The sequence below is a fragment of the Marinoscillum sp. genome, from assembly GCF_040222955.1.
GTDB lineage: Bacteria > Bacteroidota > Bacteroidia > Cytophagales > Cyclobacteriaceae > Marinoscillum.
The window spans coordinates 229,096-286,766 of record NZ_JAVKCA010000008.1 but is presented as its reverse complement, the minus strand read 5'-3'; the positions used below and the strand labels follow the sequence as shown (position 1 = coordinate 286,766).

The 57,671-nt window shown below is 46.3% G+C and carries 52 protein-coding genes (2 of these 52 only partly in view); 25 read left to right on the top strand and 27 right to left on the bottom strand.

All coding sequences use genetic code 11. The features are described from left to right. Nucleotides 1-69 carry the 3' portion of a chromosomal replication initiator protein DnaA gene (gene dnaA, locus RIH33_RS07140; protein ID WP_406654418.1) on the top strand. Its footprint begins 1,338 nt before the window's first position, so 69 of the gene's 1,407 nt are visible here — the last part of the coding sequence; its start codon lies beyond the left edge, outside the window; it ends in the stop codon at nt 67-69. Here dnaA and RIH33_RS07135 read toward each other — a convergent pair. Next, entirely contained in the window at nt 66-1,523 is a 1,458-nt protein-coding gene (locus tag RIH33_RS07135; RefSeq protein WP_406654416.1) for a trypsin-like peptidase domain-containing protein, read from the bottom strand. The two genes, dnaA and RIH33_RS07135, sit on opposite strands and share 4 nt — an antisense overlap. Before the next feature lie 198 nt (nt 1,524-1,721). On the opposite strand from RIH33_RS07135, the gene RIH33_RS07130 reads away from it, so the two are divergent. The 3 genes from RIH33_RS07130 to rseP are packed head-to-tail and all read left to right on the top strand — an operon-like array spanning nt 1,722 to nt 5,692. Beyond that, the gene (locus tag RIH33_RS07130; RefSeq protein WP_406654414.1) at nt 1,722-3,218 is read left to right on the top strand and encodes a GH3 auxin-responsive promoter family protein; all 1,497 of its coding nucleotides are present in this window, start codon (nt 1,722-1,724) and stop codon (nt 3,216-3,218) included. Continuing rightward, complete coding sequence (locus tag RIH33_RS07125; RefSeq protein ID WP_406654412.1) at nt 3,218-4,384, top strand: 1-deoxy-D-xylulose-5-phosphate reductoisomerase; 1,167 nt, start codon at nt 3,218-3,220, stop codon at nt 4,382-4,384. Before RIH33_RS07130 ends, RIH33_RS07125 begins: the two co-directional genes overlap by 1 nt. Next, nucleotides 4,385-5,692 (top strand): RIP metalloprotease RseP, encoded by a 1,308-nt coding sequence (gene rseP, locus RIH33_RS07120; RefSeq protein ID WP_406654411.1) that lies wholly within the window; start codon nt 4,385-4,387, stop codon nt 5,690-5,692. Between the two features lie 9 nt (nt 5,693-5,701). Here rseP and RIH33_RS07115 read toward each other — a convergent pair whose 3' ends face one another. Next, entirely contained in the window at nt 5,702-7,684 is a 1,983-nt protein-coding gene (locus RIH33_RS07115; protein WP_406654409.1) for an OmpA family protein, read from the bottom strand. A gap of 158 nt (nt 7,685-7,842) precedes the next feature. On the opposite strand from RIH33_RS07115, the gene lon reads away from it, so the two are divergent. Genes lon through hslU form a run of 3 tightly spaced genes read left to right on the top strand, consistent with a single transcriptional unit; the run spans nt 7,843 to nt 12,694 of the window. Then, nucleotides 7,843-10,314, top strand: coding sequence for an endopeptidase La (gene lon / locus RIH33_RS07110; protein ID WP_406654407.1), 2,472 nt, complete (start codon nt 7,843-7,845; stop codon nt 10,312-10,314). Next, nucleotides 10,315-11,310, top strand: coding sequence for a type IX secretion system protein PorQ (gene porQ / locus RIH33_RS07105; RefSeq protein WP_406654406.1), 996 nt, complete (start codon nt 10,315-10,317; stop codon nt 11,308-11,310). Between the two features lie 4 nt (nt 11,311-11,314). After that, the gene (gene hslU, locus RIH33_RS07100; protein WP_406654404.1) at nt 11,315-12,694 is read left to right on the top strand and encodes an ATP-dependent protease ATPase subunit HslU; all 1,380 of its coding nucleotides are present in this window, start codon (nt 11,315-11,317) and stop codon (nt 12,692-12,694) included. 2 nt (nt 12,695-12,696) lie between these two features. On the opposite strand, the gene RIH33_RS07095 is transcribed toward hslU, so the two are convergent. Genes RIH33_RS07095 through RIH33_RS07085 form a run of 3 tightly spaced genes read right to left on the bottom strand, consistent with a single transcriptional unit; the run spans nt 12,697 to nt 15,039 of the window. Then, nucleotides 12,697-13,473 carry a sterol desaturase family protein gene (locus tag RIH33_RS07095; protein WP_406654403.1) on the bottom strand — a complete coding sequence of 259 codons (777 nt, stop codon included), beginning with the start codon at nt 13,471-13,473 and terminating at the stop codon, nt 12,697-12,699. A 54-nt stretch (nt 13,474-13,527) separates the two neighbouring features. Then, complete coding sequence (locus RIH33_RS07090) at nt 13,528-14,019, bottom strand: SixA phosphatase family protein (protein WP_406654402.1); 492 nt, start codon at nt 14,017-14,019, stop codon at nt 13,528-13,530. Nucleotides 14,020-14,028: 9 nt separating this feature from the next. After that, nucleotides 14,029-15,039: a glycosyltransferase family 9 protein gene (locus RIH33_RS07085; protein WP_406654400.1), complete on the bottom strand. Its 1,011-nt coding sequence runs from the start codon at nt 15,037-15,039 to the stop codon at nt 14,029-14,031. Between the two features lie 160 nt (nt 15,040-15,199). Here RIH33_RS07085 and RIH33_RS07080 point away from each other — a divergent pair, with 160 nt between their 5' ends. From RIH33_RS07080 to RIH33_RS07070, 3 genes are all read left to right on the top strand, one after another. After that, on the top strand, nt 15,200-16,747 hold the full coding sequence (locus RIH33_RS07080) for a hypothetical protein (protein ID WP_406654399.1): 1,548 nt from the start codon (nt 15,200-15,202) through the stop codon (nt 16,745-16,747). An 84-nt stretch (nt 16,748-16,831) separates the two neighbouring features. Beyond that, nucleotides 16,832-17,374: a bifunctional pyr operon transcriptional regulator/uracil phosphoribosyltransferase PyrR gene (gene pyrR / locus RIH33_RS07075; RefSeq protein ID WP_406654397.1), complete on the top strand. Its 543-nt coding sequence runs from the start codon at nt 16,832-16,834 to the stop codon at nt 17,372-17,374. Beyond that, a complete protein-coding gene (locus RIH33_RS07070; protein ID WP_406654395.1) occupies nt 17,371-18,297 on the top strand; it encodes an aspartate carbamoyltransferase catalytic subunit in 927 nt (308 codons plus the stop codon). The genes pyrR and RIH33_RS07070 overlap by 4 nt, the downstream gene beginning before the upstream one ends. Before the next feature lie 15 nt (nt 18,298-18,312). Here the strand turns inward: RIH33_RS07070 and RIH33_RS07065 are convergent, their stop codons facing one another. Further along, nucleotides 18,313-18,687 carry a hypothetical protein gene (locus tag RIH33_RS07065; RefSeq protein WP_406654393.1) on the bottom strand — a complete coding sequence of 125 codons (375 nt, stop codon included), beginning with the start codon at nt 18,685-18,687 and terminating at the stop codon, nt 18,313-18,315. Between the two features lie 145 nt (nt 18,688-18,832). On the opposite strand from RIH33_RS07065, the gene RIH33_RS07060 reads away from it, so the two are divergent. Continuing rightward, nucleotides 18,833-21,268 (top strand): aminotransferase class I/II-fold pyridoxal phosphate-dependent enzyme, encoded by a 2,436-nt coding sequence (locus tag RIH33_RS07060; RefSeq protein WP_406654392.1) that lies wholly within the window; start codon nt 18,833-18,835, stop codon nt 21,266-21,268. On the opposite strand, the gene RIH33_RS07055 is transcribed toward RIH33_RS07060, so the two are convergent. Together RIH33_RS07055 and purB are read right to left on the bottom strand one after the other, a co-directional pair. Beyond that, a complete protein-coding gene (locus RIH33_RS07055) occupies nt 21,265-22,998 on the bottom strand; it encodes an ATP-binding protein (RefSeq protein ID WP_406654390.1) in 1,734 nt (577 codons plus the stop codon). The genes RIH33_RS07060 and RIH33_RS07055 overlap by 4 nt on opposite strands. A gap of 179 nt (nt 22,999-23,177) precedes the next feature. After that, nucleotides 23,178-24,521: an adenylosuccinate lyase gene (purB, locus tag RIH33_RS07050; RefSeq protein WP_406654389.1), complete on the bottom strand. Its 1,344-nt coding sequence runs from the start codon at nt 24,519-24,521 to the stop codon at nt 23,178-23,180. Nucleotides 24,522-24,625: 104 nt separating this feature from the next. On the opposite strand from purB, the gene RIH33_RS07045 reads away from it, so the two are divergent. Together RIH33_RS07045 and RIH33_RS07040 are read left to right on the top strand one after the other, a co-directional pair. After that, entirely contained in the window at nt 24,626-25,720 is a 1,095-nt protein-coding gene (locus tag RIH33_RS07045) for a 2Fe-2S iron-sulfur cluster-binding protein (protein WP_406654388.1), read from the top strand. Nucleotides 25,721-25,798: 78 nt separating this feature from the next. Then, on the top strand, nt 25,799-27,304 hold the full coding sequence (locus RIH33_RS07040; protein ID WP_406654386.1) for an alkaline phosphatase D family protein: 1,506 nt from the start codon (nt 25,799-25,801) through the stop codon (nt 27,302-27,304). Here the strand turns inward: RIH33_RS07040 and RIH33_RS07035 are convergent. The 3 genes from RIH33_RS07035 to RIH33_RS07025 are packed head-to-tail and all read right to left on the bottom strand — an operon-like array spanning nt 27,301 to nt 28,871. After that, nucleotides 27,301-27,465 (bottom strand): Arc family DNA binding domain-containing protein, encoded by a 165-nt coding sequence (locus tag RIH33_RS07035; protein ID WP_406654385.1) that lies wholly within the window; start codon nt 27,463-27,465, stop codon nt 27,301-27,303. The two genes, RIH33_RS07040 and RIH33_RS07035, sit on opposite strands and share 4 nt — an antisense overlap. Before the next feature lie 3 nt (nt 27,466-27,468). Further along, nucleotides 27,469-28,008: a hypothetical protein gene (locus RIH33_RS07030; protein ID WP_406654383.1), complete on the bottom strand. Its 540-nt coding sequence runs from the start codon at nt 28,006-28,008 to the stop codon at nt 27,469-27,471. A gap of 5 nt (nt 28,009-28,013) precedes the next feature. After that, nucleotides 28,014-28,871, bottom strand: coding sequence for an SPFH domain-containing protein (locus RIH33_RS07025; RefSeq protein ID WP_406654381.1), 858 nt, complete (start codon nt 28,869-28,871; stop codon nt 28,014-28,016). A gap of 123 nt (nt 28,872-28,994) precedes the next feature. On the opposite strand from RIH33_RS07025, the gene RIH33_RS07020 reads away from it, so the two are divergent. Then, entirely contained in the window at nt 28,995-29,504 is a 510-nt protein-coding gene (locus RIH33_RS07020; protein WP_406654379.1) for a hypothetical protein, read from the top strand. Nucleotides 29,505-29,611: 107 nt separating this feature from the next. Here RIH33_RS07020 and RIH33_RS07015 read toward each other — a convergent pair whose 3' ends face one another. From RIH33_RS07015 to RIH33_RS07005, 3 genes are read right to left on the bottom strand one after another with little or no spacing between them, the layout of a single operon-like run. Continuing rightward, complete coding sequence (locus tag RIH33_RS07015; RefSeq protein ID WP_406654377.1) at nt 29,612-30,709, bottom strand: hypothetical protein; 1,098 nt, start codon at nt 30,707-30,709, stop codon at nt 29,612-29,614. Nucleotides 30,710-30,735: 26 nt separating this feature from the next. Next, the gene (locus RIH33_RS07010) at nt 30,736-31,386 is read right to left on the bottom strand and encodes a hypothetical protein (protein WP_406654375.1); all 651 of its coding nucleotides are present in this window, start codon (nt 31,384-31,386) and stop codon (nt 30,736-30,738) included. Continuing rightward, nucleotides 31,376-31,972: an RNA polymerase sigma factor gene (locus tag RIH33_RS07005; protein WP_406654373.1), complete on the bottom strand. Its 597-nt coding sequence runs from the start codon at nt 31,970-31,972 to the stop codon at nt 31,376-31,378. The genes RIH33_RS07010 and RIH33_RS07005 overlap by 11 nt, the downstream gene beginning before the upstream one ends. Before the next feature lie 129 nt (nt 31,973-32,101). Between RIH33_RS07005 and RIH33_RS07000 the strand changes: the two genes are divergently transcribed. The 4 genes from RIH33_RS07000 (at nt 32,102) to RIH33_RS06985 (ending at nt 34,835) form a co-directional block, all read left to right on the top strand. Continuing rightward, a complete protein-coding gene (locus RIH33_RS07000) occupies nt 32,102-32,536 on the top strand; it encodes a hypothetical protein (RefSeq protein ID WP_406654371.1) in 435 nt (144 codons plus the stop codon). A 101-nt stretch (nt 32,537-32,637) separates the two neighbouring features. Continuing rightward, complete coding sequence (gene dnaX, locus RIH33_RS06995) at nt 32,638-33,750, top strand: DNA polymerase III subunit gamma/tau (protein WP_406654369.1); 1,113 nt, start codon at nt 32,638-32,640, stop codon at nt 33,748-33,750. Then, nucleotides 33,666-34,343, top strand: a complete 678-nt coding sequence (locus RIH33_RS06990) for a hypothetical protein (protein WP_406654597.1) — start codon at nt 33,666-33,668, stop codon at nt 34,341-34,343. The genes dnaX and RIH33_RS06990 overlap by 85 nt, the downstream gene beginning before the upstream one ends. A 120-nt stretch (nt 34,344-34,463) precedes the next feature. Next, nucleotides 34,464-34,835 carry a LytR/AlgR family response regulator transcription factor gene (locus RIH33_RS06985; RefSeq protein WP_406654368.1) on the top strand — a complete coding sequence of 124 codons (372 nt, stop codon included), beginning with the start codon at nt 34,464-34,466 and terminating at the stop codon, nt 34,833-34,835. A gap of 4 nt (nt 34,836-34,839) precedes the next feature. Here the strand turns inward: RIH33_RS06985 and RIH33_RS06980 are convergent, their stop codons facing one another. The 8 genes from RIH33_RS06980 to RIH33_RS06945 all read right to left on the bottom strand — a co-directional run bounded on the left by RIH33_RS06980 (nt 34,840) and on the right by RIH33_RS06945 (nt 46,006). Then, complete coding sequence (locus tag RIH33_RS06980) at nt 34,840-36,825, bottom strand: DUF3857 and transglutaminase domain-containing protein (RefSeq protein ID WP_406654366.1); 1,986 nt, start codon at nt 36,823-36,825, stop codon at nt 34,840-34,842. After that, entirely contained in the window at nt 36,791-38,551 is a 1,761-nt protein-coding gene (locus tag RIH33_RS06975) for a DUF3857 domain-containing protein (RefSeq protein WP_406654364.1), read from the bottom strand. Before RIH33_RS06975 ends, RIH33_RS06980 begins: the two co-directional genes overlap by 35 nt. Before the next feature lie 122 nt (nt 38,552-38,673). Continuing rightward, on the bottom strand, nt 38,674-40,704 hold the full coding sequence (locus tag RIH33_RS06970) for a LysM peptidoglycan-binding domain-containing protein (RefSeq protein ID WP_406654363.1): 2,031 nt from the start codon (nt 40,702-40,704) through the stop codon (nt 38,674-38,676). Beyond that, the gene (locus RIH33_RS06965; protein ID WP_406654362.1) at nt 40,701-41,339 is read right to left on the bottom strand and encodes an O-methyltransferase; all 639 of its coding nucleotides are present in this window, start codon (nt 41,337-41,339) and stop codon (nt 40,701-40,703) included. The genes RIH33_RS06970 and RIH33_RS06965 overlap by 4 nt, the downstream gene beginning before the upstream one ends. Before the next feature lie 33 nt (nt 41,340-41,372). Continuing rightward, complete coding sequence (locus tag RIH33_RS06960; RefSeq protein ID WP_406654360.1) at nt 41,373-42,605, bottom strand: M16 family metallopeptidase; 1,233 nt, start codon at nt 42,603-42,605, stop codon at nt 41,373-41,375. Between the two features lie 79 nt (nt 42,606-42,684). Next, a complete protein-coding gene (locus RIH33_RS06955; protein WP_406654358.1) occupies nt 42,685-43,929 on the bottom strand; it encodes an RNA polymerase sigma factor in 1,245 nt (414 codons plus the stop codon). A 51-nt stretch (nt 43,930-43,980) separates the two neighbouring features. After that, complete coding sequence (locus RIH33_RS06950; RefSeq protein WP_406654357.1) at nt 43,981-44,322, bottom strand: YciI family protein; 342 nt, start codon at nt 44,320-44,322, stop codon at nt 43,981-43,983. A 304-nt stretch (nt 44,323-44,626) separates the two neighbouring features. Next, the gene (locus tag RIH33_RS06945; RefSeq protein WP_406654355.1) at nt 44,627-46,006 is read right to left on the bottom strand and encodes a S8 family serine peptidase; all 1,380 of its coding nucleotides are present in this window, start codon (nt 46,004-46,006) and stop codon (nt 44,627-44,629) included. Between the two features lie 211 nt (nt 46,007-46,217). Here RIH33_RS06945 and RIH33_RS06940 point away from each other — a divergent pair, with 211 nt between their 5' ends. The 6 genes from RIH33_RS06940 to murA all read left to right on the top strand — a co-directional run bounded on the left by RIH33_RS06940 (nt 46,218) and on the right by murA (nt 52,509). Next, entirely contained in the window at nt 46,218-48,023 is a 1,806-nt protein-coding gene (locus RIH33_RS06940) for a hypothetical protein (RefSeq protein WP_406654353.1), read from the top strand. A 220-nt stretch (nt 48,024-48,243) separates the two neighbouring features. Further along, complete coding sequence (locus tag RIH33_RS06935) at nt 48,244-49,545, top strand: aminopeptidase P family protein (RefSeq protein WP_406654352.1); 1,302 nt, start codon at nt 48,244-48,246, stop codon at nt 49,543-49,545. Continuing rightward, the gene (locus RIH33_RS06930) at nt 49,545-49,985 is read left to right on the top strand and encodes a GNAT family N-acetyltransferase (RefSeq protein WP_406654350.1); all 441 of its coding nucleotides are present in this window, start codon (nt 49,545-49,547) and stop codon (nt 49,983-49,985) included. The genes RIH33_RS06935 and RIH33_RS06930 overlap by 1 nt, the downstream gene beginning before the upstream one ends. Further along, nucleotides 49,982-50,398, top strand: a complete 417-nt coding sequence (locus RIH33_RS06925) for a RidA family protein (protein ID WP_406654349.1) — start codon at nt 49,982-49,984, stop codon at nt 50,396-50,398. The genes RIH33_RS06930 and RIH33_RS06925 overlap by 4 nt, the downstream gene beginning before the upstream one ends. Before the next feature lie 116 nt (nt 50,399-50,514). Next, a complete protein-coding gene (locus RIH33_RS06920; protein WP_406654347.1) occupies nt 50,515-51,207 on the top strand; it encodes a DUF4290 domain-containing protein in 693 nt (230 codons plus the stop codon). Then, nucleotides 51,208-52,509 (top strand): UDP-N-acetylglucosamine 1-carboxyvinyltransferase, encoded by a 1,302-nt coding sequence (gene murA, locus RIH33_RS06915; RefSeq protein WP_406654346.1) that lies wholly within the window; start codon nt 51,208-51,210, stop codon nt 52,507-52,509. It abuts the gene before it with no gap. Nucleotides 52,510-52,769: 260 nt separating this feature from the next. Here the strand turns inward: murA and RIH33_RS06910 are convergent, their stop codons facing one another. Continuing rightward, the gene (locus tag RIH33_RS06910; RefSeq protein ID WP_406654345.1) at nt 52,770-53,546 is read right to left on the bottom strand and encodes an anti-sigma factor domain-containing protein; all 777 of its coding nucleotides are present in this window, start codon (nt 53,544-53,546) and stop codon (nt 52,770-52,772) included. Beyond that, nucleotides 53,539-54,087 (bottom strand): RNA polymerase sigma factor, encoded by a 549-nt coding sequence (locus RIH33_RS06905; RefSeq protein ID WP_406654343.1) that lies wholly within the window; start codon nt 54,085-54,087, stop codon nt 53,539-53,541. The genes RIH33_RS06910 and RIH33_RS06905 overlap by 8 nt, the downstream gene beginning before the upstream one ends. 51 nt (nt 54,088-54,138) lie before the next feature. On the opposite strand from RIH33_RS06905, the gene RIH33_RS06900 reads away from it, so the two are divergent. Beyond that, on the top strand, nt 54,139-55,185 hold the full coding sequence (locus RIH33_RS06900) for a glycoside hydrolase family 113 (protein WP_406654342.1): 1,047 nt from the start codon (nt 54,139-54,141) through the stop codon (nt 55,183-55,185). On the opposite strand, the gene RIH33_RS06895 is transcribed toward RIH33_RS06900, so the two are convergent. The 3 genes from RIH33_RS06895 to RIH33_RS06885 all read right to left on the bottom strand — a co-directional run. Next, nucleotides 55,166-56,158, bottom strand: coding sequence for a beta galactosidase jelly roll domain-containing protein (locus RIH33_RS06895; protein WP_406654340.1), 993 nt, complete (start codon nt 56,156-56,158; stop codon nt 55,166-55,168). The genes RIH33_RS06900 and RIH33_RS06895 overlap by 20 nt on opposite strands. A 146-nt stretch (nt 56,159-56,304) precedes the next feature. After that, nucleotides 56,305-56,877 carry a hypothetical protein gene (locus tag RIH33_RS06890; protein WP_406654338.1) on the bottom strand — a complete coding sequence of 191 codons (573 nt, stop codon included), beginning with the start codon at nt 56,875-56,877 and terminating at the stop codon, nt 56,305-56,307. Nucleotides 56,878-57,119: 242 nt separating this feature from the next. Beyond that, nucleotides 57,120-57,671 carry the 3' portion of a superoxide dismutase family protein gene (locus RIH33_RS06885; RefSeq protein WP_406654337.1) on the bottom strand. Its footprint extends 36 nt past the window's final position, so 552 of the gene's 588 nt are visible here — the last part of the coding sequence; its start codon lies beyond the right edge, outside the window — the gene reads right to left on this strand; it ends in the stop codon at nt 57,120-57,122.

Sequence of the window (57,671 nt, the reverse complement as noted above, 5' to 3'; positions counted from 1 at the left end):
AATTCCAAGTTTAGGTTCTCAATTGACGAGCTCAAAAAGAAGCTCAAAATCCGAACGGCTGTAGCCTAAAAGAAGTAGGGATAGTAGACATTTCGGCCGTGCTTATCAATGCCGGAAATGATTACCCTGCCTTTGATGCGCTCCAGAATCTCTGAGAATTCTGCCGGACTTTCCACTACAGTGTTATTGATGTGGGTGATAATGAAGCCTTCCGCTATTCCCAGTTTGGCGAAAATACCGGTCTTCTTATAGTCCACTACTTTCACTCCGCTTTTGATCCCCAATAGGTCGCGCTCTACCTTGGGTACGGACTCAAAGGTGGCGTCCAGCCATTCCGAAGCATACACCTCTCTGCGGATGATACCCGTAGTGCCTTCTCTGTTGGTGAGGGTGAGCTTCTTCTCTTTTCTGGTGCCCTCACGCTCTATTAGCAGTTTGATCTCCTCTCCGGGATACATGTTGCCCATGTACTCCTCCAGAAAGGCCTTGCTATCAATTTTTCGACCGTTAATTTCCCTGATTACATCGCCTTTCTCCAGGTTGCCTTTGGCAGCAGCCCCTTCCCGTTGTACGTTGGCTACAATGACCCCAGATAGGTCTTCCAGATTCATTTTAGTGGCCAGCTCGCTGTTGATGTCAATGAATTCCGCTCCTATAAAGGCTTTTTGGACTTCACCATAATTTTTGATGTCCTCGAATACTTTTCTGACAATATTGGATGGGACAGCAAAACCATAACCAGTGTAAGAGCCGGTCCGGGACAGGATGGCTGTATTAATCCCAATGAGGTTCCCTTGAGTATTCACAAGAGCGCCACCACTATTTCCAGGGTTGATGGCAGCATCCGTTTGGATGAAGGATTCGATGGGGAATTTATCCCTCAGGATATTAATATTTCGGCCCTTGGCACTGACAATACCAGCGGTCACTGTAGAGGTGAGGTTGAAAGGGTTGCCAACGGCAAGAACCCATTCACCAACGTTTACATCATCTGAATTTCCAAACTTAATTGCGGGCAGGTTTTGCTGATTGACCTTGATAACGGCCAGGTCTGTGCTCGGGTCAGTCCCCATAAGTTTGCCGTCATAGGTTCTTTTGCCATGTACTACTTTGATGATGTCTGCATCATGCACCACGTGATTGTTGGTGATGATGTAACCGTCTTCAGAGAGAATCACACCAGAGCCACTACTGATCTGCTGCGATGCACGGGGCTCAAAAAACCAATCCAACCAGCTCCCGGTACGGTATTCATACTCGCTAAGGGTCTGGATAAACACCACACTGGACTTACTTTGCTCAGAGGCGAATACAAAATCATCCTCCGCATTGACCACCTTTGGGTTGATCTCGGAGTATTGCGGGGTAAAACCCAGGTCATCGTGTGTTTGATTGAGCGAGACTGTGGAGGCACGCTCACTATTCAGCAACCCTTCATTTTTGATGAGGGTAAAGGTGAAAAAACCGCCTATGATCCCAGAGAACAGGCTTACACAACCGAAGATGATGATGTTCTTTTTCATGACTTTATGTCCGATTTTTGCAATAGCATAGCTACACTATATATGTATTTGCTGAAAAAAAGTTTTGTTAAAAAAGCTAAAATTTTCATGGTGCGGCAATCGGCCTGATCAGAAAAATTGAAGGGAACTGAAAGTAGTTTTTGGAATTTAGGATTTCGGAACTGCTTTAATTTACTTTGGTCTGGATATAAATAGATTATGGGGATACGATCAGTACTGAGTAAGCCTTTTGCCGCTTACATAGCCAGAGAAACTAAAAAATGGACAGGTTCTGCGGGGCTGTTTCAGGATAAAATTTTGAAGGAAATAGTGACAAAGGCCAGGGATACCCAATTTGGCAGGGATCATGGCTTTGAAGGAATACAGCATTACGACGACTTCAAAAAACAGGTGCCCATCCGGGATTATGAGGGCCTTTCCCCATATGTGAAAAAGATTTTAGCAGGAGAGTCTGATGTCCTGTGGCCGGGAAAACCTGCCTATTTTGCCAAAACCTCGGGCACCACCAGTGGCACCAAGTACATTCCAATTACCAAAGATTCCATCCCAAATCACATCAATTCTGCTCGAAATGCATTGCTTTCCTATGTGCATGAAACCGGCAATGGTCGGTTTTTGGATGGGAAACTCATCTTCCTGTCGGGAGCACCTACATTGGATCAAAAAGCAGGGATTAATACCGGGCGCTTGTCGGGTATTGTGAATCATCACGTACCTGGCTATCTGCGAACCAACCAAATGCCCACCTATGAAACCAATTGTATGGAAGATTGGGAGAAAAAGGTAGACCAGATCGTGGAGGAAACTTATGATCAGGACATGACGCTGATTTCAGGTATTCCTCCGTGGGTGCAGATGTATTTTGATCGCCTCAAGGCCAAAACAGGAAAGCCCATCAAAGACATTTTCCCAAATTTTGAGATGTTCGTGTACGGCGGGGTGAATTTTGAACCTTACAGAGCCAAACTCTTTGAGACCATTGGAAAAGAGATTCCGTCTATAGAAACCTACCCGGCTTCCGAAGGGTTTATCGCCTATCAGGACAGTCAGACAGAGCCGGGGCTGCTGCTGCTGGCCAATAGTGGGATCTTTTTTGAGTTTATCCCCGCAGATGAATACTTCAATGAAAACCCAACCCGTCTGAAAATTGACCAGGTTGAATTAGGTGTCAACTATGCACTCATCCTCAATAGCAACGCCGGCCTTTGGGGCTATTCTATTGGAGATACGGTGAAGTTTATCAGCAAGAATCCATACCGGCTTTTGGTTACCGGACGCATTAAGCATTTCATCTCCGCATTTGGTGAGCACGTGATAGGCGAGGAGGTGGAACAGGCCATGAAGGCTACCTGCGCACTGTTCCCTGAAGTGGAATTGGTGGAGTTTAGTGTGGCCCCAAATGTGACACCAAAAGAGGGACTTCCCCTGCATGAGTGGTATGTAGAGTTTGCAACTCCTCCAAAAGATCAGTTGGGTTTTCAAAAAGAGTTAGATTTGCAGCTTCGTAAAAGAAACACCTACTACGATGATCTGATTTCAGGATCAATTTTGCGACCGCTGGAGGTGATTGATTTAAAGCAAAATGCATTTATCGAATACATGAGGTCTATCGGGAAGTTAGGGGGGCAGAACAAAGTGCCGAGGTTGTCTAATGACCGGAATATAGCGGAAGCTATGCAGCAGTTCAAAGCATAATGAAGGAGGGAGAAAAGAAAAGAGGGATTGCTATCCTGGGGTCTACGGGCTCCATAGGAACTCAGACGCTGGAGGTGATAGATCGCCACACGGACAAATTCGAAGTGGAGGTGCTTACCGCACAAAACAATGCAGAGCTGCTCATCCGTCAGGCGCTCAAATACAGGCCCAATACCGTCGTGATCGGCAATGAATCTCTTTATGATCAGGTTTTTGAAGCCCTGGATTCTGCAGATATCAAAGTGTACGCTGGTCAAAATGCCCTGGCAGATGTGGTGAAAATGGAGAGCATAGACATTGTTCTTACAGCATTGGTGGGTTATTCCGGACTGGTACCTACCATTAATGCCATCAAAGCAGGCAAAGACATTGCCCTCGCCAATAAGGAGACCCTGGTAGTGGCTGGTCAGCTGGTGACCCGGCTGGCCATGGAGCACCGGTGCAATATCCTGCCGGTAGACTCCGAGCACTCGGCTATTTTTCAGTGCATAGTAGGGGAGTTTAATAATCCCATCGAAAAAATAATCCTGACTGCTTCAGGCGGTCCATTCAGGGGGCAGGTGCGGAATCAGCTTCTGCAGATCAAAAAAGAACAGGCGCTGAAGCATCCCAACTGGGACATGGGTGCGAAAATCACCATAGACTCAGCCACCCTCATGAACAAGGGGTTGGAGGTCATTGAAGCCAAGTGGCTGTTTGGCGTGGAACTGGATCAGATAGAGGTGGTGGTACACCCACAGAGCATTATTCATAGCATGGTGCAGTTTGAAGATGGGTCTATCAAGGCTCAGTTGGGACTGCCCGATATGCGGTTGCCCATACAGTATGCGTTGAGTTTTCCGGAACGGTTCAAATCGGATTTTCCCCGGTTCGACTTTATAAATTACCCGGAACTCACATTTGAAAAACCTGACACGGAGACTTTTCGTAACTTACAGCTCGCCTTTGACGCCATTGGCAAAGGGGGCAACACTCCATGTATACTGAATGCTGCGAATGAAATAGCAGTGTCGGAATTTTTACAGGATAACATCGGTTTTTTAGAAATATCAGACGTCATAGCGGCTTGCATGCAAAAGGTGAGTTACATTAGCGAGCCTGAATTAGACGATTATATTAATACAGACATAGAAACAAGGATCATAGCAAAAGAATTAATCAAATAGATGGAAGGTTTAATTATGACGGCTCAGCTTCTGCTGGGCTTATCAATTTTAGTTGGGTTGCACGAGTTGGGACATTTGTTGGCGGCCAAAGCATTTGGAATGCGGGTAGAAAAGTACTCTATTGGGTTTCCTCCCAAAATATGGGGAAAGAAATTCGGTGAGACTGAGTATTCCATTGGGGCCATACCATTGGGCGGCTTTGTGAAAATTTCTGGTATGATCGATGAGTCACTCGATACCAAGACGCTGAGTGAAGAGCCTGAGCCGTGGGAGTTCAGAGCCAAGCCGGCGTGGCAGCGCCTGATAGTGATGCTGGGAGGTATTATTGTGAATGTCATCACTGGGATCGTTATTTTCATAGCGCTTGTTTACTCCAATGGCGAGGATTTTCTTTCTAAAGAGGAGTTGAACAAACACGGTATTGTGGCTTATGACTTGGGTTTGCAGCTGGGTCTACAGACTGGAGACAGGATTCTTAATATCAATGGCAAGGATTATGAAACTTTCAGTGATCTGAGGAGCCCTAATGTACTGTTGGGTACGGATGGATTTTACACGGTAGATCGTGGTGGAAAAACCATCACTATCCCAATCCCAAATGACTTTATAGATAAGTTTTCTGATAAAAAAGCTGCTTTTTTCAGGCCTAGAGAGTCCTTCACCGTAGGGCAGGTGAGAGAAGGTAGCAATGCTGATAAAGGTGGCCTGAAAGAAGGTGACCGTATCGTGGCTGTGGCTGGTGTGCCGGTGAAGTATTTTGATGAGTTCAAAACTGCGCTGGATTCGGTGCCAGGTGGCCAGATCAATGCCACGGTGCTGCGGGAAGGTCGCGAACTGGCCATGGCATTTGATATTTCAGAGGATGCTACCATTGGTTTTTATCCAACTATGGAGCTGAACTACTCACATCGTGATTTCACCTTTGGGGAGGCTGTGGTGAATGGAACCAGCCAGGCATTCAATGTGGTCTTTTATAATGTAAAAGCCTTTGGCAAGATGTTTTCCGGTGATGTGTCACCCTCAAAATCTCTCTCTGGACCTATAGGCATTGCTCAATTCTTTGGTGGTACCTGGGACTGGAATAACTTCTGGAGGATCACAGGATTGATCTCCATGGTACTGGCCTTTATGAACCTGCTTCCTATTCCGGCACTGGATGGGGGCCACGTAGTTTTCCTCACCTGGGAGATTGTGACGGGCAGAAAGCCAAGCGATAAGTTTCTGGAGAACGCACAGAAAGTGGGAATGGTATTGTTGCTCGGCCTGATGAGCTACGCCATCTTCAATGACGTATACAAACTGTTTTAAGAAACAGATTTAATCTTCTGAAGGAGGCTCGGGTGCCGGGCGGTAGATCTCAAACTCTACCCGTCGGTTGATGGCCTTGGCCTCTTCGTTTATTTCTTCCACGATTGGGCGGGAACTACCGTATCCCTCCCAATCCACTCGTTCAGACCCTAACCCGGCAAAATCTACCATATAATCCCTGATGTTGCGTGCACGATCCTGAGACAGCCGCAGATTGTGCTCATCAGACCCGTAGGAGTCTGTGTGGCCGGAGATTCTAAGCTTAAAATCCGGGTTGTCATAGAGAAAATTCACAATCTTATTGAGGTCACTGTACATTTCCTTTTTCAGTGCTGACTTTCCGTTATCAAATTCTATTGATTCAAATTTTACCCGGCTGGCCAGTGGCTCAGTTACTTTTTTGAGCTCCCGGGTGCCATCCAGGAAGAAAGAGTCCTCAATTCTGAAAAAATCATCCCCTTGTATCACCAGTAGATAATTTCTCTGGTCAATGAGGTCAAACTCGAAGCTTCCGTCTGGTCGCAGATACCGCGGGGCTACTTCCACACCCTCATCCAGGTCTATGATGGAGACGATGCCCCGAAAAGCTTTGCCTGTTAGTGAATCAGTCAGCGAGCCTGTGACTTTGGTGGTGGCCAGAGGCTGGGCATTCATGGGCAGTGGAAAAGAGTAAATGTCCTGCTTATTGAGGTCGTGGCTAATGGATCGGGCATAGAAAAGCAGTTCTGATTTAGAATCGATGGTAAAATAATATTCACTCCCTTTTCCATTGACCAGAGGGCCTATGTTGTAGGGTTCGGACCAGTTGCCGTCTATTTGGTAGGATTTGTAGATGTCGTATTCCCCGAAATTATAGAGCTGCCCATTGGAGCCAAAATAGAGCACCTTGTATACCGGGTGATAGAAAGGGCTTACATCATTGTTTCGGGTGTTGATGATGGGCCCCAGGTTTTTGGCGGAAGACCACTCACCGTTTTTCATTTTGTAGGTGTAGTAGATGTCTGACAAACCAAATCCACCCAATCGGTCGGATGCGAAATACAGTGTGTCCTCACTGTGAGAGAGCGAAGGGTGCGAGTCCCAGCTGAGGCTATTGACCCGTGTACCCAGATTTTTCACTTCCCCCCAGGTGCTGTCCGATTGGAGTTTGGCTGAAAAGAGGTCACAATCACCGAAGCAATCCAGACAATCGCATCTTGAAAAGTAAAGGGTTTTTCCATCTCGGGTAAGTATAGCTGAGCCTTCCTTATAGCGTGAGTTGATCTCCACAAACTCCTCCGCCTTGCTCCATGAGCCGTATTCGTCTTTGCGGCTAAAAAATAAGTCTTCATTGAAGGTGCGTCGAATGCTCAGATCCAGGTCATTTCGCTGCGAAGTGAAAATTAATACATCATTTTGCACATTGAGGGAAGGTGCATAGTCCGCCTTGGCACTGTTGATTTCCTGCCCCATATTGAGTAAAATACCTCTTGGTGGCCGCAGGGTATCGATCAGTGTCCGGTATTCCACCAGTTCGTAGTAATAGTCCAGGGGTACATATTGGGCAGCCTCCTGATCATTGAGCGAGTCATAGTAGAGTTCAATCTCCTTCATGTTGATGCCGGAGTGATGATGCCTCAATACCAGCCGGTAGAGGTTTTTCGCTTCTTCATCGTCACCAAACAGCTCAGTGAGCTTGGCCAGTCGCCAGATGAGTTTGGTGTCTTTGTAGAAATTTTGAATGCCGAATTTGCTGACGTAAGCTTTGAGTGCCTTGTAGAGTCCTTCCCAATCCTCCTCCTGGTCGAGTTTGCTGATCCTTTTGAGCTGGTCGGCGTTATAATAGTCTGGTAGTTTATTAATGTTCTTAAAATCATAGATATTTAAGAACACATCTTCTGGCACAGAATCAGTGCTGATACGTTTAGTAGTAATACGCTGAGCGGTTAACGACGATGTAGCGCAAGCGAGGATAAAGAATAAACAAAAAAGGCGGATTTTTTCCCCATTCATATAAGCATGTCTTTTCGACAGACTCTCAAACAAATCAGGTTAAAGATAATACCATTTCTGGCACAGTAGCTAATTTGGCACAGCTATTGACATTTGTCTACCTGATTCTTTTGAAAGTAGATTTTTGAGGTAGATACTGCCATATTGACACGATATTTATGTTTGAAGATAATATTACCAACCCTTTATATTTTTCCGAGTTTTTGGAGGACGAATCCGGAGAGCTTATTCAGCTCGTAGCTGATGAAGACGGAGAGGAAATGACCGACGATAATTTGCCGGATGAGCTTCCTATTTTACCTATTAAAAACACGGTGCTTTTTCCCGGAGTGGTTTTGCCAATCACCGTCGGAAGGACCAAATCCATTCGACTGGTGAAAAAGGCCTATAAAGGGGACCGGATCATTGGGGTGGTGGCTCAAAATAATACGAAGAAGGAGGAGCCGGCATTCAATGATCTGTATAAGATAGGTACAGTAGCCAAAATCCTCAAGATGTTGGTATTGCCTGATGGCAATACGACGATCATTATACAAGGGCAGCAGCGTTTCGAACTTGGAGAACCCGTCAAGGAGGAACCATTTTTAAAAGCCACATTCCGATTACTCAAGGAAACCGATGAGATGGGTGAGGATGAAATAAATGCCATTACCTCTTCACTGAAAGAAGCTGCCTATAAAGTGCTTAAGCTCAATCCTGAGATTCCTAAAGAAGCCCAGGTGGCACTGGAGAATATCCAGAGTTATACATTTCTGACTCATTTTCTGTCGTCCAACATCAATGCGGAAGTGAGCGATAAGCAGAAGCTGCTGGAAACCAACAATCCGAAGGAGCGTGCAGAGCTCCTGCTGAAATACATGCTGAAGGATATTCAGATGCTGGAGCTGAAGCATGAAATCGCCAACAAGGTGCACTCCGACATAGACCAGCAGCAGCGGGATTACTATTTGCGACAGCAGATGAAAGTACTCCAGGATGAGTTGGGGCAGGATGGCCCCGACCAGGAAGTGAATGCCCTCAGAGACAAAGCAAAAAGTAAGAAATGGCCTGAGGAAGTAAAGAAACACTTCATGAAGGAACTGGATAAGATAGGCAGAATGAACCCTGCCGCGGCGGAGTATCCGGTGGCTATGAACTATGCCGAACTCCTGGTAGATCTGCCATGGGAAGAGGGGACAGAAGATAATTTTGATTTGAAGAATGCCAAAAAAATTCTGGATAAGGATCACTTTGGGTTGGACAAAGTGAAGGAGAGAATTCTGGAATACCTGGCAGTGAGGAAACTGAAGAACGATCTTAAAGGACCTATTTTGTGCCTATATGGCCCACCCGGAGTAGGTAAGACTTCCCTGGGCCGGTCTATTGCCGATGCACTGGGTAGAAAGTACGTGCGCATGTCTCTGGGAGGAGTGCATGACGAAGCTGAAATCAGGGGACATAGAAAAACTTACATCGGAGCTATGCCGGGTAAGATCATTCAGAACATTAATAAAGCTAAGAGCTCCAATCCGGTATTCATATTGGATGAAATTGACAAGGTAAGTTCGGACTTCCGTGGAGATCCATCTTCTGCTTTGCTGGAAGTGCTGGATCCTGAGCAGAACAGCACCTTTAAGGATAATTACCTTGAAGTGGACTATGACCTGTCGAAAGTGCTTTTTATCGCCACGGCCAATTCACTGGATACCATCCAGCCACCACTTCGCGACCGGATGGAGATCATTGATGTGACGGGCTATACGCTGGAAGAAAAGGTGGAGATTGCCAAAAAGCACCTGATCCCCAAGCAACGAACTGAGCATGGGCTGAAAGCGAAGGAGATTTCTTTTGATAAATCAGCCATTGCCAAGTTGATCAATGACTATACCCGTGAGTCGGGTGTAAGGAGTCTGGAGCGTAAGGTGGCAGCAGTGATCCGAAATGTGGCCAAATCCATTGCTATGGAAGAGGAGTACCAGCCCAAAATCACGGAGAAGGAGGTAAGACGAATCCTGGGGCCTGAAGACTTTGATAAGGACGCCTATGAAGATAATAAGTTGCCAGGTGTGGCCACAGGCCTTGCCTGGACACCTTCCGGCGGAGATATCCTCTTTATTGAGGCCAGTCTGAGTCGCGGGAAGGGCAAACTGACGCTTTCCGGACAGCTGGGGGATGTGATGAAAGAGTCCGCCATGACCGCTCTTTCTTACCTCAAAACCAATGCTGCTTCACTGGATATAGATTACCGCGTGTTTGAGCACTATGATCTTCATGTGCACGTGCCGGCAGGAGCCATTCCAAAAGACGGGCCATCTGCTGGGATCACTATGCTCACGGCACTGGCCTCTGTGTATACCCAGCGCCTGATCCGAAACAAACTGGCGATGACCGGTGAGATTACTTTGCGGGGTAAGGTACTGCCTGTAGGCGGGATCAAGGAGAAAATCCTGGCTGCCAAGCGTGCCGGGATCAGGGAGATCATCATGTGTGAGCGTAATCAAAAAGATCTGGAAGAGATCAATGAGCTTTATATCAAGGACCTGAAAATTCATTTTGTCAAGACTGTACAAGAGGTGACGGAAATTGCGTTATTGACGCAAAAGCCCAAAGAGCCTATGAATTTTATACTTCCTGAGATCAACAAGGATTAATTGAAGTGGTTACCCGTCATATTGACCCTTCTGACCTTCTCTGCTTCGGCTCAGTTTGATAACTATCAGAGTCTGCAAACACCGTTTGGCGCGCGAAATGCCGCTCTGGGGGGTAAGGTGGTGTCCCTGGCCGATGGTGATTTGATGCAGTTTGTACATAATCCGGCGGTTTTAGACTCTGTGGCCTTTACCGATGTAGCCATTAATTTCAGCCCGATGTTTGCCGGAATCTACTCGTTTTCAGGCGCCTATGCCGGAGAAGTTTCCAGGTTGGGTAAGCTGGCGTTTGGGGTAAGTTATCTCGATTACGGGGACTTTGTGGAGACCGATCCCAATGGAGCAGTCACAGGGAGTTTTCAGGCGCGAGATCTTGTGTTGGCAGTTGGGAAGAGTCATCACATCGGATCTTTTGCCCTGGGTGGCAATCTTAAGTACGCTTCTAATGGCATTGCAGGTTATGGTTCGTCGCTTTTGCTGGGAGATTTTGGAGGAATTTATCGTGCGCCTGATACCGATTTCACGGTGGGGCTGGTGTTTAAGAATTTTGGTTTTGTTCTTTCAGATTTCACAGGCTCCGGCGCTCATCAAGTCCCATTTGATGTTCAAATCAGCACTTCGGTAAAACCTACCTATATGCCTTTCAGGTTTAGCATCTCTGCTTATAACCTTGTGCAGAATAATATGTATTTTTCTTTCGATGAAGAGATCAGTAAATCGAAAACCATCGAGATAGCGGATCGCATTTTTCGACATGTGAATGTGGGCGCGGAGTTTATTATTCACAAAAACCTTCAGTTTTTGTTTGGTTACAGCCACCTGATGCGTCAGGAACTGAAAGTGGGAGAGGAAGCCTACGGAGCAGGACTGAGCTTTGGACTGGCACTTGGGATCAAGCAATTCCAGATCAGGTATTCTCATGCCACCTATCATGCCGCTGGAGGGACGGATTTCTTCACCATCCAATCCAGTTTAAATTCGTTTAAGAAGATTTTATAGTACTATGAATAAGAATTTGACACCCAGGCAGATTGTTGCCGAGCTAGACAAATACATCATTGGTCAAAATGATGCAAAGCGCAATGTGGCGATCGCCCTGCGAAACAGGTGGCGCCGGATGAATGTGAAGGAGGAGATTCAGGGAGAGATAGTACCCAACAACATTCTCATGATAGGAGCTACCGGGGTGGGTAAAACGGAGATTGCCCGGAGATTGGCGCATTTGGCTGAAGCCCCGTTTACCAAGGTGGAGGCTTCCAAATTTACAGAAGTGGGCTATGTGGGTCGGGATGTAGAGAGCATGATCAGAGACCTGGTGGAGCAGGCTGTGGACATGGTGAAGACCACCAAGAAGGAGGAAGTGAAGGAGCGCGCAAGAGAAATAGTAGAGGGAATCATCCTGGATGCATTGATACCTCCGCTCAAAGGTTCACCCACACCCCATGCCACGGGCATGGGCAAGGACCAGCCGGAAGATGAACGCGAGCTGAACGAAAAAACCAGAGATCGCTTTAGGGAGAAGATCAGGAATGGGGAAATGGACGAGCGGAAGATTGAGATCGATGTAAAACAGAATAGTACACCCGGCATGGGGATGATTGGCGGAGGCATGGATGAAGCTTCCATGATCAATATACAGGAGATGCTGGGAAGCATGATGCCCAAAAAGACTAAAAAGCGCAAAGTGACCATAGCGGAAGCCAGAAAAATACTCCTGGAAGATGAGTCCGCGAAGCTGATAGATATGGATGAGGTGAAAGAGGAGGCGCTCCAGAAAGCACAGAATACAGGCATCGTATTCATAGACGAAGTGGATAAGATCGCTGGGGGCAGCAGAGGAGGCCAGGGCGGACCAGATGTGAGTCGTGAAGGGGTGCAGCGTGACCTGCTACCCATCGTGGAAGGTAGTGCTGTCAATACCAAATACGGGATTGTACATACGGATCATATTCTCTTTATTGCTGCCGGAGCCTTTCATTTCAGCAAGCCCTCAGACCTTATTCCAGAGCTTCAGGGTAGATTTCCTATCCGTGTGGAGCTGGATAATCTGACCAAAGAAGATTTCCTGAGCATACTCAAAGAGCCCAAGAATGCACTGACCAAGCAATACATAGCACTGGTAGGAGCTGAAGATGTGTCGCTGAGCTTTCAGGATGATGCGCTGGAAAGATTGGCGGAGATTGCCTTTCAGATCAATGAAGAGGTGGAAAACATTGGTGCCAGAAGGCTACATACGGTTATGAGTAAGCTGCTCAATGAAATTCTTTTCGAAATTCCCGATACCATTGGCCAGAATGCCAGGATTGTTATTGATAAAGCGCTGGTGGAGGAGAAACTTGCCGGACTGGTCAAAAACAAAGACCTCAGCCACTATATTTTGTAAGTTCAGGATAGTTTCTTGGCAAGTACTCGCCGGCTGGCTGCCTGGTCGTATGATTCATCATAGTCGGCACGGAGAGTACCAAAAACGCGATCCCAGATGAGGGTGTACAGCCCGTAATTGCCCTGAAACTTGTGGTGGTGTTGATTGTGCGCCACAGAAGTGTTCACATACCTGCCTATCCATGTCCTATTGAACCCTTTGGGATAGAGCTCATAGCCCAGGTGACCATACACATTGTAAAATATCTGGAAGATCATAAAGAGAACGATGATCCCCGCATGAGTGGGTACTGTAAAACAGAGAATGGTGATGATCAAGGCTTCTATCACCGCTTCAAAGGGATGAAATGCATAGGCAGTCCATGGTGAGGGGTTGGTGGACAGGTGGTGTATTTTATGCACTCTTTTGAAGAGTCTGGGGTGATGCATGAGCCTATGTGCCCAGTAGAAGTAAAAATCGTGAATGAAAAACATCGGGATCACGGTCAGTGGCCAGTACCACGCTGGCATGTCCTCAAATGAATCGAAAAGCAGGTGGTATGGCTGCAATACCTTAAAAGACCAAATGGAAATAACGGCGAAAATGGCCACGGTCATCAGTGAATAGCCTGCATCTCTCATGTAGTCCCTGGCTTTTGGAAACCGCTCCTGTATTTTTCTGAGGGGCATTCTTTTCCTGAAAATCACATAAAACACCAGAAACGCCAGCCCCGCAGCCCCTAAATAGCGCATGGCAATGTGATAGTAAGCAAAAGGAAATCTTTCTAAAATAGCCTCCATAGTCCTTTGATAAAGTTAACAGAAAGACAAAACAATCCTTAGGGGTAGTAAACTTTACTGGTGCAATCTTTTGGGTATCACAAGGAATTTTTTGGTCGCTTCAGCGGATTTCAGGTCTTTCCAGTCATCAATGTCTAGCTCTAAGGCATATACTCCGCAGGTGGGGAGATTGTCTACATAGTCATCTGCAAAGTGATTCACCAGGTCGGTAAACCCGGGATTATGGCCAAAAATGGCTACTGAGTTCGCCTCTCTGATATTGGAAAGCACTTCCAATATGTGGGCACTGGTGGCATGAAAAAGGGTTTCGTCCAACAGGATTTGCTCTTCAGGGTATCCCCATTCATCGGCGATGTACAGGGCGGTGTTTAGCGCCCGGCTGGCCGTGCTGCTGATTATCAGATCGGGAGTCAATTCATTTTCGCTCAGATGTTTGGCTACAATGAGTACATCCCGTCGCCCCCTTCTGCCCAAAGGACGATCATGATCAGGGAGGTCAAAGCTCCATGATGATTTGGCATGCCGGATGATGTATAAGGTCTTCATTTTTTTGAGTTAATCGGGTAAATAAAAATCAAACGAAACTTCGTTCATACATTTGAAGTGCCCTTTCGGGCATTTGTCAAAGCCGAGTTTCGAGCAAGGTCGACAGTCCAATTTTTTGTTTTCGAAAATAGTGAATTTTGTGCGATAGGGATACATGCCAAACTCCGGCACTGTACTGCCCCAGATACAAAAGATATCTTTTTTAAAAGCCGCTGCTATATGCATCAGTCCGGTATCGTGCGTAAATACCCAACGTGATTGACGGATTAAAGATGCCGATTGATTCAGGTTAAATTTACCACAGGCATTGAACACAATGGCCTTTTTGCCGAGCGCTTCAAGACCTTCTGCGAATTCATTCTTTTTTTCATCCCTTTGGAAGAAACGCTCCACGGTTTCACCTGTCTCTGTGTCTTCTTTTCCCCCAAGCAGCACTATTGGCTTATTGATGCGATCACAGAGTTCTATGATGCGGTCTTTCGGTAGTTTTTTAGTGGCAAATTTTCCTCCTATTGCAAAAGCCACAAATCCTTTCTGATAAGACTCAGGGAGCCAGTTCAGTTCCACTTCATCTTTATCGGCGATAAAGTAGTCCAGTCCCAGGTTATCCATTTTTACCCCTAGTGGAGCCACGGTATCCATATACCTGTCTACCAAATGAGTATTGGGCATTTTGTTGATCTTCAGGTTAGTATAGAGCCACTTCTGCAGGTTAAGCTTGTTGAATGAGAAGGATTTTACCCCCAGTTGCTTTTTGATGGCCAGCGTACGGAGGTTATGGTGCAGGTCAATAATGAAGTCAAATTTTTCTTGTTTGAGTTGGGAAATGAGCGATGAAAGCCCCCCTTCCAAAAGATGAATCTGATCCAGGTATGGGTTTTCCTCCAGGACTTGCAGGTACTCCTTTTTGGTGGCGAAATGTAGCTCCACTTCACTCAGTTGGGTTTTGAGCGTACGTATGACGGGGGTGGTGAGTACGATATCACCGATCGAAGAAAAACGTAAAATCAAAATTTTCATAGGGCCAAGCCAGTGGTATTGGCTGTGATAGTTTTAGTAAATTTAAAGGACATGACACCTTGAATTGTTTTAAACTCGTGAACTAATTTTTTATTTACCGTCTTAACGGAATGACCAGCCGTATAACTATGGAGTGTTCAACACCAATATACCTATGCACATGAAAGGCTCCTTTTTTACTTGCTTTCTGTTGATGTCCTGCCTGGTGATGGCTCAGAAAAAGGCTCCGGATACGAGTTCCAGGATTGATCAGCCAAATCGCATAGAATTTGAAATGGATGAGTATGGCATGGACTTCAACCTCATCAATGGGGAGGAGGCAGGCCTGCTGGTGGCAATGGAGACTGAAAAAAGAACCCCGGAAGGGTTTAACTGGACCTTTCACAGCCTGGATACATTACTGGGCATTGTCTGGACCCGGATCTATTCGATACCCTTTGATAGTTACCTGGCTGGCACGGAGTACCACAATGGAAAGTACTACCTGCTCTTTAATGTCTCCAGGTACAGGAGTCAGGAGTTTTTACTTTTTGAAATTGATGCGTTGACTTCAGGGCACCGACGAATTGAAATCAATACCGTGTTTCCGATTCAGCTGACCTTTTTTGAGGTCATTGATCATAATATCGTCTTTGCGGGCTACACCAATCTGCGGCCTGTTTTGCTCACTTTCGATCTGGAGGAGCAAAAGCCCCGCGTGGTTCCGGGGTTTTATGACAATAACAGTGATATTCTCGATATCATTATCGATGATGAGACCCTGATGTTCACGGTAATACAACAAGACAGGATGCCTAATCGAAAATATACTGTAAGGGCCAAAACCTTCACAGCGGCTGGAGATCTCATCCAGAATAATGTGATCAATCCGGGGGATAAAAAGAATCTGATTGATGGAGCCAGTACCATTTTTTATGGTGGATTTCAGTACTTGGCCGGCACTTATTCCAAAAAGGCCTCGCAATACAGTCGTGGGCTATACCTCTCCAAGTTTGTGAATGGTCGCCAGCAATTTATCAAATATCATGAGTATGCTGATTTGGATAACTTTTTCGGATATATGAATGAGCGCCGGCAGCAGCGGATCAGAGAAAGAATAGAGCGCAAGCGCTCTAAGGGGAAGAATACCCAGTTTAGCTACCGCCTCCTGGTTCATGACATCATACAGCGTGGAGATGAGTACCTGATGATTGCTGAAGCCTACTACCCACGGTATTCCAACTATACTTCCAATGTGGGTAGATATGGATGGAATAGTCCTGCCCGGTTCAACCCAAGCTTTATGGGCTACCAGTATACCCATGCTGTGGTGGTGTCGTTTGATCGAAATGGGAACATCATTTGGGACAATAGTTTTGAAATCAATGACATTGAAACTTTTTCACTCGATGAATTTGTGGCAGTCAGTAACTATGAAGATAAGACAGTGCTGATGTATCTGGAGGAAAATACCATTCGCTCAAAAATCATTCAGGGGAATGAGATTTATGAGGGAAAAACCTTTAACCCCGTTCGTTTGGCCTTTGAGGATGATGAATTGAAAACCAAAAATCCGGAAGTAGAGGGCCTAAAAGTTTGGTATGACAGGGCCATGTATGCCTATGGTGAGCAGCGGATTCGAAACGAGAACGGTACAGGTGGTAAAATCAGTAGACGGGTTTTTTATATCAATAAAATCCAGTACCACCTGGATGATAAGTCTAATTGAGATCTGTTCTGTTATTTCTGTTTTATTATCTGATGGATTATTTGGGTTAAGAGAGATGCTCTTATATTTGCAGGAAGCCTGATCATGCAAAAAAGACTCCTGTTCAACAGTAAGCTCCTTCAGATCACAATCAGCCGGTTGTGTCAGCACCTCATCGAGAACCATGGTGACTTTTCTGATTCTGTGATTTTGGGGATGCAGCCACGCGGCATCTATCTGGCCGAGCGCATTCGCAAGCGACTGGAAGAAATGCTCACCACCAAAATCAAGCTTGGCTATCTCGATACCACGTTTCACCGCGATGATTTCAGAAGGCGGGAGAGCCCCAAAACCCCCAATCAGACAAAGGTTCCTTTTATCATAGAAGATAAAAAAGTCATACTGATTGATGACGTCCTTTTCACGGGCAGGTCAGTGCGTGCGGCACTGGACGCTATGACCATGTTTGGTCGACCTGCCAAGGTGGAACTGCTGGTGCTTATTGACAGAATGTACACCCGGCATATTCCTGTAGAAGCCAACTACGTGGGCCGCAGGGTTAATACCATGACTTCTCAGCGGGTGCTCGTGGAGTTGGAGGAGCAGGGTAAAAAAGACAACATCTGGTTAATCAACGAAACTGAATGAGCCAATTAAAGACAAAGCATCTCCTGGGTATCAAAAACCTCGATCGTGATGAAATCGAATTGATTTTTGAAACCGCTGATAATTTTAAAGATGTTTTGAGCCGGCCGATCAAAAAAGTGCCCTCTTTGCGGGATGTCACTGTGGCCAATGTGTTTTTTGAGAATTCCACCCGCACCCGACTTTCCTTCGAGTTGGCAGAAAAGCGCCTCTCAGCTGATGTGATCAACTTTTCTTCGTCCTCATCTTCTGTAAAGAAGGGTGAGACCCTGCTGGATACTGTCAATAACATCCTGGCCATGAAAGTGGACATGGTGGTCATGCGTCATAGCAGCCCCGGAGCGCCCCATTTCCTGGCCAGGCACATCAAGGCTAATATTATCAATGCAGGTGACGGCACCCACGAACATCCCACTCAGGCCTTGCTGGATACTTTTTCAATCAGAGAAAAGACCGGAGGAGTAGAGGGTAAGAAAGTGGTGATCGTGGGTGATATTCTCCACTCACGGGTGGCACTGTCCAACATCTTTGCCTTGCAAAAACTGGGAGCTGAGGTGATGGTTTGCGGGCCAGCCACCCTGCTGCCTAAGCACATCGCTTCTCTTGGGGTGAAAGTGGAGCTGGATATCCGAAAGGCGCTGGAGTGGTGCGATATAGCCAATGTACTTCGCATCCAGCTCGAGCGTCAGAAGATGCGCTATTTTCCTTCTCTCAGGGAGTACTCCCTGTACTACGGTATCAATAAAGAGCTGCTCGATTCTCTGAACAAGGAGATTGTGATCATGCACCCGGGACCTATCAATCGTGGTGTGGAGATCACCAGTGATGTGGCGGATTCAGAGCACTCCATCATTCTGGATCAGGTAGAAAACGGGGTAGCCATCAGAATGGCAGTGTTGTATCTACTGGCTGGAAAAGTAGATTGAAAAGAGCCTTTCGATCTAAAGTGATGCTATGTATTTAATAGCCTGATCTTCTGAAGTGAAAATTTTGGTTGGGACAGTGGGTTTATTTACCATCAGATAAAAGTCCGTCATAATTTTTAGGCCTGGGGAAGCCACTATCAGTGCCACTACTTTCACTTTCTCAGACCCTTCATTGGCCAGGTAATCTCTTGCAGCCTTATTGACGCCCTTGAGCCCCCGAATATCGCATACCACAGGGTAGGTAGCTTCGCCCTGAAGCTTCAGACGATCAGCTACTACGCGTTTGGCACCGTCTAAATCAATCTCGATATCAGGCTTATACGTAAAGAACATCACTCCATCCTTGATGTGAAACTGAGCAAAATCATTTTCTATGGATGAAAAGTTCATTTCTGAGAACCGCTGGTTAAAATGGATAGTTAACCAAAGATAGTCATCTGTATAAAACAATCATAGATAGGTGCAACGGAGTGATTCGTCGATAAGTTCAGGTTATCTAATCTTGTGGGCCTCAAGTGAAGTATTTTTGATAAGTATGGCAAAAATCAGGCATAACAATTATATAGACACCGTTGTTGAAATTTCTCGAAATGCTTCCGAGAAAGGTGTGGTGGATTTGTATACTGAGGATGACCACTTTACCGGTCGCCATATCAAGGTAAATGGGCAGGAGCTCTGTCACTTTGGTACTACAGGATATCTGGGGCTGGAGCAGGACATCAGGATCAAGAAAGCAGCGATAGATGCTATCATGCGCTATGGCACACAGTTTCCCCTTTCCAAGACCTTTATCTCCCATTCGGCCTATAGCGAACTGGAGGAAAAGCTGGCAAAAATGTACGGCTATCCCGTGGTAGTTACCAAAAACAGCACCCTGGGACACCTGGGTACCATCCCCACAGTAGTGCGGGACGAAGATGCCATTATTCTGGATCAGCAGGTGCACTGGAGTGTGCAGAATAGCTGCCAGATAGCCAGAACACGTGGTATTCCGGTAGAAATGATCAAGCATAACAATATGGAAATGCTTGAGGCGAAGATTAAGGACCTCAGTTCCAGAGCTGATAAGGTATGGTATTTTGCAGATGGGGTGTACTCTATGTACGGAGATGAAGCACCTATTGGTCGGTTGAAAGAACTATCCGCAAAGTACCCTCAGCTTCATCTCTACTATGACGATGTTCACGGCATGAGCTGGGTCGGAAAAAATGGAACGGGTTATGTGATCAGTCAGTATGGTGAACTACCCCAGAATGTCATTGTTTTTACCACATTGAGCAAAACTTTTGGTGCCAGTGGCGCCACCATGGTTACGGCCAATAAGGATTTTTACACACGGGTAAAGCGCTTTGGGGGCCCACTTACTTTTTCAGCTCAGTTGGAGCCCAGTTCGGTAGCTGCGGCTATTGCTTCGGCAGATATTCACCTCTCAGATGAGATCTATGACATGCAGAAGGAGCTCGCTGAGAAGGTAGCTTTTTGTAACGAATGCCTGGCGAAAACTGATCTTCCTTTGATTGAGGAAAATAACTGCCCTGTATTCTACATTGGAACAGGCGCACCAGCCGTGGGTTACAATTTTGTTAAAAAGCTTATGGACGCTGGTTTTTATGTGAATATGGGGGTTTTTCCGGCGGTGGCGGTGAAGCGCACCGGCGTGAGGTTTACGGTGTCCAGGCATAACGAAAAGGAAGATATCAAAGCTCTGGTGGATGCCATGTCAAGGCTGTATCCGATCGCTTTGGCCGAAGAGTCCACTACCAAAAATCAGGTTCGTAAGATTTTTGGGCTGCCGCTTTTGAAAGAAACTCCCCCAGCTCCGCTGGCCATTCCCGATAGTTTACGTATCGAGGTGTACGAGCGCCCAGATGAGTTACCAGCAGGAGAATGGGACGAAATTTTCAAGGGGAGAAACGTCTTTGATTACGCCGGGCTGCAATTCCTGGAAAAGGCTTTTGGTGATTCAGAGGTACCCGAGCATCAATGGGATTTCAGGTTTGTACTGATCAGGGACATGACCGATAAGATTGTGCTGGCCACTTTCCTGACCAAAACACTTTGGAAGGATGATATGCTGGCTCCGGCTTCAGTGTCTATGGCGCTGGAGAAAAAACGGATCACTGATCCACTTCATCATTCCAGTCAGGTGCTGGCCATGGGTTCATTATTTACGGAGGGGGATCATTTGTATCTGGATCAGGAGCATCCTGACAAGGAGGCCATTCTGGATTTATTTTTTCAGACACTTACCCGGATGGATGAGGAGTTACAGCCGGATGTTATTGCGCTGCGTGATTTCACCTTTGCCAATGATTTCCTTAAGGCCCATTGTGATGGGCAGGGCTTTGTAAAAGCAGCCTTGCCGGATTCATGCGTGATGGAGGATTTGTCATGGTCAACGCAGGACGAATACCTCGAGGGCTTATCTTCCAAATCAAGAAAGCATTTCCGGCAGGACATAGAGAAGTACGCCGACAGGGTGCAAGTGGAGATATCCGATGTGCTCTCTGCTCCTGAACTGGAGAAGGCATACGCGCTGTACCGCAATGTCTGGGATAAGAACTTCGATATGAACACATTCGCCTATCCAAAGTCCATCTTTGAGGTGATGAACACTGATCCTAATTGGGAATTCATCAAAATGTTTCCAGCCGGAATCGAGAAGCGTCCGGGGCAGATGATTGGGGTGATGTTTTCATATAAAAATACGGGAACCACCTATGTCCCTTCGCTCATAGGGCTGGATTATGATTATTCCGACGAGTTTTCGGTCTATCGGCAAATGTTATTTCAGACTGTTTTAAGGGCACATGCCCTGGGTTTTAAGCGGATCGATTTTGGTTTTTCTGCATCTTTCGAAAAGCGAAAGGTAGGTGCCGAATCCATACAAAAAATCGCCTACATACAGGCGAAGGATAATTTTGCCATGGAAATGATGGAAGTAGTTCAGAATGAAACGACTGCTTCCTAGCCTTCGGTCTGATTGACCACAGAGGTGATCTTGTTATAAATACCATCCAGAGTAAAGGGCTTCCCAATGTGTCCGTTCATCCCATTTTCAAAACAGGTTTTGATCTCTTCCGGGTAAACATTGGCCGATAGTGCAATGATTGGTGCCTGATATCCTGCTTTTCGGAGTGCCGTTGAGGCTTCAAATCCATCCATTACCGGCATTTGTATATCCATGAGGATGACATCAAAACTTTGCTCCAGGGCCAGGTCCAGGGCTTGTTTTCCGTCCCGGGCCAGTGAGACCCCGGCATTTAGTTTCTCCAGTACCTTCTGAGCCAGTAGAATATTGATTTCATTGTCATCTACAAGTAGTACCCTGAATCCGTTGGGGAAAGCCAATGTTTGTTTTGTGGTAACAGGATCGCTTTCGGGTCGCTCGGAGGAGGTTGGCATTTCCAGCGGTAGCTCCACAAAGAAAGAGGTGCCATTCTCCCGACCTCTGGATACCGGAGGGCATTCGAATCTGATGGTGCCATTCATTAGCGCCACAAGGTGCTTGGTAATGGCCAGTCCCAAGCCTGCGCCCCCATACTTTCGGGTGGTGGAGGTATCAGCTTGCGTGAAACTATCAAAAATGGATGTCTGCATCTGATCAGGGATACCTACTCCAGTATCAGTGACTTCCAGTAAAAGGTTCAGTCGGCGATTATCCTTCCTGTTTCCGGATAACCTGATGAACAAACCACCCTCCTGAGTAAATTTGAGTGAGTTGCCTATGAGATTGCTGAGGATCTGGGTAAGCCGGGAGGGGTCCCCAATTACCAATTCCGGGAGGTCTGGCGCAAACTCAAAAACAAAATCCAGGCCTTTTTCCCTAGCCAGATGGCTGTAAGTTTGAAAACTGGGGTGAAGGGTGTTTTTGAGGTTAAAAGGTACATGCTCAATGTTTAGCTTCCCATTTTCCACCTTGCTCAGGTCTAGAATGTCATTCAGTAATTTGGCGAGGGACTGACCCGAGGTTTTAATCATGTCAAGGTATTCTGTCTGGTCAGGATCAAGTGAAGTGCCGCCCAGCAACTCCAGAAAGCCAAGCATGCCGTTTAGGGGTGTGCGAATTTCATGACTCATATTGGCCAGAAAGTGAGATTTGGCTTTGTTGGCCGCCTCCGCTTTTTCCTTCGCCATTTTGAGTTCACGCTCGGTGGTTTTTATATGCGTGATGTCTTTGGCAATCACTATTGTACCGAGGTGATTTTTTTGGTTGTCAAACAGAGATGAAAAGGAAGCTGAAGTTTCCAGAAGTGTTTTATCCTTACGGAGTAGTCTGAGCTCGGCGTTATGGTATGCTCCATTGGAGTTCAAATGAAGCTTTATTTCTTCAAGGATGGCGAAATCACCCGGTGAAAGAAGTGTTTTGAAATCACGGGCTATCAGGTCCTGGGGTGAGTAGCCCAGGTGGTCAACTACCGCGTCATTCACCCTGTCAATGGTTTGATCAGGATTGATAATGATGAGAATATCCACCACACCTTTATAGATGCTCTCCATAAAGTCTCTGGAGACAGTGCTGGCTTTCAGTTCTTCACCCAGCATATTGATTCCTCCTATGAGGCCCTCCAGTTCGCCCTCAACGTCTCGTTGTTTGAGCTTGTAGTCAAAGTTACCCGCAGCCACCTCATAGATAAGCTTGCTGATGTCCTCAACCCGTTTTCTTACATACTCATCATTGGTGTTGTCTTCCGCTGGCATAGATACATGAGGTCATCAAGTGACTCATTTTGCTCTAATATAAGGGATTCACAATTTTAAAGAGCTATTTTCCTACTGAGAGTAGCCCACACTCGATGAACAGGCGGATTGGTCAGTTTAACAATGTTTGGGGTACCTTACGTTTTTACCCAAAAAAGAATGTCCGGTGTGAATATTGGTTAGCGCCCCGTGTAATTAAAAGGAGTGATTTGCATCAGTTCAGCCTTAATCTCATCCGATACTTCCAGCTTCATAATAAAGGCATGCAAGGTGTCTTTGGTGATTTTGTCACCGGTTCTGGTCAGTGCCTTCAGCGCTTCATATGGGTTAGGAAAAGCCTCTCTTCTCAAAATAGTTTGAATGGCTTCAGCGGCTACTGCCCAGTTGTCGTCCAAATCTTTGTGAATGGCCTCTTCATTCACCTCCAACTTACCCAATCCTTTTTTCAAAGAGGATAGGGCCAGCAGGGTATGAGCCACAGGCACCCCTATGTTTCTGAGTACGGTGGAGTCAGTGAGGTCTCGCTGTAGCCTGGAGACAGGAAGTTTTGAGCTGAGGTGCTCAAACATTGCATTGGCTATGCCCAGATTGCCCTCGGCATTCTCAAAGTCGATTGGGTTTACTTTATGAGGCATGGCTGATGAACCTACCTCGTTGGGATTGATTCGCTGTTTGAAGTAGTTCATCGCTACGTACTGCCACACATCTTTACTGAAGTCCAGCAGGATGGTATTCACCCGTTTGATTGCATCAAAAAGGGCCGCGAAGTAATCGTAATGTTCTATTTGGGTGGTCGGGTAGCTGCGCTTGAGTCCAAGTTTCTGTGCCACAAAATCGTTTCCAAATGCATGCCAGTCATTGTCCGGGTAAGCCACAAAGTGAGCATTGAAGTTACCGGTGGCTCCACCGAACTTGGCGGCATAGGGCACCTGCTCCAATCCTGTCAGCTGCTCATTTAACCTGCTCACGAAGACCGCTATTTCTTTGCCCAGACGGGTAGGAGAGGCGGGTTGTCCATGCGTTTTGGCTAGCATGGGGATGTCTTTCCAATCCTGCGCTGCCTTGTCTATAAGTGCGATGGTTTCTTTCAGATATGGGATAAAAACCTCACTGAGTGCCTCTTTGGTGGAGAGCGGAATGGACGTATTGTTGATGTCCTGAGAGGTGAGACCAAAGTGGATAAATTCTTTGAAAGCACCGAGATCCAGCAGGTCAAATTTTTCTTTGATGAAGTATTCCACAGCTTTCACATCGTGGTTAGTCACCTTTTCAATGTCTTTGATCTTGAGGGCATCTGCTTCTGAGAAGTTTTCATAGATCGCTTTCAGATCCGCAAACTTTCTGTGATCCACGTTGGTTAACTGCGGGAGAGGAATCTCACAAAGGGAGATAAAATAGAGTATCTCTACTTTCACCCGATAATAAATCAGGGCGTATTCTGAAAAATAAGGAGCCAGAGAAACTACCTTGTTTCGGTACCTTCCATCAATGGGGGATATAGCAGTCAGATCGTTCAGCTCCATGGTCATGATTTTTTTGAAGGTGCAAAAATAGGTGATTCATATAAACTTGTGGAGGAAACCTGTAGGATTTACCTTTGCGGGACTTTAAAAAAAGGGACTCAAATATGGCGTTTGGATTATTCAAGAAGAAGAAAAAGGAAGCATCAAAGGATACGCGTTTTCAAACGCTCCAGATAAAAGAAGTGATAGAGGTGGCCAAAGAGGCTGTAAACGTGGTTTTTGAGAAGCCAGAGACCGCTTTTCAGTACAAGCCGGGTCAATTCATTACCATTATCAAAGAAGTGGGCGGTAAAAAAATCAGGCGAGCTTATTCGCTTTGTACCACGCCATTTGAAGATGAGTACCCTGCAGTTACTGTAAAAAGAGTCCCAGGTGGCCTGATGTCCAACCACATTAACGATCAGTTCAGGGCGGGTGATACGGTGGAGATCATGGAGCCAATGGGAATGTTTACTACAGAATACAGTGCCTCGGCATCCAGAAAGGTGGTTTTCCTGGGTGGAGGAAGTGGGATTACCCCGCTCTATTCCCTGATGAGATCTGTACTGATCAAGGAGCCATCCAGCAGCGTGGCACTCATTTACGGAAACAGAAGTGAGGAATACGTGGTTTTCAAGGATCAACTCAATGGCTTAAAAGAGCAGTATGGCAATCGTTTTGAGCTTGTGCATATATTGGAAGATGATACCAATGGATTTGCGCAATATACCGGTAGGCCTACCGCATCCATGATCGGGGAAATCACCAAAGGTCTGAAAACTGATGACAACACGGAGTTTTTCATCTGCGGTCCGGCGCCTATGATGGAGATAGCCAATGAAGGATTGTTGGAAATTGGGATCAAGGAAGAGAAAATCAGGAAAGAAAGCTTTGAGGCTGGTAAGACCTCACCCTCTGAGATCATAGCACCAGAGGTAGCGACAGGCTCCAGTGAGGTTACAATCCTTCTGGATGGCGAAGAGCATGTGGTCAATGTAGATAAGGGGGAGGCCATCCTGGATGCTGCCCTCGATCAGAATATCGATATGCCATACTCCTGCCAGAGTGGTCTTTGTACGGCTTGCAGGGCCATGTGTCTGGAAGGCAAAATAGATCAGGAAAATGCTGAGGGCTTGTCTGAAAGTGAAACGGCGGAAGGATACGTACTCCTCTGTATCGGTAAGCCGCTGACAGATACTGTGAAAGTGGAAGTCGGCTGATCTTCATGATTTGATCATCTGGCTTTTTTGTGAAACCACGGCTGACTCATTACTTTAAGCTAGAATTAGCAATTTTTTATGAAAAGTCTCTCATCCTTTCTTATTGTCCTCGCTGTGCTCATGGGGTGCAGCCCCAAATCCGCAGAAGTAAAAGAGCAGAAGGGCTCAGGGCCATTTCTTCATGGGGTGGCTTCCGGAGATCCATTGTATGACCGGGTGATTATCTGGACCAGGGTGACACCTGAATCTCCGGGAGATAGTGCGGTGGTTGCCTGGGAGGTGTCCGGCGATCAGGAGTTTAAGTCTTCGCTGGTGTCAGGTCAGGTAGTAACTGATGCAGGCAGGGATTTCACCGTCAAGGTAGATGTTGGCAACCTTCAGGCGGGGACACCCTATTATTATCGCTTTAAATCAGCAGGGTACTACTCACCCGTGGGTCGTACCAAAACTGCTGCACAGAATGCTGACTCACTGAAGTTGGCGGTGGTCAGCTGCTCTAACTATGAGTGGGGTTATTTTACGGCCTATCAGAAGATCGCTAAGAAAGAGCTGGATGCTGTGGTGCATCTTGGGGATTATATTTATGAATACGCACCAGGGGGCTACGGAGATACCACTATTGGCAGAAAGCACGAACCACCGCATGAGCTGCTTACCCTTCAGGACTACCGTACCCGATATGCGCAGTATCGGGCAGACCCAGACTTGCAGGCGATGCATGCAAGTCATCCTTTCATTGCCATCTGGGATGATCATGAAATCGCTAATGATGTGTATACTTCCGGTGCTCAGAATCATCAGGAGAATGAAGGAAGCTTTGAAGACCGGAAGCGAGCGGCAGTGCAGACGTACTATGAGTGGATGCCGATCAGGGAGGCTGATCAGCTTTACCGCTCCTTTGAGTTTGGTGATCTGGTAGAGCTCATCATGCTGGATGAACGCCTGGAGGGCCGAACGGCACCCGCTTCCAGTATCTCAGATGAGGACTTCAACTCTCCGGAGCGTACTATGTTGGGTGCGGGTCAACTGTCCTGGCTGAAAAGCACCATTGAGAACAGTGAGGCCAGGTGGAAGGTCATAGGAAATCAGGTCATTTTTTCCGACATCAACCAGGACATGGTATTCCCCGAGAATCCAAAAAACCTGGATAGCTGGGATGGTTATCCTGCGGAGAAGAAAGAGGTGGCGCGATTTATCAAAGACTTTAAGAACATCCTGTGGGTGACGGGGGATACCCATGCCAGCTGGGCCATAGAAACCATGGTCAAAGAGGTGTCGCTGGCCCCTTTGGGTGTGGAATTTGGGACACCCAGTATCAGTTCGGCCAACTACGATGAATACTCAGGGCTGGATACTGCCAGGAGGGCCGAGAACCTTTTTCAAAATTTCAACCCTCACATTAAATATGCGAACCTTACGGATCACGGATACTTTATTTTGACTTTGCGAAAAGAGCGGGCTACTGCCAGGTATTATTTTATGGAGGATATCAGAGAGCCCAATGGCGCAGAGGGTAAGCCAAAGGAGTTTTGGGTGAATGATGGTGCTCCCGTGATCAAGCAGTACAATGTCTATGGTTTCTAGGAAGGGTCTTCTTTTTTGAGCCGACCAGCGTCTTTGAGCACCTTATGAATCATCCACTCCAATTGGCCATTGGTGCTGCGAAACTCATCCGCAGCCCATTTTTCAATGGTTTTCAAAGTTTCTTCGTCAATTCTTAATACAAAGGGTTTCTTCTTTGCCATATCCTACTCACTTCCCCAGTTCTGTTTTAATTTGTTCACCGCCACCTGCAGGTCATCAGGTTTTTGTGTACCCAAAAGTAATTGCTTTCCATTTGTCAATTCGAGCTGCAGGCCCCATTTTCCACTTACCGTGAGCGCTCGCCCACTCCGCAATCTGAAACGGTAGCCCCAACCACCATATTCAGTGATTGGGCGATAGGGTCTTACATTCATTGCATTCACATCGGCTTTTCGCAATGATCGGAATGCCCTGATGTATGGGAAAAAGGAGTACCGGATACCTCCTTCATCTATTTCCATTGTCAATTTCATGGTTTGAAAGAGCCACAGCAATCCAAGCATGAGCATGCAGGTAAGCAGACCAATGATGAGCAGTCCGGTATCACTGGCTGGGTTGTTTCCAAATGGTTCTCCCAGGTAGAGCTGAACATAAAAAGCATAGAATACTCCACCGATCAGTGGTAGGGCACAAATCAAGAGCACCCACCATGACCAGGTATATCTGAAATGCTGCTCTTCCCGAAAGATTACTTTGCCTTTCATGGTTGTTAGTGATGAAGCGTGCCTGAGTTGACCACCGGAGTGATGTCCTTGTCGGCACAAAGTACCACCATGAGGTTGCTAACCATAGCGGCTTTTCGTTCATCGTCCAGATCTACAATGTCTTTCTTACTTATTTCCGAAATGGCCATTTCTACCATGCTCACAGCACCTTCCACTATTTTGTGCCTGGCGGCCACTATGGCGGTGGCTTGCTGCCTTCTCAGCATGGCTCCAGCTATTTCCTCGGCATACGCCAGGTAGCCGATTCGTGCCTCCAGTATTTCTATCCCTGCAATCGAAAGCCGCTCTTCTATTTCTTTCTCCAGGTGCTCATTCACGCTGTCCAGACCAGAGCGCAGTGTAATCTCCGCCTGTTCATCATCAAAATTATCATAGGGGTAACTTCCCGCAAGCTTTCTTACAGCAGCATCTGTCTGCACTCGCACGAAATTTTCATAATCATCCACCTCAAAAGCCGCCGCAAAGGTGTCCCGTACCCTCCAAACCAGGATTACCGAGATCATAATAGGGTTTCCGATGTTGTCATTTACTTTCACCCGCTCACTATCAAAATTTCTTGCGCGCAATGAGATTTTTTTTCTGGTATAGAAAGGATTGACCCAGAAAAAGCCGTTTTCTTTGACCGTGCCAACATATTTACCAAAGAGCACCAAAACTCTGGAGCCGTTGGGGTTAACAAAGAAAAATCCGGGAATGAATGCAATGCTCAGTGCTACGCCAAATGCAAAGTGTGGAATGCGCAGTCCGATCAGCAGGGAGATGAAGGAGAACAGGAGAATCAGGCAGAGCGCCAAAATTGTATATCCAGAGATGGGAGCGTAGAGTTTTTCGTGTGAGTCCATTGGTTTCTTGTTAGGTGAATTTAATATGATATCATATTGATATCAATATAAGTACGATAAAGAATGAGGAAAGGTTCTGTGAATCTTTGTTTTTACCTTTGGGGAATAACTTATTGGATAAGGATGTCTGTACCCTACAATAACTGGGAACGATTTTATCATCGTTTCAATCTGATTTTTCATGGACTGGTTGGAGGCGCGCTCTTGCCGTTTGCTTTCGTATTTCTGGAAACCCAAAAGGAGTTTCCCGATGGCCCGTTGATCACTGGGATGGAGAGCATGGTCATCAAAATGCTCTTGGTGGCGCTGGCTGGGGTGTTGATTTTTTTAGCTCAGACCTACAGAAAGGGGGTCATAAGAGAAGTGCAGGCGCTAAGTGATATCAGAGAAAAGCTGGACTTGTATCTCTCTAAGAAATTGGTTCAGTATGGTATCCTGGAGGGTGCTGCTATGGCAGGACTTCTCGGTCTGTACCTTACCAAAGACCAATTGTTTTCCTTTGTTTTTGTGATTGTCCTGTTTGTTTTTTCATTGGTCAGGCCCACTTTCGATCGGGTATCTTCAGAAACAGGGATAGGCCCAAAAGACCTTCAGGAATGGGGAAGTGGTTCAGGAGAAGGACAAAAAGAGTGATTGCCAAACATCTGAAGAGGTAGAGGTGATGGAAATAAACAAAAAAAAATGCTCCCTTGGGAGCATTTTTTTGTTTCTGGCCTTGTGGACTAGACAAAACTGGAAACTCATAGTGTGATGCCGAAGGTGATGGCATTCATCCCCTGACTGCCAGCCGGACCCCGACCTGATGCAAACACCTCGTTCAGGTCATACATGGCAAAGAGATCGAGTCCCTTGTAACCGACTTGCGCTCTGATTCCATATCTGAAATTGCTGAGGTAGTAATTGCCAGAGTTCTTATTCTTTTCCTTCTTGTTATTTTCTGTGTAGACATACTTGGTGCTGCCACCGAGTCGGTAGCCAGCATAGCCTCCAGCTCCAAATCGGATTCCCTGTTTTTTGTACGTACGGAAGCTGATGCTGCCTCTTTCAAGGTTTTTGACTTTTCTCCTGCCTTTGGCAAAGTCCAGCATGGGCACCATGGTTACGTTCAGATAAGGGGCGGTGAGCTTACTTTTGATGCTACTGTAGCTTGCCGGAGCGGCGTTAAATTCGATGTTGGTGTCACCTTTTTCTATGATGGTGGCGGCTTCCTGCATCTTCCAGTTGTACCAGCTTACACCCATGCCCCAGTCCAGGAAGAGTGGACCGGAAATCCAGGTTCGGTTTACGCTGTTGAGCCCAAAATACCAGCTTCCCCATGGCTTTACCGCGTATGGTTCGTTGTTTTCATCAGGGAAGGAGTTGCCCTCCATCCAGTTGTTAAGGCCAAAGTCGATGTTGAAATAATGTCTGGTACGATCTATAGACTCTTCTTCATAGTGATACTTCCGTACGGGCAGATCGTCATCCCACTCGTCATCCAGATCCTCCCACTCATCCGCATCCACCAGTAGTTCCATGTTACCAATTTTTATTTTTGTCTTGGCGCTGCTGCCTTCCCCGAAGATAATGGTGGTGTCTTTCAGGTATTTTTTGCCATTGTCATCCTGCAGTTCTATTTTTTCTATTTTGCTGGACCTCAGCGCTGAGTTCAGGTCCTTGATCATTTTATTGAGGTCATACTGCTCCAGATCTTTCAGTGCTACCCGATCTTCGGTATACACCACGATCTTACTTCTGTTGTTGAGCTCTATGACCACCGTATCACTTGTGGAGGCTTTTCCTTTTTCCGGGTGTATGATCAGCAGCAGTGCTGTCATCACGAATATTAGCTTTTTCATCGTTTCTTTTATTTTGAGTTTTTGACTTAGTTTTTGCTGAATAAATTGTCTTTGACATCTCTTATGTCTGCCAGGATCTCTGTAGGGGAGATGTCATTGGAGAAATACGCGATCAATGAATTGAACTTGTTGGCCTTTAGGGTATCAGTCTGTGGCTGATGTGTGGCTATATAGGTGATTTTCACAGCAGGAGTTTCCTGTTTTACTCGTCCCAAAGATTTGAGCTGATTTCTCACCGGTAGGTCCGCATCCAATTGGAAAGTTTTAAGAGCGGCTATCGAAATGGCCTCATAGGTGATTTCTTCAAAATCAGATTTTTCTGTAATCGTTTGTGAAGTCTCAGGGGTCTTAATTTTTGGTTGAGTGGTTGCCACTGGGGCGGCGAGATTTTCAGTATTTATTTCAGGGAGCTCCGGCCGGAATGAAAACCGATCCTGATACTCCGGGTGATCGATGGCAGAGAGGTAATCACCCTCAAGCTCATTTTCTGAAAGATTGATCACCATTATGGTAGCTGCAAGGAGCACCACCACAGCTGCGGCTATTTTCATGGGGGTAACCCAAAATCCTTTTTTACCTGCAATGCGGCCCTGTACCTGCTCCCAGCTGGTGGCCTGAGGTGTTACCTCGAACTGATCAAGGTTTTCCCTGAATAGTCTGTCTAAATTATTTGCCATTGCTGTCTTGTTTTAATTCCTTCTCCTGAATTGTTACCAGGCGATTTTGTAAATATTTTCTTGCTCTACTCAGCTGAGATTTTGACGTGTTTTCGTTGATTCCCAGCGTTTCGGCTATTTCCTTATGGTTATATCCCTCTATAGCATAGAGGTTAAAAACGGTCCGATACCCAACTGGCAGCTCTGCGATTAAGGTCATGAGGTCGGCGGCTTCCAGGCTATTTTCCAGTGTGGAGTAATCGGGCTCAGATTCTGCTTTTTCCATTTCCACTTCCAGCGACATGTTTTTATGTTTTCTGATATACATCAGACTTTCATTCACCATGATGCGCCTTACCCAGCCTTCCAGGCTGCCTTCACCCTGAAACTGCTCCAGTTTGTCAAATACCTTCACCATTCCACCAATCATCACATGCTCTGCCTCTTCCCTGTCGTGAATGTATCGGATACATACCCCCAACATTCTGGAGGCAAACCGGTCATACAACTCTTTCTGCGCACTGGGCCTGCCTTTCTTGCAGTCCTGCAGTAACTTTTGCTCAGAGTTGGATTTATCGATTCGCAACATGGTTAGGTTGGTGTTCATTGGGTAGATGCGGATAGTTGCTTCGAGGTTGCGTGGCTAATAAAAAATATAGTGGAATTAAACTTCTTTTCTATACGTATCGTCATTACAATGGTGAACAATTTATTCAAAACGTCTTTATGGACCTTCATGCTGGTTTGTCTACTTGGCTCCTGTGACAGGGAGGAGTTTAAAGATTCTACCACTTTCAATGCACGCGAATGGGAACTCAATGGTGATGGACTGTCCACCACCGAACTGAATGTGCTGATGCAGGGAGAGTGGTCACTGCGGTACACCACGCTGTTTGTGAGTGACAAGTCTCTTATAAGGAATTTCAATTCGGGGGAGATCATTTGGAATGTAGATACTGTAGGCAAAGTGATTTACCGGGATTCAAACACCAATTTTGCACCATACGAGCTGGCCCTGGAGCCAGTGGATCAGCAAAACCCAAATGCCAGGCTGGTTCCCGTTATTTATATCGATGGTGAAAAGGGATACCTCAGCATAGGTGCGGATCGCATGGTCATATCGTTTGGCTACATGGATTTACCTAACTATTATTTTGAGCGATACGACTAACCAAGGTGTCTCCTGACCTTTCAATGGGATCACGGATTTTGTTTCCAAAGTTTCATCTTGATTCTTGCCGGAGTTCTATCCATTTGTCTTAATTTTCCGCTGTGGAAAGTTTTGTTGTATCGGCCAGGAAGTATCGCCCATTAGGGTTTGAGGAGGTAGTGGGCCAGGGCCATATCACAACCACACTCAAGAATGCCATCGATAATGATCACCTGGCACAAGCCTTGCTTTTTTGTGGGCCAAGAGGGGTGGGAAAAACCACCTGTGCGCGTATTCTGGCACGGATGGTCAACGGATTCGAAGCGGAATCGGGAGATGCAGCTACCAATAATTTCAACATTTACGAACTGGATGCAGCGTCGAATAACTCTGTAGACGATATCAGAAACCTGATCGATCAGGTGCGTTATCCACCACAGCAAGGGAAGTTTAAGGTATACATCATAGATGAGGTGCACATGCTCTCCACTCAGGCCTTCAATGCTTTTTTGAAGACGCTGGAGGAGCCGCCTTCGTATGCCATTTTCATACTAGCGACTACAGAAAAACATAAAGTGATCCCCACCATCTTGTCCAGATGTCAGATTTATGACTTCAATAGGATAGAGATCAATGACATGGTGGTTCAGCTTCAGCAAATTGCAGAAAAAGAAGGGGTGGATGCCGAACCTGAAGCGCTGCACCTGATTGCGCAAAAAGCTGATGGGGCCATGCGTGATGCATTGTCCATTTTTGATTTGATCGTTACCTTTTCTTCAGATAATAAGGTGACCTATCAAAATGCAATCAAGAATTTGCACATCCTTGATTACGATTATTATTTCAAATTGGCAGACTTTTTTCTCGCAGAGGACCTCTCAGGTGCATTGCTGCTATATGATGATATCCTGAGAAATGGATTTGATGGTCATAATTTTTTGATTGGCCTGGAGGAACACTTCCGTAATCTGCTGGTCTGTAAAAACCCGGAAACCCTCAAGTTGATGGAGGTGCCGGAAAATCTTAAAGGAAAGTATCAGGAGCAGGCTAATGCGCTAAGTGCTTCCTATCTGCTCACAGGACTGAACCTGATGAATCAGGTGGATCTCAACTATAAGCAAAGCAAGAATCAGCGACTGCATATCGAACTTTGTTTGATGAAGCTTTCGCAGCTGAACCGGGCCATCAAGCTCAGTGGAGAGAATGGAGTAAAAAAAAAAGCAGTGACAGCCTAGCGGAAACCGGTCAGGCGACAGAGAAGCAACCATCTCCAACTTCACCTTCGGATCACCACCCGGTAGCCGCGCCATCAGCCAAAGTGGTTCCACAAACTCCCAAGATAAAAATCCCAACAACCCTTAAGGACCCTGCAAAAAAGGAAACCCCAAGCCTGCTGAGACCCAAGACCCCTGTGGTGCAGGAGGAGGAAGTCAAAAAACCACTACTGGAAGAACGCAGTACGCCATTTGACGAAAGTCAGGTGATCGATGCATGGAAAGCCTTCAGAAAGAAGAGATTGGAGTCGGGTGCTTCGGATACTGAGAAGCTGGTACTGGATCGGCGACTGGAGAAGACTGGAGACACCCAGGTAACACTTTTTATGGAAAGTCAACTGGAGATCAGCATTCTTGACAAGTTTGAGCAGGACCTGATCCAGCACCTTAGAAAGGCTCTGGACAACACCTTTGTCCAGATAGCAAAGGAAGTCACCGAGCAGGAGTCTACCCGCAACCTTTATACCTCTAAGGAAAAATTTGAATACATGGCCCAGCAAAATCCGGTATTACGGGATCTCAAGGATCGACTTGGGCTGGATTTTGAATATTAGAAGCCTTTTGATTCGGCGGGAATATCTGTTCACCGTTCTTTTTTCTTAGTTCACCGATATTACTTTTTTATTTAGCTTAGTTTATTGGTCATTTGTCTGAACAACCATAATACGCACACTATGAAACTAAGAGCTATTGCCATTGATGATGACCCAACCTCAATTTTGATGGTACAGAAACTGGCCTCCAAGATTGATGATCTGGAATTGGTCAATACTTATGAATCTCCGATTGAGGGAGCAGCAGGTATTATTCTTGACAGGCCGGATATCTTATTTTTAGATATTGAAATGCCGGAGTTCAATGGTATCGATATCATGAGCACCCTGGTAAAACCGCCCAAAATTATTGTGATCTCAGGAAATCCGCTTTTTCAGCCGAAAGCCCTGGAGCTGGATGCTGTTGCCTTTATTTCCAAACCGCCTCAGGAGGAAGAATTCAATATGGCGGTGAATAAGGTACGTGCTCATCTGTTGGAGGTGGAAGCTTAAAGCATCAATCTCTTTTTTCAAGCACTATCTGATCGTTGAAAGTTTTTACGATGGTGTCCAGACGATTCTTGATGCGTAAGTACTCACCAGAACCATAAACGGCTTTTTTATATTCTATTTTCCCGTCTACGGTGAGTGATTTATCAGTGGAAATGATATTATACTTGATTGTCATTAGGTGATCATCGATATTTTGGTTGGAAGGAAGGTAGGTTACTTGATAACCTTCTGGAATTTCAATGATGCTTTGATAATGATCTGTGGTTTTATAAGTGAAGTCTACCGGATACGTTCTTGATGGGTATTTGAGAGGATTTTCGTCAATGGGTAAGTTAAGAAAAGGACTAATCAAAAATTTCCCATCTACACGCTCTAGTTGGCATGCGCCTGTAAAAGCAAATGAATACTGACTATTCTGACTTCTTCCAGGGAAGGAGACTTTGTGAACGTCAAGGTATTCACCCTTTTCCAACGACTTGGTCAACAGCTTATCGTCAGTGCCATATTTCTTATGCATTTTTAGTCCTTCAAACTCCGTCATCTGGCTACTTACGAGAATGTTTGATTTCAATGAATCTGGGTTAGGTTTTTGAGAGATCGTATAATTATTCAGGGAAGCTTTAGGGGACTCTAGTCCAACCCACCCGACTCCAGCTTCATCTATAATGAGTCCATTGTCATTGAAGCAAAAGGGCGGTAATCTATCAAAAGTTAATAGCGGCTCTGTGGCATCGGTGAGGATCGTGCCGGCTTCAAGCTCAACAATGATTACTACATAATTGAAAAAGTGACTAAAGGGGTAATCCATGGTGATTTTTCCATGATCTCTTGTGCTTATCAATACGGGTTTAGCCTTTAGACCCGCGGCTTTCAATAGCCCGATCGTAAACAGATTGATCTCGGCTGCATTGCCTTGTTTTGCGGCATAAAACTCTTTGACTGACTGGTTGGCATACTTAGCATAATACCTGTCCCAAGAGAAGTCGTTTTTAATGTAATCAATTAGCAGACTAGCCATCTCTGTTTGAGTTTTGTTACTCAAGTCGAGGGAGGGAAGGATGGTCTTTTCTGAGAATTTCTGTGCCTTCTTAATGTATTTCCCAAAATTTTCATGGTCATTAAGCTCTTCAATGAGTTTGGGCCAGGTGGTTATGATCTCAGTTTTGAGGCCGTTGGGGTTATTGACCTGCGTCAATTGAAAGTCCATTTTGATGATGTAATCATCTGTAGAGGAGATGAATGTCTCATCTTTGAAGGCTGGGATGTTCTCCATGGTGAATTCATGTACAAAATCATTGTACTTGACATGCGCAAAGTATCTGGGCAGCTCTGATGACGTGTAGGACTTGTGAGAATCAAATTTTCCACCCTGCATCAAATAAATATACTCGTAAAAGGGCACCATCCGCACAGTGTATTTGCTGAAAAGCGTAGGGATAGTACTTTGAAATGCCCAATCGGGCAGGTTGAACTTGAATGGCGAAATGAGTTTGTATCTGTATTCTATAATAGAACCCGCCTTCACCCCGGGGAAGGCGAACTTTTTGACCCGGTAGTATTTATTCTTTACTTCATCAAATATGTCTTGCTGATTGAGACTGATCCTTTCCATGGTTCCATTCTCTAATGGGTTGTAGGTGAAAGCTTCTATTTCCTCGATACGCTCTCTCTGATTTCCTTCTACATAGTAGGGGATTTCTATTTCGGCATAGTCAAATCCCGCTGTGGTAAAGATTTTGAGCCTTTTGGAATGAGTAAACTGGATATCAAAACCTGTATTTCCTTCCAGAAAGTAAGAATCCCCTACATCAAATAAGATCAACGCCTCTGCTTCCGGGTCATCTGCGGATACCTCAAGGTCAAACTCATCTTTGGCGATTACCCCAAACTCCTGAGAATACCTTTGGGCTGTGGACGAATCCGCCAGAGCTATGAAAAAGAGGCCTAAAAGAAGTCTAATGGGTAGGGATGATCGGAGCACTCGATTCATAAGTTTCAATTTCTAAAAGGAAGGTGTATAATTCTGCTGTATTTTCAATGGGGATGTCCCTTGACCCGAGGCTAATGCGCCTGTTGATCACCGGGCTGTTGTTCACGAGTTCATAGGTGATCTGGTAGGTTCCAAATTCGCTGATCAGGCTAAAGTTTTCAGGTAGTTTCCATGTCCAATTTTGGGAGGAATCAATAATGACCTTGTCATGAGCATCAATGGGCATCATCAGTCGGACAGGCCTCGTTCTGTCTTTGAAGACTTCACTGGCGGGCATAGTAGAGGCTGGTAGGGAAATTATCCGCAGGGGACCCACCTGTCTCAGGTGCTTTGGTAGATCTATTTGAGCGGTGAGCTCTACCTCCGGAAGTGATCGGCTATTTTGATGAATGGTCAGATCGATTAACTCAAACCCCTGATTGTTAAAGTACTTGTGGCAATATTTTTTCTTCTCCTGACTGGAGAGGTTGGTTTCTACGTAGGCAATTTTTTCATAATCCTCTCCTTTCAATTTTGAATAGAGGGTGCCAGTGAGCCTGTCGCCTTCAAAAGTGAGATGGTAGGTGTTTGTTTGGTGGACATCCGTATGAGTGAGTGCAGGAGTTTTTACAAGTTGACTGCCTCCCTTATTTACCAGGAGCGCTTTTCGGTTTTGCGTGAATGAACCCAGATAATTGTATGGCAAATAAGATACTGTGTTTTCCAGCCATATGGTGTCAGATTTGGTCGGCACACAAAGGATGACATGGTCAAATTGTTGAGAAGGGAAATTTTCCCTGATGGATTTCGGGTTAGATCCAGACTCTACCAGTGTATAAAAAGAGGGAATGCCGAAGGCGTTGAGCAACGCTTTCATGTAAATGGTTAAAGCCTTACAATCTCCGTATTTGTTGATCAAAACATATTCAGCAGGGTGCGGCTTCATGCCTCCTATATCCAGGGAGACGTTGATGTATCTTGTGTTATCCTGAAGGTGGTGGTAGAGTTTTTTTATCAAAGTATCCTGATCCTCTATATGACCAAATTTCTTTTTGAGCGTGGCGATTTCTTCCTCAGGGAGCAGATCCAGCCCACTATTGAGATTGGCTACCCACTCTCCAAAGTCTTCCCAGCTTGCATGACTGCCTTTTACTCCATAATTGATGTCAGATGGTACAATGGAAATTTGCTGCAGGCTTTCCGTAGCAGGTGGAGAAAAATCTGCTTTACCAATTTTTTTCGGCTGCTTAATGGACCATTTTTCGGTGATCAGACCTGCTGCCCTGGTTGATGAATAAGTGAATTCTCCTATCGAGTCCAGGTGTATTTCATAGTCCATAGGACGGGTCAAAGAGAGCGATGAAGAAATAGTGCTGACATTGGAATAATACTGGGGTATCCAGTAGGCCAGGAAGAGGAAATCCCGCTTGATGATCCGGTATGAATATTTAATGTAGTAAGGAAACTGGTTGTGCCTGAGGGAAAATTTGTCTTCAAGATGGTCATCAAAAAAGGTGCTTCTCGAATCCGCATTCTTCGTATAAACATCCTTGGCTTTTATCTTTCTCACTACGTTGAGCCGGTGGTCCAACAATACTGCCTCGAGTAGCCTGAATTTGTCTGTGGCCTGATGGTGAATCGATACATCTCCCAGCCAATTGGATTCCTTGTTGCCTATTTTGATAAGAAATGATTTCGTCTCGATCAGGGATTGCTTGTCGATTTGCAGATCTATGTTGTACTCCATTATACCGCTGCCTTCTTGACCAAAAGCACCATGGAAAATGAAGTAGCTAATCAGTAAGAGTAGGGTTCTAAGGGCGGTTGTCAATAATTACAGGGATCGGTGTAGGCAATTATAATAATAATCTACCTTTTCTTCACCTTCAATTCATCACCAACGGAAATAGCTGTGGAGTTCATTTGATTCAGCTCCATGAGCTCTTGTACGGTCATGTCATAGGTTTTGGCAATTTTATAAAGACTATCCCCGCCTTTGACAATGTGGGTGGTGTGAGGATCGGATGGTTCATCCTCTTTTTCAAGTGGCTTGATTAATAATTTTTGACCAGGATTAATGGTGCTTTCTGCTGTGAGTCCATTCCAGCTTCTGACCTCCTCCACGGTCAGGTTATATTTTCTGGAAATCCCCCACAGGGACTCTCCGGGTTCCACTTCATGAAAATCCGCGGTAGGTTTTGATTCGGGTACTGCTGCGGGCTTTTCTTCTGTCACTGGTGACTTTTTTTCACGCACGGCGTTGTAGATGAGTAGTTCCTGTCCCGTACTTAAAGGCAGCCCCTGATTTAAATTGTTCCAGGAGTTAATGTCGTTGACGGAGACTTCATAAAGTCTGGAAATTCCCCAAAGCGTTTCACCTGCCTGCACCACATGGATGAGGCGATCACCAGAAGGTGGGGTAGATGTATGAGGCTTGTTTATTGGGGTTTCGGCCTCCTTCGCAACAATCTTTTCCTCCACCTCGGGTTTTTCATCCGGTTCCACGAGTGCAGGCTCTATCTTTTCGGCCGGAGGATTTTCTTTCACTTGCTCTTTGACCACCACTGGCCTGGGCTTTACCTTTTGAATGGGTTCGGGTTTTCTTACCTCATGGTATTCCACCGGAGTATGCTGCGACCTGGTTTTTCTGAGCCAGATGAGCCTGCCGGGTTTCACACTGTCAGCCATACCCATTCTGTTTTTTTGAGCAAGTTTTTTGAGTTTCACGCCATATTTTTGAGAGATGTCCCAAAGAGACTCCCCGTACTGGGCCACATGAAACCTGATGGCCGACCGATTTCGCTTGCTACTTACATAGTATATCTCCCCTGATCGTACCTCTTCGCCAGGGTTCAGATCATTGTTCTTGATGAGCTGGGTGCTACTGATCCCGCATTTCAGCGCCAGACTCACGACATTATCCTCTGCCCCGGCCATCACTGCTTCCAGTCCATTGATCTTGATGAATATGGCCTTTTGGTTTTTGGTAATATCTGAGGCAATCTGATCAGGGTATTTGACAGGTTCCACAGCCTCAATAGACCGGGTCAGGGGCCTTTCGTTTTCTTTATCAAAGCCTTTCGGAGCTTTACCTTTGAAAGGGATGATGACGGTATACACTTTGTCATCCGGGATTTTGCCATGGGCCAACCACTTGTTGTAATCTGCCACTGTGGTGTGATCGGCTTTGAATTCATGAGCGATCTGCTCCAGGGTTTTGCCGGCTCCCTTATCGTGCTCCAGAAGGCGGAGTCCCTCACTGTGAGGATCGCCCACTTCATCCTGAAAGGCAATGACATGTGCAATGAAGCGGAGCACATACCAGTGTGTCTTGCTGGTAATGGTGAGCTTGTCCGATCCGAAATTTTCCTTGTCTACATATTTTTTGGCACCGGCAGCTCCGGCCTGGTAGGCACTTACTGCGTATATCCAGTTTTTGAAATAAAAATTGTTACGCTTGAAGTATTTAGCTGCTCCGCGTGTTGCTGAAACGATGTTTTTGCGTTCGTCGATCTTTGAGTCAACCCTCAGCCCCACTTCACGTGCCGTGAAATCTTTGAATTGCCAGTACCCCACAGCATCTGCCGATGATACAGCATCAGAAATCAGGGCACTTTCCTGAATGGAGAGGTATTTGATTTCATCCGGCACCCCTTCTTCTTTCAATACCCGCTCTATGATAGGGAAATACAGATTGACCCGATCCAGTTTGATCTGAAAATACTTTTCACTGGCCCTCAGGGCGTTCACATCCTTTTGGATCTCCTCTCGGGCATCGGCAGTGAGTTTGAGCTTTATGCCAGCTATTTCTATGCTGGCCGGCACCACCGGCACCCCACCTATATGACCAAATGAAAATGTATGAATAAAAAGAAACAGTCCTAAAAGTACAACCCTCATATTTTCCTTAATACCATTAAGCCATCTCTGATGGGAAATAATACGTTTTCCACCCCCGGGTGATCATGCACCATCTGGTTAAACGCTTTGATGGAGGCAGTGGCTTTGTCCTTTTGGTCATCGGTAGTCACCTTGCCACTCCAGAGCACATTGTCTATGATCATAAACCCTCCTGAACGAAGCTGAGGAAGGATCAATTCAAAATATTCGGGGTACGTCTCTTTATTGGCATCTACAAAAACCATATCCCAGGTATAACTCAGTGTGGGAATGATTTCTTGTGCATCACCAATATGAAAATCAATTTGCTGATCATAAGGAGATTCCGCAAAGTACGCCTGGGTGAGGTTGGCCAGTTCCTCATTTACTTCTATGGTCACCAGTTTTCCATCGGGCTGCATGCCCTCTGCCATACAAAGTGCCGAGTACCCTGTGTAGGTACCGATCTCCAAAATATACCTGGGCCGAATCATATGCGTGAGCATGGCCAGCACCCGGCCCTGCAAATGGCCAGAGAGCATCCTGGGCTTTAGGATATTGAGATGTGTTTCCCGATTGATGCGACGAAGCAGCTCAGTCTCTGGGCTGGTGTGCGATTCTACATACTTTTGGAGTTCGGTTGGCAGAAAATCCATGGAGTAAAATTAAGAGATTTTCGGCGTGCAAACCTATTCAGGCAAATAAGTTAATTGACTCATTTTGTCTGTTTGAAAATTTTCCCGGGCCAGGTCCAGCAATTGACCGGCAGTGGTTTGGTCTATTTTTTTGAAAAGTTCATTGATATCCGGTACCCTGCTCAGGTCGAGGATACTTTTGGCCATCATCAGCATCATGGAGTTGTTATTTTCTTCAGACATGGCAAGCTGGCCCTTGATTTGTTGTTTGGCTTTGTGTAGCTGCAGATGACCCATTGGTCGTTTTTTCAGGAGTTCAAGCTCCTTTTCCACCAGCCGCAAACTCTTTTTTAGGTTTTTGGGGTCGGTGGCAAAGTAAATCCCAAGTTGCCCTGTTTCATAGTATGGGGTGTAGCTGGCCTCTACTCCATACACAAACCCATGCTTTTCTCTTAGCGACATATTGAGGCGGGAGTTCATGCTGGGGCCGCCCAAAATATTGATCAGAAGAAAAAAAGAAATCCTCCGCTCGTCCAATAGCCCGTATGAAGTGCTTCCCATAGCCACATGTGCCTGAGAGATGGGTTTCTTTACCGTTTCTATCAGCGGACGGTACCCATCGAAAAAATTTCTTTTCGGGGTATGATTTTTATGTGGCACAGCCACCAGGTATTTTTCTGCCAGCCGCTGGAGCTTTTTAGCTGAGTAATTACCTACGCTTGAAAGGATAATTTTTTCAGTGTTGAGGTTTCTACTCAGAAAAGCAAGGAAATCCTTTTGTGTGAAGGAGTTTACGGTATCCTGGGTGCCGAGAATATTTTTTCCAAGGGGGTGGTCTTTGAAGATCAGTTCATCAAAATCGTCCTGTATGGCATCTTCGGGAGTATCCAGGTACATGGACATTTCCTCCAGAATGACCATGCGCTCGCGCTCAATCTGCGCTGCGGGGAAGGTGGAGTTGAAAGTGATGTCTGCCAGAAGCTCTACCGCTTTGTCCAGGTGATTGTCCAGCAGGGAGGCATAGAAGCAAATTTTTTCACGGGTGGTGTAGGCATTGAGTTCTCCACCCAAGGAGTCCAGACGGTTGATGATGTGAAATGATTTCCTCTTTTTGGTGCCTTTAAAAGCCATATGCTCCCAGAAGTGAGCAATCCCCTGCTCATTTTCCTCCTCATCGCGGCTGCCTATGTCCAGCATGATGCCCACATGCGCAATCCTCGTGTTGGTGATTTGCTTGTGGATTATTCTGATGCCGTTTGACAGCTCTATCATTTCGTGCTCCTCCATAGGGGCGCAAATTTACTACCGATTTATGTACTTGTGGTATAATGTGGTAACATAGTCTCCCGGAGGAAGATGGCGTGACTCAGGAAGTTGGGAGGGCAGCCAATTTGCGGTTAAGAAAGGCTTTTTCTTTGTCATTTTCTGCCTTTTCTATGGCCTCTTGCAGGGCAGTTTTGGCGTTCTGCCAATCTGCCAGTTGGCAGTAAATCTCTGCCCGGGTGGCTGCCAGCAGGTGATTGCGGATGAGCAGAGGCTCATCTTCCAGTTTGGAGAGCTCTGACAGAGCTGCTCCCGGGCCGTGAGTCATCGCCACGGGGATGATGCGATAAAGCGCAATGAGTGGGTTGGGCTTGAGCGAATACAGAAGGTTGTACATGGTAAGTATTCCCGGCCAGTCCGTCTGTTCATAGGATCTGGCATTGACATGAATGCCGCTGATGGCGGCCTGAATAAAGTATTCGTTGTGATAGCCCTCTGGTATGGTATTCAGGTAGCGATTGCCCAGCTCGATGTGTCTGGCGTCCCATTTGGATCGATCCTGAAACTCCAGCGAGATGGCCTCCCCTGCCTCATCGGTACGAGCGTCGAATCGGGCCACGTGATAATGCATCAGGGCCATATGAGCCCGGGTCCATTCGTTGTTGGTTTCGGGTTTGTCCAAAAGGATGTGATTAAGCCTCATGGCCTCTTCGCAGAGTTCTTTGCGGATCAGCTGGTTACCCTCTGTGCATTTGTACCCTTCATTGAAAAGGAGATAAAGGACTTTTAAAACTACGGCCAGCCGATTTTGAATCTCACCTCCGGTAGGGATTTCCAGCGTTGGGTTTTCTTCTTTGAATTTCTTTTTGGCTCGTGTGTAGGCCTTGGCAATGGTTTCTTCTTTTTTCAAGAGGGCTGCGGCGATCTCCCGAATGGAGAGCCCGCCAAGGATTTTCAGTGTGAGGATCAACTGATGTTCGGTGCTCATTGCCGGATTGCAGCAGGCAAAGATCATTTTTACCATCTCGTCATTGAAGAGCTCTTCTGAAATGACCGGGGGAGCTTCGGACGTTTCTGGTAATTGAGTGGCGTAGTATACTTTCTGCTGGCGGCGGAGCTGGTCTATAAGTTTATTGTTGGCTACCCTGATGATCCAGCCAGTGGGGTTGTCGGGGATCTTGCCAAAGGGCCAGGACTGCATGGCTTTCATGAGGGCATCCTGCACGGCATCTTCTGCAGCGCTCAGGTGACCAGGGCCGAATTTACCCGTGAGATAAGCTACGGCTTTCCCAAACTCATTGCGAAATAGGTGATCGATGACCTGCGTGGCTTGCTGCTTTTCTGCCATGGGATAAAAATAGAACACCCCATCATCGTTTGGGGTGTTCCTTGAAACTATTTACATCTCTACCGCTTCACGCACCTCCAGAGATCCCCCAAACTCGAATATCGGGCAATCTTTGGATAGCTCCACGGCATGCTCCAGGTCTTTGGCTTCCACCAGTACATAACCTCCCACAAGCTCTTTGCCTTCCATAAATGGACCGTCGGTGATGGTTTCTCCTCCATTGTAGACCACCTTTCCCTCGGCCTGAAGTGGGAGGCCGGGTACAGGTTGGTCGTTTTGACTTACCTTGAGCATCCATTCGCCCCATCGGGCCATGTGAGCCTGCATTTGCTCTGGTGATTGCCGGGCATATTCCTCATCACCCCCTCTGAATAAATACAAGAATTGTTTCATAACGTTAAAATTGGTTAGATAAAATTTAAACTCTTTGCCCTTTTGACGAACACTTTGGCCACAAATGGACATGAGCACTGAATTTTTTTTAACAGTCGGTAGAAATACCTAAAGCACATTACCGAAAAATGGAGAGGTTGATCATCTTCAGGGTCATCTAATATTGTAATGCCAACAGACGGTTGGCGTTTTCCTCTCCAGTAATCACAATAGCGGTTTTGTTTGGAGAATTCTAGTTTACCTAAAAGCAAAAATCGGAAGGGCGAAATGGAAATCATATTGGCGCAGCCCTTCCGGTTTAGCTTTATTCCCAAAAAATCTCTATTACCTCTTTACCCATCAGCAGGCTGGTTTGTCGGGCACCTTCTATCCTTTTTATTTTCACTTTGTTTCCCACAGGTCGATACACCACTCTGGCCATCACATTTCTCTCATCCTTTTTGTGAAAGGCCACCAGATACTTGGTGTCAAAATCACGGGTAAGCTTGTAGCTTTCTTTTGATGTTTTGACCTTTTGTGGCCTCACCATGGTCTGACCATCCATCACCTTAATGATGTTCGGGCAGGTGGGCACTCCATACCCAAGGTAATTGTTGGGGTATGGATAGAAGTTACCTGCTTCCTTCAGTAGATCAATGATTTCGAGATTGGTGAGGGTGGGGTCCATTTGCCAGATGCATGCCACAAGACCAGTAACGATGGGCGTGGAGTAGGAGGTACCCAGCGTAGAATACACCGAAATGTCAGGTTTCACAAAATCTGTATAATCAGGGCCTATGCTACTGTAGTCCATCTTGTCCCAGATGTCAAACTTGCTGGCTCCCACTGTGAGTGCATGCGGGGCATCTCCGGGAGTCGACAGGGTTTGCCAGGCATCCCGGGCTTCATTGCCGGCAGCCACTACGATCAGCATCCCCTTCTGTGTGGCCGCTATTTCTACCGCCCGGGCGATTGCTGTGGTTTGACCATCCATCTGGTTGGGCTTGTAATTTTCAGAAGCGTCTGTGTAGCCCAGGTTGTACCCGAGCGAAACATTGACCAGCCGGATGCCTTGTTGCTCCATTTCTTCCAGTGCCAGTATGAAGAGGTCTTCCTCTATTCTTTTTTCGTAGGCACCATGATCCGTCCGGGCGAGGTAATACTCAGCCTCCGTGGCCAGTCCGTACAGGATGTTCTTTTCCTTGTCAAATCCACCAATAAGCTGCCAGACCTCTGTGCCGTGGTTGTCGTCCAGCCCAATGGCTCCACCATAAGGTTCCATTTCGGGGGTGATATAGTCTTTGTAGGATTTTACCAGTCCCTTTTCAAAAAGATGCCTTAGCGTAGGGTCTTTGTTTGCCTTCAAAAATCCCCCATCAATGATTCCAATTTTCACACCTTGACCGGTGAGGCCCATTTCCAGAAAATAATTCGCCTGAATTTGCTCCAGAGCAAAGCCCAGGATAGGGTCTTTGTGGACGAGTGAAGCGGGGGCAAAAGTGAGCATGGGGGTGAGGGATCCTCCTGCTGCGGTTACGGCTGATCGCTGATCTTCAGTCAGTGCGTAGGTACAGGCGCCCAGCCATTCTGAACATCTGTCCGGCTCCGGGAGTGTCACATTGAGTTTAACCAGAGCAGTAGGGTCAAGCCAGTATTTCTGCTGGGCGTTAGCACTCCGGCCAGCGAAAAGCAGTAAAAAAAACACACATAAACCAATCAGGCGAGTCATCTTCAATAATACGGAATAGCTGCCAATAAAGCTCTATAAGTGAAGATTGAGCCCGGAGTGAATGGCGAAGACATCACTAGTTAATTGTGTTTTTTTCAGAAAATATTGGATTTAGTAAATCCAGGGGCACCTGTGGGTTCGTAGGTGGGGCATCGTATAAGAATTCATCCAATATAAATTATTCAAAATGAAACGTACTAAAAGACTATTCAATCACAGTTCATTGTTACTCCTGGCAGGAGCATTTTTGTTCGCTGCTTGCGGGGAAGATGACACTAAAGACATGGAACCGGAAGAGCAAATGCCCACGGGCATGCTGACGGTTTCCAGTCAGACCATTTCTCAGAATACCATCATGGTTTCTAATGTTAATTTTGACAGTAAGGGCTGGGTGGTAGTACATGCCAGCAATGAAGATGGCACACCTGTGGTGCCCGGTATCATATCAGAGCCACTACTTGTAGAGGCAGGATCGCAGAATGATCTGGAGGTCACCCTTACGGAGGTAGATGATCTGCAGGATGGAGACAAGCTATGGGTAATGCTTCATACAGATGATGGCATTGAAGGAACCTATGAGTTTGATGGAGCCAATGGTTTTGACGGACCCATCCTTTCTGAAGGAAGCATAGTGATGACAGATATTACTGTGTCTGCTCCTGGTATCACAGCTTCTAATCAGGTGGTGAGTGAAAACTGGGTAACTGTAGGAGAAGTCAAAGCTGCCGTAGATGGTTGGTTGGTTATTCATGCAGACAATGGCAGTGGTGCACCCGGACCAGTATTGGGTCAGACCATGGTTTCGGCTGGTGTCAACAGTGATGTTGCCATTGATTTGGGTGACGCAGTGTTTGCCGGTGGCGAAATGCTTTTCCCAATGCTTCATGTCGAAAGTCCTGCTGATGGGATGTATGGTTTTCCTGAAAATGGTGATGGACCTGAGGTGTTTGCCAACGAGGTAGTGGTAGTAGGTTTTGAGACGCTGGCCCCAACTGGCAGCATTTCAGCATTGAATCAGGTTGTTCAGGGCAATATGATTATGGCCAGTGAGCTGACGCTCAATGCCACAGGTTGGGTAGTGGTGCATGCCAGCAATGCCACCAAAGATGGCCCGGAAGTACCGGGGATTATTTCTACGCCTGTACAACTCCAGGCCGGAACGAATACAGATGTGGCTATCGAACTGAACAGTGATTATGCCCTGAGTGCCGGAGATGTGATTTACATTATGCTCCATACGGAGAACGGAATCGTAGGTGAATATGAGTTTGATGGAGCCAATGGCTTTGATGGGCCTATCACCACCGCTCCTATTACATTGGAGGCTCCTTCCGGTTCGTTTATGGCCAGTAATCAGGTGGTGTCTCAAAACACGCTGATAGTAGAAAGCATCACCGTGGGGCAACCCTCCTGGGTAGTTGTTCATAGAGACAATGGTGCAGGATCGTTTGTAGCACCTGGTATTATTTCAAATCCGGTGGCCATCGACGCAGGCACCACCGAAAATGTGGCCATCACATTCAAAGATGATGAACCCCTTGCAGACGGTGAAACCCTCTGGGTCATGCTGCACAATGAAAGCGGAACCATAGGCGCGTACGAATTTGACGGAGCCAATGGTTTTGACCTTCCGATCACCTTTAGTGCCATTGATATAGAAGCTCCATCCGTCATGGTGTCAGACCAGGTGGTTGCTAACAATATGGTGACAATAGCCGAAGTGAAAGCCGGGGTAGATGGTTGGATTGTGATCCACGAAGACAATGGCAGCGGAGCACCGGGTCCGGTACTCGGCCAGACATTTGTGTCTGCCGGAAGTACGAGTGATGTAATGGTAGACCTGGGTAATGCTACAGTGGCTGCAGGTGATAAACTGTTCCCGATGCTGCATATAGAAAGCCCTGCCGATGGAGAATATGGATTTCCTGATAATGGAGATGGGCCTGAAGTGTTTAATTCAGACGTGGTAGTGGTGTCATTTACTGCCCTCTAAAGATTAGGTTGGTTTAGGATTACGTCAGTGAAAACGGATCACATTTTTGTGGTTCGTTTTTTTTTATACACTTCGGTGTAAGCTGCCTGAGCCGAAAAAGAAATACTAACTTTAGGGCTGAAGAGCGGCACCGGTTTTTGAGCGTATGGCTCACACCCCAGATCTCAGTTATAAAGTGCCTCCTTTGGTAACAACAGACTTTGATTATAAAGAAAAACCCATGAGATACGGCCAAATAGATCATCAGCTTTTTATTGAGAACAGGAAGAGACTTGTTTCAAGGCTGAAACCACATTCTGTGGTGATTATCCACTCCAATGACATCATGCCTACCAATGCAGATGGCACCATGAGTTTTAAACAAAACTCAGACCTCTTTTACCTCACAGGCGTGGACCAGGAAGAGTCTATCTGTATCCTGGCTCCGGATTTTCCGGATGAAAAAATGCGGGAACTCCTCTTTCTGAGAGAGACCAGTGAGGAAATTGCCATATGGGAGGGGCATAAACTGACGAAAGAAGAGGGGCAGGAGATTTCAGGCATTCAAAACATCAAATGGAATCAGGATTTTGAGAAAATACTTTACACCATTCTTGCCGAGACTGAGCATATCTATTTACCCACTAATGAACACATCAGAAACGCCTCACTTGTAGAGACGGCCAATGACCGTTTTATCAAGCAGTGCATGTCCAGATTTCCACTTTATAAGTATGAGCGTCTGGCTCCCATTACCTATGATCTTCGTACCATCAAGTCTGGGATTGAGACGAAGCTGATAGAACATGCCTGTCACATTACCGAGCAGGGATTCAGAAGGATTTTGGAAACGGTGAGCCCCGGAGTGTGGGAGTACGAAGTAGAGGCCGAGTATGCCCATGTGTTTCTTTCTAACCGTTCGCGGGGGTTTGCTTACACGCCGATCATTGCCGGAGGGGGGAATGCTTGTGTGCTTCATTACGTTGAAAATAACCAGCAGTTGAAAGATGGAGACCTTATGCTGATGGATGTGGGGGCTGAGTACGCCAACTATAACGCAGACATGACACGTACCATTCCGGTGAATGGGCGCTTTACCAAAAGGCAGCGGCAGGTGTATGACGCAGTACTCAGGGTGAAAAATCAGGCCACTGACCTGCTCACTCCGGGTAGCGCCATTCCCGAGTACCATAAGGCTGTGGGTGCCCTGATGGAGGAAGAGTTGATAGAGCTTGGGCTGATAGATAAGGTCGACGTAAAGAATCAAAATCCGGACTGGCCGGCGTATAAAAAGTATTTCATGCATGGCACCTCTCACCATCTGGGGTTGGATGTACATGATGTGGCGTCTATCTATAAGAAATTTGAACCGGGTATGGTCTTTACGGTGGAGCCCGGGATCTATATCCGGGAGGAAGGTATCGGCATCAGATTGGAGGATAATATTCTAATTACCGAAAACGGGCATAAAAACCTGATGCGAAACATTCCGATACATGCAGAGGAGATAGAGGATTTGATGAATGAAAGTCGAAAGAGCTGATGCAGGTCGTGGTACGTTCTGGTACGATAGAGGAGGCCATTCAGATTCAGGAGCAGATTCCTGAGTTCGAAAATGGATATACTGCGGCAGAATATACCAACAGGCTTTTGGGAGGTGAATCGGTCATTCTGATCGCAGAGATAGCCGGGAAACTGGCGGGGTTCAAAGTGGGGTATGACCGGTTTTTGGATGGAAAGGTTTTCTATAGCTGGATGGGCGGCGTGGTACCGGTGTTTCGGGGGCAGGGTGTTGCTAAGATCCTGCTTCAGAAAATGGAGGTGTGGTGTAAGCTGAAGGGGTATAAATCCTTAAAGTTCAAAACACGCAACAGCCACCGATCCATGATTCATTTTGCCATTCACCAGGGTTTTGATGTGGTGGACTTTGAACCACAGCCAAATCCTGAGGATTCTAAAATCTATTTTTTAAAAGAGTTATGAGCATTTATCAATCAGACAAGGCACCCGAGCCCGTAGGGCTGTATCCGCATGCTCGCAGAGCTGGTAACCTGCTGTTTTTATCCGGTGTAGGCCCCAGGGAAAGGGGCAAGAAGGAAATTCCGGGAGTTACCCTTAATGAGCAGGGTGAAATTGTGGCGTATGACATAGAAGCCCAGTGTCATTCTGTGTTCAAAAATGTGAAGGACATCCTGGAGGCATCCGGTGCCGGATGGCGACATCTGGTGGATGTTACGGTTTTTCTTACCAATATGAAGGAGGATTTTGGTACCTTTAACCGAATTTACGCGGAGTACTTTGAAGAGGTGCAACCCTGCCGCACTACGGTGGAGGTAAACGCCCTGCCTACGCCGATAGCCATAGAGCTAAAGTGTGTGGCGGCACTGGACTTCTGAAAACTTGCATTTTTTTCCTTTTTTATCCCTGTTGGCTGCCAAAGCTGCATGAATTATCCCCTGCATGTGCGGCCTAATGTTGGATTTACTTTAGTTTTGAGCAAAATCAAAAATCAATGAGTTTAGAATACAATACCCAGCGTCCTCATCTTACTTTGAGAGAGTACGGCCGAAACGTGCAGAACCTGGTGAAGCATCTTAAAGCGACCGACGATAAGGAAAAACGTAACAAATATGCGGCGTTGATTGTGGAGTTAATGAAAATGATCAACCCGGAGTTTAGCAAAGATGCCAGCGAATACACGCAGAAGGTATGGGATGATCTATTCATCATATCTAAGTTTGATCTGGATGTGGAAAGCCCTTTTCCGATTCCTGAGTCGACCATCCTGGATCGTAAGCCGGATCGCATGCGTTATCAGGCGAACGAGATCAAGTTTCGCCACTACGGCAGAAATATTGAGATCCTCATCAGCAACGCCATCGCCCTGGAAGATCCCGAAGAAAAGGAAGCGGCCATCGTGGCCATTGGCAAACTCATGAAGTCTTTCTACCTGACCTGGAACAGAGACAATATTGAGGATGAGCAGGTGCTGAAAAACATCAAACAATTGTCTAAAGATCAGTTGGATATCGATATCGAAAAGGTGAAAGCTAATGGGCTTTTCGATAGTAGCGAGCGCAAAGAGCGGTCATTTGATAACAACAGAGGTCAGCACCAGGGCCAGAACCAAAACAGAAACCGCAACAGCAATAACAAGGGCGGTAAAAGAAATTTCTCCAACAAACGCAGAAGAAACAACAACTAAATGGCTTCATTTCGAGTGAAGGGAGGCAATCGCCTCAAAGGGAGCATCGTGCCACAAGGAGCCAAAAACGAAGCCCTCCAGATTATTTCAGCTGTACTTCTCACTTCTGAGCCGGTACATATTCATAAGATTCCCAACATCCGGGATGTCATCAAACTCATAGATTTGCTGGCTGACCTGGGCGTGCAGATAGAAAAGACTGACGAAGAGTCCTATCGGTTTACGGCTAAAGAGGTGAATCTCAAGTTTTTGGATACCGAAGATTTTAAGGAAAAGGCGTCCTCTCTCCGGGGGTCTATTATGATCCTGGGTCCATTGCTGGCCAGGTACGGTACCGGTAAGATGCCAAGACCGGGAGGAGATAAAATAGGACGAAGAAGGCTCGATACCCATTTTGTGGGCTTTCAGAAACTGGGAGCCCAGTTTGATTATGACTCAAAAAACTCGTTTTATACAGTAAGTGGGAAACTCACGGGAGCCTATATGCACCTGGATGAGGCATCTGTCACCGGTACGGCCAATATCATCATGGCTGCCGTACTGGCAGAGGGACTTACCACCATTTACAATGCCGCATGTGAGCCCTACATTCAGCAGCTTTGCAATATGCTGGTGCGTATGGGTGCCAGGATTGAAGGGATAGGAAGCAACCTCCTGAAAATTGAAGGTGTAGAATCTCTGGGTGGTACGGACCACACCATGCTTCCGGACATGATTGAGATAGGTAGTTTTATTGGTTTGGCTGCTATGACCAGGTCAGAAATCACCATCAAGGATGCCAGAATCGATATGTTGGGGATTATCCCTGACACATTCAGAAGACTGGGTGTCAAACTTGAATTCAGAGGGGATGATATCTTTGTGCCTGCTCAGGAACATTACGAGATAGAGTCTTTTATAGACGGGTCTATCCTGACCATTGCGGATGCCATATGGCCCGGATTTACGCCGGATCTGCTCAGCATTGTACTGGTGACCGCTACACAGGCCAAAGGCACCGTGTTGATTCATCAGAAAATGTTCGAAAGCCGACTCTTTTTCGTTGATAAATTGATCGATATGGGTGCTCAGATTATCCTTTGTGACCCACACAGGGCCACGGTAATTGGGCTGGACCGGGCGTTTGACCTCAAGGGTATTAGCATGACCTCACCTGATATCAGAGCGGGGGTATCATTGTTGATTGCTGCGCTGTCTGCAGATGGTACATCCACTATCCACAATGTGGAGCAGATAGACAGAGGCTATCAGTTTATTGATAAGCGCCTGAAGGCACTTGGCGCTGATATTGAGCGTTTCTAAAAAACATCAAGGTAAAAAAAACGCCGTGAGTCCCCTCACGGCGTAAATCAACCAGCTTTAAGAAGTTTCTGAACAGAAACTGAAGTACTTACGTAAGTCGTATGGTAGCTGGATTTTGTTAGAGGATATAATATTGAATTTTTTTTGTAGGAAGGGATCTACTTTTGGCTCCCATCACGGAAGAATTAAATCTGAAGGGGAAAAAAATACCCCGAATGGTCCATTCAGGGTATTTTGATTTTAACTTTTATTACCGATGATCAGGACTCTCCATATACCTGCATGGTAGAGAGGGTAGGGCTTTCAGCTCCGCCAGACTGCTCGATGGTCACGGCAAAGGCATCTGCTTTGGCTATGTTTTTCATGATCTGGAAGGTGCCATCTGAGGCGTCAAATACCCCTGCATCCACCGGTACTCCATCTATCAGCGCCCATAGTTGATACTGCTGGTTTTGAGGTAGCTGGGCCAGGTTGGCCGAATTCAGATAGACTTCCTCATCCGTAGGGTTCCAGTAGATGACCGCTTTCGCATCAGCAGCATTAGCTGTGCCGTTCAGGATAATCCGGCTAAATTCCGGGCTGACCAGTACTGCCAGGTCTCCACGAATACCTGTGAGTTCCTGATTCACCCGCTGATAGCTTTCTGCCATTTCTATATTGCGGGCTGTGAGCAGCGCGAGGCGACTGTCTGTATCTTTCCACTGAGTCCAAAAATAAAAAGCCGAAAGGGCAGAGATGAGGGCCACGGTGATGCTTGCCGCCATCAGGTATCTGGATCCACCACCGCTTTCGCCAGGGCTATGCATGTTCATGATCACGGATTCATGTTGCATCACAAACTTCTTCACCGATGGCGAGGGAGCAATGGAATGGTGAAATGCCACCAGTTCCAGGGTTTTTTGCAGGTCGAAATACTCGCGTTTGACCTGCTGATCCGACCGGATATACGCTTCTACCTCCTGTGCTTCACCTTCGCTTAACTCGCCGGTGATGTAGGCTGCCAGGTATCCGTCCGATAAAATTTCTTGCTTATTCAAAATCTTTACTCAGTTTTAATTTAATGTCTTTCAAACAGTTTCTAAGCCTGGTCTTTACAGTTCCCAGGGCCATATCTTCATTCTTTGAGATTTCCGCATGGGAGTACCCCATGAAGAAGTTCAACTGAATGAGCTTCTTGCACATCTCGCCTATTTCACTTAAAACTGCTGATAACCCAATGTAATCCTCCTCAGAGTTTGACGAAGATTCAAACATATCTACGAACCCCGTGATATCATCAGATTTATCGGCGGTCTTAAAATCTTTGGATCGGCGAGCATCAATGGCCCTGTTTCTGGCAATGCGGTACATCCAGGTGAATAAGGTACCCTTGCTGGCATCGTAGCTTTCTATTTGATTCCAGATTTTGATGAAGACATCATGCAGGGTCTCCTCGGCGATTTCGGTGTGGTGGAGCGTGCGATAAATGATCCCGTAGAGTGCATCTGAGTAATGTTCGTAGAGATAGTCCATGGCTGTCACATCCTTGTTTTTCAGACGCTTTACCAGTAGAGTGTTGAAGTCGATACTTTTGGTCAAAATTTTAAATTAAATTAACGTTTAAGTTATCAAAACTCAGATTCAATCTTAATGTTCCGAAAGGTTTTTGTTTCTCTCCTGATATTGCTGATCGCCTTGAGCGGATTGATGGTACTGAGTCCAGGTGAAACCGAGGAGACATTATCCCCAAGAATTAATGGGGTGAGCCTGGTGAATCCGCATTTTGTGGTGGATTCAGTACAAATGAACACAGTGCGACGGGTAAATGGAGACTGGGTAGCGGTGATACCCTTCGGCTTTAGCCGTGACAATGAGCCTGAGGTGCATTTCAATCATGAACGACAATGGTGGGGAGAGCGCCTGGAGGGTGCTGAGGAGCTCATACGGCTGGCCCATGGCTGTGGTCTCAAAGTAATGTTGAAGCCGCATGTCTGGCAGCGAGGTAGCTGGATTGGAGATTTTGACCTGGATAGTGAGGAGAAATGGAAAGTTTGGGAAGCGCATTATAGCGCGTATATCATGGCATATGCACGGCTGGCGGAGAAAATGCAGGTGGAGCTATTTTGTATCGCTACTGAGTATAAAGTGGCGGTGGTGAAGCGACCCGCATATTGGAGTAACCTTATTAAAGAAATTAAAAGGGAGTATCACGGACCGCTCACCTATGCGGCCAATTGGGATAATTATGAAAATGTCCCGTTTTGGGATCAAATGGATTATATCGGGGTGGATGCCTACTTCCCGCTGGTGCATGAGGAGGACCCGGATGTGGCCACCATCAAAAGGGCATGGGAGCCATTGGCTAGTAAGCTACGCTCGTTTGGGGCTATCTACAATAAGCCAATCCTATTTGCGGAATACGGATACCAAAGTGCCAATGGATCGGTGGGTAATCACTGGGAGGTTTCACAATCAGCTGATCAGGTGAATATGGAGCTACAGGCGCGTGCTTACGAAGCGCTTTATGGAGTTTTTTGGAATGAGCCCTGGTTTGCCGGTGGCTTTTTCTGGAAATGGCATTTTGATGAACAACGCCATGGAGGGCCTCAGGACTTATCTTTTACTCCGCAGGGCAAACCAGCTGAAGCTGTGATTACCAGGTGGTATGGCTCCAATGTTAGTAATCCCGTGCGTTGAGTAACTGGCGGTAGCTGGAGAAAGGCACTATGCCCAGGGGCCCTTCGTATATCCCTGCATTTCCTCCCATGTCACTTACCCTCACGGAAAGAACATTTTTACCCTTCTTGTTCAGTAGCTTGTTGGGGATGGGGTATACCCTGTACTGGTGCCATGAGTCAGAGAGCCCGAAAGGTTTTCCGTCGTTGGTGGAGCCTATGAGTACACCGTTTAGATACGTGTGGTCAAAGTCGTCTATTTTGCCCAGTACCAGAACGAGTTTGGATTCCTCCTGAAGCTGCGGAGGCAGTACAAATTCTTTTTTGTACCAGATCACCCCTTCCAGACGTGAGTGTTTCATGCTCTTCCAGAACCCGGGCACCATCATGTATTCCCAGTCGCTGATATCATAGTCGTTTTCTTTCCACCGCACGTTGTCTCCCTCGCGAAACCGCCATGGTCCTTCGAGTAAGAGCGTTTTCTCCGGCTCGTTTCTGTTGGTGTAAATTCCCACATCGCCTTTGATGATGCCGCCATCCAGTACTGTGTCGTATACCCTCACAGCGATGACATTTTTTCCGTCTTTATTGAGGAGCTCCGGGGGAATTCGGTAACGTCTGAAGGACTGGTAAGCCGTATAAAACCTGGGCGGGAACGAACCCGAAAAACCAATCATTTCACCATTGAGGAACACCTGGTCTACATCATCTATGTAACCCAGTACCAGATACAGGTTACTCTCGGATAGCCCGTGCAGGTCCAGGGTGATCCGGTACCAGGCGTAGCCATCAAATCCGCTAAATCCTTCATTTTCCCAGGGAGATGGCACGAAAATTTTCTCCCAGTTGCGATCATCAAAATCGGGACTGGACCACCTTGGATTATCTCCAATGGTAAAGCGCCATTCCCCGCGCAGATCCACCACTCTCCGAAGATCATCGGAGATGCCAACGAGTGGTAAGAGGATAATGAGGAGTGATATAAGGGATTTCATTTGATTTATATAATGGATAATCAATTATACTGCCTTTAGGATTATTGGTGGTCATCTGGCTGTAAATGATTGTCACTGGTTGTCATAAAAAACAAAAACCTTCCTGAATCAGGAAGGCATTTGTAATAGTATAAAGAAGTATATTTTTAATCTACAGAGACAATTCTTGTAGAGTTATGGTCTGTGAGCTCAAATACGAAGTTTTGAGAATCAAATTTGGATAGATCATACACTCGCGAAAAGTTTTTCATATCCTGATACCGCTCCTTGTACAGTACCTCCTCATTGGAGTTGTAAATGGTCAGGAGCAATGGGAGCTTTTCGTTTTGTTCTACAGACAGTTCGTATTTTTTGTTTTCCAGTGCTTTTACTGAAAGGGTGCTGCTTTCTTTTTCAGGTTGTAGCTCTATTTTTTCACTGATGACGCCATACTGATCAGTGAGCTCAAAATAGTAAGTTCCATTCTCGAGTTTTGAGAGATCGTATGGCTTCATGAAGCCACCTTCATTCTTCACCCGATCTGTGTGGATCAGCTTACCTTCGTTATCTCTAAGTCTTATTTTGACTACCGGAGATTCACTGTTTACATACAATACTTTGAATATGTCACTCTTGCTGGCAATTACTCTTGCCCTGTTTTCATTGGTGCCATCCCCGGCTGCAAAGGCTACACTCATAACTGTTAGGAGTACGGCTGCTGACATTGTTAGTTTTTTCATGATTTTGGAGTTTTGACCTGTTGGTTCGATTGTTCTTGTTTTACAATACAATCATACGGGCGAATCCAGCCAGGTTTGTCACTCTTCAGTCAACGATTGTCACGAAATGTCACCGTTTTGTATATATATGTTCAGTAAAAGTAGATAAACGTTGCGAAAATTGAATATGGTATCGTTTGTTTTTTATTAATCTGCATATTTCCCTGTTGAAAAGGAATAAAAGGGGATAGAGGGGTGGACCGTCAGTCCAGAGTGATGATTCCACAGGCCACTTTGGCGTTTGGGTGCGTGTGGTTATGGGTGTGTGAAGGGTCGCACTCAGTGATAAAATCCTGATAAGCCTCATGGATGACAATGGACAGCCCCAGTACGTCCCGATGATCCTGACTACCGAGTCTCCAGAGGTCTGTCTTGATGGTGAAAAAACCGGAACCATCGTAACCCACGCTCACATTACCCACATCTCCAGCCATGGGCTTGGCCCAGGGGATGCCCATGCTGGTTTCATTACAGAAGCGGGTGGTCATGGGCTCACCAAGGTTCCAGTGCATGGCTGGCATTTCACAGCCACCCTGATGCAGGTGTACGGCATGAATGGTGTTGGGAGGAAAGTGCTCCAGCGATACAGTGATGGTTACCACACTGTCGTGCTGGACTAAGCTGGCTTTCCCATATGGCGCTTCGCCTATCAGGTAGGTAGAGTCAGTGACTGAGTGCATGCCATACAAAAACGCAGTTGCGGTAGTTTCCGGCTCATCCGGTGTATGTGTATCTTCTTTGCAACTGATGAACAG

What these genes read in the sequence shown, in the direction of transcription:
- lon (WP_406654407.1), top strand. Translation starts at nt 7,843, where the DNA reads ATGTTTGAAGATAATATTACCAACCCTTTATATTTTTCCGAGTTTTTG.
- RIH33_RS06970 (WP_406654363.1), bottom strand. Translation starts at nt 40,704, where the DNA reads ATGAGGGTTGTACTTTTAGGACTGTTTCTTTTTATTCATACATTTTCA.
- RIH33_RS07085 (WP_406654400.1), bottom strand. Translation starts at nt 15,039, where the DNA reads ATGAAAATTTTGATTTTACGTTTTTCTTCGATCGGTGATATCGTACTC.
- RIH33_RS07035 (WP_406654385.1), bottom strand. Translation starts at nt 27,465, where the DNA reads ATGGCAAAGAAGAAACCCTTTGTATTAAGAATTGACGAAGAAACTTTG.
- RIH33_RS07095 (WP_406654403.1), bottom strand. Translation starts at nt 13,473, where the DNA reads ATGGAGGCTATTTTAGAAAGATTTCCTTTTGCTTACTATCACATTGCC.
- RIH33_RS06985 (WP_406654368.1), top strand. Translation starts at nt 34,464, where the DNA reads ATGAAACTAAGAGCTATTGCCATTGATGATGACCCAACCTCAATTTTG.
- RIH33_RS07040 (WP_406654386.1), top strand. Translation starts at nt 25,799, where the DNA reads ATGAAAAGTCTCTCATCCTTTCTTATTGTCCTCGCTGTGCTCATGGGG.
- purB (WP_406654389.1), bottom strand. Translation starts at nt 24,521, where the DNA reads ATGGAGCTGAACGATCTGACTGCTATATCCCCCATTGATGGAAGGTAC.
- RIH33_RS07130 (WP_406654414.1), top strand. Translation starts at nt 1,722, where the DNA reads ATGGGGATACGATCAGTACTGAGTAAGCCTTTTGCCGCTTACATAGCC.
- RIH33_RS06920 (WP_406654347.1), top strand. Translation starts at nt 50,515, where the DNA reads ATGAGTTTAGAATACAATACCCAGCGTCCTCATCTTACTTTGAGAGAG.
- RIH33_RS07125 (WP_406654412.1), top strand. Translation starts at nt 3,218, where the DNA reads ATGAAGGAGGGAGAAAAGAAAAGAGGGATTGCTATCCTGGGGTCTACG.
- hslU (WP_406654404.1), top strand. Translation starts at nt 11,315, where the DNA reads ATGAATAAGAATTTGACACCCAGGCAGATTGTTGCCGAGCTAGACAAA.
- RIH33_RS06940 (WP_406654353.1), top strand. Translation starts at nt 46,218, where the DNA reads ATGAAACGTACTAAAAGACTATTCAATCACAGTTCATTGTTACTCCTG.
- RIH33_RS06960 (WP_406654360.1), bottom strand. Translation starts at nt 42,605, where the DNA reads ATGGAGGAGCACGAAATGATAGAGCTGTCAAACGGCATCAGAATAATC.
- RIH33_RS06935 (WP_406654352.1), top strand. Translation starts at nt 48,244, where the DNA reads ATGAGATACGGCCAAATAGATCATCAGCTTTTTATTGAGAACAGGAAG.
- RIH33_RS07065 (WP_406654393.1), bottom strand. Translation starts at nt 18,687, where the DNA reads ATGAACTTTTCATCCATAGAAAATGATTTTGCTCAGTTTCACATCAAG.
- RIH33_RS06930 (WP_406654350.1), top strand. Translation starts at nt 49,545, where the DNA reads ATGCAGGTCGTGGTACGTTCTGGTACGATAGAGGAGGCCATTCAGATT.
- RIH33_RS07060 (WP_406654392.1), top strand. Translation starts at nt 18,833, where the DNA reads ATGGCAAAAATCAGGCATAACAATTATATAGACACCGTTGTTGAAATT.
- RIH33_RS07055 (WP_406654390.1), bottom strand. Translation starts at nt 22,998, where the DNA reads ATGCCAGCGGAAGACAACACCAATGATGAGTATGTAAGAAAACGGGTT.
- murA (WP_406654346.1), top strand. Translation starts at nt 51,208, where the DNA reads ATGGCTTCATTTCGAGTGAAGGGAGGCAATCGCCTCAAAGGGAGCATC.
- RIH33_RS06895 (WP_406654340.1), bottom strand. Translation starts at nt 56,158, where the DNA reads ATGAAATCCCTTATATCACTCCTCATTATCCTCTTACCACTCGTTGGC.
- RIH33_RS07135 (WP_406654416.1), bottom strand. Translation starts at nt 1,523, where the DNA reads ATGAAAAAGAACATCATCATCTTCGGTTGTGTAAGCCTGTTCTCTGGG.
- RIH33_RS06965 (WP_406654362.1), bottom strand. Translation starts at nt 41,339, where the DNA reads ATGGATTTTCTGCCAACCGAACTCCAAAAGTATGTAGAATCGCACACC.
- RIH33_RS07115 (WP_406654409.1), bottom strand. Translation starts at nt 7,684, where the DNA reads ATGAATGGGGAAAAAATCCGCCTTTTTTGTTTATTCTTTATCCTCGCT.
- RIH33_RS06955 (WP_406654358.1), bottom strand. Translation starts at nt 43,929, where the DNA reads ATGGCAGAAAAGCAGCAAGCCACGCAGGTCATCGATCACCTATTTCGC.
- RIH33_RS07025 (WP_406654381.1), bottom strand. Translation starts at nt 28,871, where the DNA reads ATGGACTCACACGAAAAACTCTACGCTCCCATCTCTGGATATACAATT.
- RIH33_RS07015 (WP_406654377.1), bottom strand. Translation starts at nt 30,709, where the DNA reads ATGAAAAAGCTAATATTCGTGATGACAGCACTGCTGCTGATCATACAC.
- RIH33_RS06950 (WP_406654357.1), bottom strand. Translation starts at nt 44,322, where the DNA reads ATGAAACAATTCTTGTATTTATTCAGAGGGGGTGATGAGGAATATGCC.
- RIH33_RS07005 (WP_406654373.1), bottom strand. Translation starts at nt 31,972, where the DNA reads ATGAACACCAACCTAACCATGTTGCGAATCGATAAATCCAACTCTGAG.
- RIH33_RS06975 (WP_406654364.1), bottom strand. Translation starts at nt 38,551, where the DNA reads ATGGAGTACAACATAGATCTGCAAATCGACAAGCAATCCCTGATCGAG.
- RIH33_RS07090 (WP_406654402.1), bottom strand. Translation starts at nt 14,019, where the DNA reads ATGAAGACCTTATACATCATCCGGCATGCCAAATCATCATGGAGCTTT.
- RIH33_RS07010 (WP_406654375.1), bottom strand. Translation starts at nt 31,386, where the DNA reads ATGGCAAATAATTTAGACAGACTATTCAGGGAAAACCTTGATCAGTTC.
- RIH33_RS07030 (WP_406654383.1), bottom strand. Translation starts at nt 28,008, where the DNA reads ATGAAAGGCAAAGTAATCTTTCGGGAAGAGCAGCATTTCAGATATACC.
- RIH33_RS07070 (WP_406654395.1), top strand. Translation starts at nt 17,371, where the DNA reads ATGAGCCAATTAAAGACAAAGCATCTCCTGGGTATCAAAAACCTCGAT.
- RIH33_RS07000 (WP_406654371.1), top strand. Translation starts at nt 32,102, where the DNA reads ATGCTGGTTTGTCTACTTGGCTCCTGTGACAGGGAGGAGTTTAAAGAT.
- RIH33_RS07045 (WP_406654388.1), top strand. Translation starts at nt 24,626, where the DNA reads ATGGCGTTTGGATTATTCAAGAAGAAGAAAAAGGAAGCATCAAAGGAT.
- RIH33_RS06925 (WP_406654349.1), top strand. Translation starts at nt 49,982, where the DNA reads ATGAGCATTTATCAATCAGACAAGGCACCCGAGCCCGTAGGGCTGTAT.
- RIH33_RS07080 (WP_406654399.1), top strand. Translation starts at nt 15,200, where the DNA reads ATGAAAGGCTCCTTTTTTACTTGCTTTCTGTTGATGTCCTGCCTGGTG.
- RIH33_RS06890 (WP_406654338.1), bottom strand. Translation starts at nt 56,877, where the DNA reads ATGAAAAAACTAACAATGTCAGCAGCCGTACTCCTAACAGTTATGAGT.
- pyrR (WP_406654397.1), top strand. Translation starts at nt 16,832, where the DNA reads ATGCAAAAAAGACTCCTGTTCAACAGTAAGCTCCTTCAGATCACAATC.
- RIH33_RS07020 (WP_406654379.1), top strand. Translation starts at nt 28,995, where the DNA reads ATGTCTGTACCCTACAATAACTGGGAACGATTTTATCATCGTTTCAAT.
- rseP (WP_406654411.1), top strand. Translation starts at nt 4,385, where the DNA reads ATGGAAGGTTTAATTATGACGGCTCAGCTTCTGCTGGGCTTATCAATT.
- RIH33_RS06980 (WP_406654366.1), bottom strand. Translation starts at nt 36,825, where the DNA reads ATGAATCGAGTGCTCCGATCATCCCTACCCATTAGACTTCTTTTAGGC.
- RIH33_RS06900 (WP_406654342.1), top strand. Translation starts at nt 54,139, where the DNA reads ATGTTCCGAAAGGTTTTTGTTTCTCTCCTGATATTGCTGATCGCCTTG.